Genomic DNA, 57,671 nt, shown 5'->3' on the forward strand with positions numbered 1-57,671 from the left:
CGTTGAGCTTCCCTAAAGGAATAAGTGCCACGCCGTTCACTTTTAATCAATCATCAGTATCAATCAATGATCCGACCTTTGGTCAGGTTCCTGTATTTACGCAAAGAAGCGTCATTGCAACCACGACACTGACGACGAGTAATGGTAAGGGCGCCAAAAACGCGCCTGTTATTATTGGTTGGCAAGGATGTGCAACGGCTGGGCTATGCTATCCACCAGAAAAAGTTAAAACCAAGATAGACATTGCTGCGACACGCAGATAAATATCGAGCAGATTGATTAAAATATCGGTAATAATAGGTAGCCATTCATGTCCATCAAGACATCACCAAAGTCTTCATCATTTAGCGTATCTACCCATTCGAAAAAATCACATATTTTAGCGCTTGCTATCGCTAGTGGCTCATTGTTGACAGGTTTATCAGCAATATCAACGGTACAAGCTGCAGGGTTAGGCGACCTTTTCGGTAGTAGTGAAAGCTCGTCGAAGTCAAAGTTTTTGCCAGTGGATCAAGCGTTTCAGGTAAGTACAGATAGTACCCCTGTCAAATCGGGTACGCGGTTATCTATTAATTTCGATATCACCCCTGAACATTACGTCTATAAAAAGCAAATTAAGCTTACGCTACCCGCTGGCGTGACGGCTGCACCTTTTACCTTTAGCCAAACACCGTACTCGATAGATGACCCGACTTTTGGCAAAGTACTGGTATTCGACCAAGCGAATATGGTCGCTACCACCATACTGACGAACAATAGTGGCAAGAGTATAGATGGTGCCGCTATCGTCGTCGGCTGGCAAGGCTGTGCAAAAGCAGGACTGTGCTATCCACCTGAAAAGATTAATACGACTGTCGATATTGCGGCTGCATCGACGCAGGTATCAGCAGATAGTGCGAGTAGTGCGAGCTCGACCGATTCAGAGAATAGTGCTACGGCGACACCAGAGGAAGCAAGCTCAACAGCTCTTGATAATACTTCGCCTGATGAGGCGCAATCACTGACAGACGATGGGGCTATTGATTATGATCTCATTGATGACAGCACTGTAGAGTATGATTCTTTAGATAGTGGTACGGCGACGAATACGATTTCTGCAGCAAATAGCAGCGTAACAGGCGAGACGGCCAATAGCGAAAACGCATCAAACAACAGTTTCGTTGATAGCGATCCTTTTGGTTTGGCCTCTCACCCTTGGTTGGCATTAGTACTATTATTTTTAGCAGGCTTAGGCTTAGCTTTGACGCCATGTGTGTTACCGATGTTACCTATCGTGGCCAACATTGTAGCCCGCGAACAAAACCCAACGGTCAAACGCGGTGTCATCTTGACCACCAGTTACGCGATTGGGGTAGCGACTGCTTATGGTATTTTGGGCGCTGTCATTGCAGTATTCGGTGAGTCTTTAGGTATTATTGGCTGGCTGCAGAACCCGATCATTCTCATCAGCTTTGCTATCGTTTTCATACTGCTGGCGCTATATATGCTGGGTCTTTTCAGTGTTAGATTACCACAAGCGATCAGTCGAAAGATGCAAGGCTTAAGCCAAGCAGGTGACAGTAAGCTTGGTAGTACAGGCGGCAGTTTGATCGCTGGGTTTTTATCAGCGCTAGTCGTGTCACCTTGTGTTTCTGCGCCATTATTTGGGGCATTATTGGCGGTCTCTACCATTGGTAGTCCGTTGCTCGGCTTTGCCGCTTTATTCATGCTAGGTTTTGGTTTATCAGCGCCGCTTATCCTAATCGGTGCGACTCAAGGCAAGATTATGCCAAAGGCAGGCGAGTGGATGAATTGGGTCAAGCAAGGCTTTGCTTTACTACTGTTTGCCGTGGCACTGCTATTGATTGAGCGCGTGTTTATATCGCCAGTCATGCTGATGGTGTGGGCATTATGGTTTATGGTCGTGGCAACATGGGCATGGAGTTGGCTAGGTAAAGGTCGTATGCTGACCCAAGCATTGAGCCTTATCGCTGGTATTTGGGCGGCTTGCCTAATAGTTGGCGCTGCATTGGGCAATGATGATAGCTTACATCCACTAGCGTCATTGGGTGCAGCACCGATGATGGTACAGTCAACGTCTGGTCAACCAGTGAATAGTGATAGCACCACTGATAAGACGATCACGACGCTTGCAGAGCTAGATGCCATTGTCGCAGCCAATCCGAATGTCATTGTCGATCTGACAGCAGAGTGGTGTATTGAGTGCCGCATTATGGACAAGAACCTGTTTCATAATCGTCCAGCACAGATGCAAGGTTGGCAATTAGTGAAGCTCGACATAACTGAAACAACAGCAGACTCAAAAGCCGTGTTGTCTCGTTACCAACTCTTTGGTCCACCAGCGTTACTGTATTATATTGATGGTCAGCTAGTAAATCAGCAAGTGGGTGAGATTGGTCGCTCAGAATTTGAACAGACATTATCGGCGTTGAACAACTAACATTTAACAATGAACACTTAAGAAACCAGTGTGATATTTCGAAAATCCTTAAGAATATTAAGAAGGCCAGTATACTAAGAAAAGTATGCTGGCTTTTTTGATGCCATTAAATTCATCCTATAGAATATTTATTAAGTATTTGTTATATAAGCGATTATATTGATAGACGCTTATTTTAACTATCGATAAAGCTAGTATCGTGCTTATATTTTCATTACAATAAGGAAACAATGCAGCAGGGGCGCTAATTGTCATTTTTCCGCTCCTAATATCTGCGATTAGCTGACAGGCTCAGTCAATTCTATTTTAGCGATAACGCTAATGGCCATATTAATTACCTCATATACTCTGCTAGCGCTAATGCTAGTTAGATAAAGGACACTTATGTTTGCCCATACCATTACTCAGCGTCACCAACAGCCGTCTTACCAGAATGCGCATATGCCTCTTCGTATTGCAGTTGCGCTTGCGTTGAGTTGTACCGCGATACAAGTACAAGCTGCTGATGATTCTCAGACTTATAACGAACTGCCAGCACCCGAAGCTGCGTTTGAATATGAGGGTCTTGACCTATCACAGAGTCTCGATAACAGTGCGATATCTTCTGATATGAGTACACAAAATGGCAAAATAATTAGCAAAGAATTTATTGCTCAGCAAGCCAAGCTGTTTTCTGAATGTACGCAAGTTCAATCTAGCGCTGCTCGCCTAGCTTGTTTTGATAAAGTAGCTGAACAAGGTAAGACACCAAGCTATACCTCAACCAAACAACCAATTGATTTGGCAAAAACCTTTCAAAGTACGGTCTCAGGTAATCCAAAAGTGATATTGGCTGAGTCTCAAACGGCGATGAGTGGGACGACAGTTGAAGATGCAGATACCATTTTAATGACTAATCAGCAAACAGCTGCCAGCAAATTGAAGGCAGATGGCAACGTAGAAGTAGATGCTGAAACGAATAGCGAGGCGCAAATTTTAGAAAATGTTGGTGTCACTCAAACAGACATCGAAAAATTCTCGCCACTCAGTCTATCTTATGACCTAGACAAAAATAGTGAGCGTGGTACTTGGACGGTTAGACCATATCGACCGACATATCTGTTGCCATTATTTTATACTTTCGATCCCAATTTGAATCCAAATACACCATCGCAAGAAACAGATCCTTTTGATTCTAATGATATACGCGAGACTGAATTAAAGTTCCAATTATCCCTAAAAACAAAAGTCGCAGAAGATTTGTTTGATACCAGTGCTGATCTATGGTTTGGCTATACCCAAGAATCACATTGGCAAGTTTATAACGAAGACAACTCGCGTCCATTCCGTGCTACCGATTATCAACCTGAAATATTCTTAACCCAACCTGTGACAGCAGATCTGCCTTTTGGTGGACGTCTGCGTATGTTGGGCGCAGGTGCTGTCCATCACTCGAATGGACAAGATGATCCATTATCACGTTCATGGAATCGTGCCTACCTCATGGCGGGCGCAGAGTGGGGCAGACTCTCAGTCATACCGCGCCTATGGGCTCGAGTAAATAACGAAAGTAGTAGCGATGACGATAATCCAGATATCGAAGACTACATGGGCTACGGTGATATCAAATTCTTGTACGATTTGCCGGCTGATCAGAGCATTAGTGGTACCTTGCGCTACAATCCAGGTACCAACAAAGGTGCTGCGCAAATCGACTATATCTATCCTATCTCAGAGAATGTTAATGGTATGGTTCAGCTATTCCAAGGCTATGGCGAGTCGATCATTGACTATAATCATGAAAATACCTCTATCGGGTTTGGTATCGTACTGAATGATTGGAAAGGGCTTTAATTTAGAAAGGACATCAATTTGAGAAAGGCTCTAATATAGGTGAAATTTATTATAAATTATGACAAATTATAGTTTATGCGCCGTTTAGCGCCTTATCAAATTGGACTGTGGTTGGCAGAGTATATGGATATGCGCTGCCAACTATGCCGTATTTATCGTAGTACACCACAATCTCAACTACTGCAGTATCAAGCGCAATCTAGTATACATAATATAACGGACACGCCGCCTACACGGACAGCCTTAAAGAAACACTCTTTTCTTACTAATATCGTTCATCAAGCAAACAGCCATTTAAGCAGTGGTTTACTTTGTGCTCACTGTCACAACGATATCACTTGGTTGCCAAGACCTTTTGAAGTGGATATCGCTCCTAGTATATCTCTATCTATCCAAGCCTCCACCTACTATGAGTATCCGATACGTCAAGCTATCCGAGCATTTAAGCATCAAGAGGATATGACGAAATTGCCGTTACTATTACATGCCATACGTCAATTACCGCGTCCACACGGTTGTCATCGCAATAACAGTGTGATTGTTGCTATGCCAACGACAAGTCAACGATTGGTCAAACGTGGGTTCGATCCTGTCAGTATTCTCTCTGCCCAATTGTCTAAACATTGGCAAATCCCTTTATGGCAAGGCATCAAGCGCATTGACGATACAGTTAGTCAGCAAGGACTGACTCGTGCCGAACGTCTTAGTAACTTAGATAACGCTTTTGCTCTAATCGAAAAGCCCCTACAAAACGCTTACTACTATTCGATGATGTATCTACCACAGGTGCAAGCTTACAAGCATTAGCGCGAGCGTTCATTCCACCTGCAACAGTAAAATCAGCAAAAGATAGCAGCCACAATAGTTATCAAATTTCTGCCTACGTATTAGCACATGGCAGCAAATCCTAAACCCAAGATATCTTTGCCAGTAATATCTAATTATTGCTAATATATTTCCTTAAAGCTATATTGTTATATTTATGTATACTAATTTGTTGTTCTGATCTAAATGTATAAACGATCTTTTGGTGAAATAATATATGAGACAAGAACACAGGAAAGTGCCTATAGTCATTTTTAGATGGTATTTATTAGATATCGTGGAATGAAAATTGCATGTTATTAAATAAATATATGTAGAAAATCATGGTAGTAAGGCAACAATATAAGATACTAATAATCAATATGCCATAAGTAAAAGACAGATAATCGCAGTTTTAAATAGGAACACGATGTGAATGCATCTTTGAACACTCCACTACCTAAGCTAAAGAACGTAAGCTCAGGTTTTACCTTAATTGAATTAATGGTAACGATTGCTGTTCTTGCCATTATTGCAGGTATTGCGGCACCTAATATTAGCACTCAACTTGCAAACCAGCGCGTGAAATCGACAGCTGCGACGCTTGCTAATGCACTAAAAGAAGCTAAAGTCGAAAGCGTTATTCGTCGTCAACCACTAACGATAAGCTTTGATAATACTAGTAAGGTAATAAATATTCAGCATATAGTGTCAGGTACGGTAGATAGCACTGTAGAAAGTTATAGGTATGATGCTAAAAGTACAATTAAATCAGATCGTAGCAGTAATGAATTTAAGCCAAATAAAGTCGCAGAAGTTACCACATATACTATATGTGATAGCAATAGTGCAGCTAGTCCTATAAAAATCTTAGTCAGTGCTACTGCCGTTATTAGTAATAGATCCGAAGGAACGTGCCCATGACTAAAATTATTAACCAACAAGGCGTGGGTTTGGTTGAGGTGCTAGTTGCTCTGTTACTACTAGCAGTTGCAGTATTGGGGTTTAGTGCACTCAATATGGTATCTATAAAAGCAACAGATGATAGCGTGCTAATAGCAAATGCTAATACAGTAATGCGTGGCTTGTCTGAAGATTTACGATTAAATTCTAATAATATACTGGCTTATCAAAAGGATATCCAAAGTGTATTAAGCAAAGTATCTGCCTCAAAGAATTACTGTGCAGCTGTCGAAGACTATAAAACGAGTACTGTCACAAAGAACTGTGATAGTGAGTCATGTACCGAAGAACAGCTAGGTCAATACAATAGCTGGAGTACGATGAAACAAGCATGTGAAAACGGCGTTTTATTAAATATGATTACTTGTCCTGGTACTGCGGACAAACAGTTACGTCAATGTATTATCACTTCATGGAACGGAACAGAGCCAGTGTTTGGAGTCAGTTCAGCGAGTAGTAAGGCTTGTGCCGATGAGCTTGGAATATATCATGCAGGTTCTGATTGCTTGATTATGGAGTCTTACTAATGAATATCAAATATACTCAGGACGGCTTTTCTTTAATAGAACTAATGATCTCTCTTACCTTAGGTCTTTTAATCTCAGCAGCGGTCATGCAAATTTATTTGACAAGCGTTAAAACCAGTAGCGTACAGGCTGGCGGTACAGATATATTAGAAGCGAGTATTTTTGGTATTCAAAATATAGAAAAGAGTATAAGGCTCAGTAATTTAGGTATGGCGGATACTAACAATCCTTTCACTCCTACGGCAGGTCTGGTGATGACCAGTGACAGTAGTTTGGTTAGTACTACCCAGACAGACAAATCTAAGAATAATATGAATGGTATTAAAATGGGAGGAACCAAGTCGAGCGCTGGTGCTGAAGAGATTACAGATGGCTATCTAACTAGAAGTGGAAACCAAAGCACAAGTAGCGTTAACAACGCTTGGGAAGCAGGGAACAGTAACATTACAGGCTTAAAAAGCTCCCAACTCACTATACAGTACGAAGCACCGCAGAATATGTACGACTGTGAAGGCTCTTTAGTTCGGGGACCTGTAGAAATAGATCGGGATGGACGTTTGACGATGATACCAGGACAGGTTGTTATTGAAAGGTATTTTCTTAACGAAGTTACTCAGAGTAATAAGTCTAATTATGAATCAAATATAAAAAGTTATGAGCTACGTTGTGACGCTGGACGTTATATCAAAGAAGACCTGAATACAGCAGAACTTGCAGCACAAGAAATTAGTGGTAAGGATAGTACTAAGTTAGTGGCTACTCGGAATATAAGAGATTTTGGGGATGCTGGAGAAGTCGTTATTCCAAGAGTTGATTATTTTGGTGTCTTGCTAGGAGTAGAGGTTGTCGCTACCAGTCCAACTAATACTTCGGTTAGTTTAAGGTATTTTACTCCTGAACAATACATGAGTTTTTTGAAAACTGTTCAACAGGCAGAATCTTCAGCTAGTACGTCTACTATAACGACGACAGATATTATATCTGTAAAACTGTCTGTTTTAGTACGAGCTGATCGCCCCATTACAGGGGAGAGTGGAGCATCTAGTTTTATAGTATTTGGAGAAAAAGAGACTTATCTTCAGATACTTCCAGCGCTTTTATTCGCAGAGTATATGAGTCGAATATTATGTTGAGAAACTCAAGAGCTGTTAAAGAAAGCTCTATACCCAGTATCTAGTTGATGAAGCGGATAATCTGACTGAAAGAGGATAAATGAGATGACTAGACAATCACAGGAAGGCGTTACTCTTATCGTAGTATTGATGTTCTTAATGCTCATTACTTTAGTGGGTATTATTGCGGTTAAGAGAAGTACAACAGATTTAAAAGTAGCCACTGCTGATCAAATAGACACGTTTTTATTAAACTCTTCAGATAGCGCAAATAAGCGTATTGAGAAAATATTTGATAACGATACAGATCAAGATTATGTAGATGCAGTGATAGAAGGGACGGGAATGTTTGGCTATTATCTTTCTCAAGCAGGTAGTACAAATCGCGATGATCAATATATCTTTGTTATAACGCGCGACTAAATAGCTTTGCTAAATTGAATCAAGCCAGCATCGTAAAACCTAATGGGGGTACGGTGATGACAACGGGTAGTGGATACTGTGATATATCAAAGACAGAAAGCTACTCTAGTGCTCGTAGTAACTCAGTAACGCAAATTAATATTACTCGCCCATCGCGTGTAGTGGTAGGACAAGGGGGCTTTAAATCAGTAACACAAGGATCTGGTATACAAGCTAATGAGCCAAGCAACGAGTCTGCCGTCTTTAATATTCGTTCTACTTCTATATTACCTAGTCTATCGAATGCTAGTAAAGAAGATATAAACGACTGTCTTAAAAAACCTATTGACCCTAATGATGGTAGCACTAAATCACTGGATGAATGTATGAAAGACGAGGGGGTTGCGACTAAAACACTAGTTCAGCAAGCTTACGTTAAGAACGTCATAGACAATACTGTTTGTTATGGGTTTGGTGTAGGAGACGGTAAAATAGATGAAGATTGTCAGAAACTGGTTGGCATTGATGTCAATGGTAACCGTAAGACAGCCGCTAACAATTAATTGATAGATAAACAAGGCCTCCATTAGTCCTTTTAACAGTTGTAGTTAAATAAGAGTACTCATCATGATTTTAAAAAAGCTCATACCTAATCAGTTACGATATTCTAAGCTTAGCCAGACTGTTAAGCCTTTATGCTATGCCGTTGCACTCTCTATGGTGGCTTTACCCGTTAATGCGGGTAGGAACGATCTGGGTGATTTGGAAATATATAAAGCAGCAGAATCAGGTGGTGCTGTACTAACGCTAATGCTCGATACTTCGGGATCTATGAGTACGAAAGATTTTAGGGGTGGTGATTCTCGACTGACCATATTACAAAAGGCTTTGACGGATTTATTATCAAAAAAGATGCGTCCGGTAATTATACCTTATCAAGTAATAATATCATCGGTCTGGGTCAATACTCTGTGGACAAAGACGGTGATGGACGGGTTGATGGCAAAGCAGGTAGTATCTTAGTACCAGCACGTAAGCTTGACGAAGTACAACGTACTAAACTTATTGCTACTCTAACAGCTTTTAGCGCAAGTGGTAATACACCAGCCGCCAATGCTTATGCTGAAGCAGGTGCGTATATGATGGGTACCAATACTGTTACTAAAGAAGAGGGAAATGAAAGAGCTTTTAAAGTCTTAGGTAGAACAACTAAGATTAATGGAAGATTTGTATTAGAAAAGTGTGATAGTAATTTGTCTACTATAACAACGATTCTTGGCACAGGAAGAAGCGATCGTTTATCAGCAATCGATTGTAGACCAGGAAGATACACCGCAATCGAAAACAGTAGAATAGTCAATAGCTTGACAGGTAATGATGGCTTAGCTAGAGAAATTATCCCTGGAGGGGTTGACGACTTCTGGATAGAAAAAGGTGGAGACATTCGTTACTACCTCAAAAGTAATCAAAAAGTTAGTATTGTAAAAGATACCGATGAAAGTGGCTATACTGCGTCAGCTCTAGATACTAAAAATCCAGATGATGACTATTTTACTTATGCAGCCCCGGTTTCTGACTCGCAATGTAGTGGCTATGGCATTTACTTTTTGACAGATGGTGTACCTAACGGATCGTCTAATTCCACTGCTTCTGGTTTGATGAACTTAAGTCTCGAAGGAAATGGAAGCGCTTTGAGTCTGGACGGTACTTGTTCTGGTGGTCTAAGCAAGATTAATAATAGCACTGGCTGGGCATGTATGGGTGAGTACTCTAAAAAACTGCGAGACGTCACCAATCCTTCCAAACGCTCAATACTAACCGCCACGGTCGGGTTTGGTAAAGAATTTGCTGGTATTAAGACTTCGGTAGATGGCACTGGTAAGACAGTATATGATTGTGATAACACAGCACCAGGATCAGATGATCCTTCTCAACATGTCAGAAACCTATGTAAACTCGGTAGTGAGGCGTATGGTGGCGGTGGGTTTTATTATACAACAGATGCGGATAGCCTTGCAGCTAGCGTGACGAGCTTTACAGCTAAACTAACTCAAATTATCGAAACAGCCCCTTCAGGTACCATTACGATTCCCAATGATCCATTAAGCTCTACTAATTTACAGCCGTTTGCTTATTTACCTATGCTCGAGCCAAAAGTAGCTGGTTCTCAGTATGTATGGCCTGGAAATTTAAAGAAATACAATGTCTATCAAGGTACGCTATATGGTAAATCTACTTTCCCATTTAGTGAGTCTAGTAGATTATATGTAGATGATGATGATGATGATTTTCCAGATGATTTAAGCGCAAGTACTCAAGATCTGTGGAGTACTACAGATTACAAAAATGATAAAGGTGAGAGCTCAAATAACTCAATTTATGCGGGTGGCGCTTACGCACGGCTGAAAGCGCCTATTACTGCCACGCCTGACTCGACACGTAATGTCTATGTCGAGAGTGATGACAAGCTTGTCAATGTAAAGGTTGAGAGTGGAGTCGTATCAGGTTTTGATAAGCTAGACAGTGACTATGGTGTTAAAGAAAAATTATATCTGTTATCTTTTTAGGCTATAGCGTACCAGTAGATGCCACAGCAAATATTATGGCTTTAGACACAGTAGCTGAACAAACCGCTGCATACAATGACATCGTAAAAATCCACCAACTCAAGAAGTGAAGGTATTAGGAGGCGTAGTACACTCTAAACCAAAGCAAGTGTCATATGGTGCAGACTTTACAACTGATGGTGAGATATCTAACGATGAGAAAGATCGTGATGACTATATTATGTTTGGTTCCATGGATGGTGCATTACACTTAGTATCAGCAGAAAAAGGCGAGGAAACTTTTGCTTTTATTCCTAAAACTATTATCAAGAAGCAACTAAAAGCGCTGAAAGCCGACAGTGAAGGCTCTGTAGGCAGAACAGTATTCGGCGTTGACGCACCATGGACGAGTAGTTCAGTGCTAGAGTATGACTTTTCAGGAACCACCAAAAAAGTAAAAGCGACGTCAGTAAAAGCTTATGGTGGCCTAAGAATGGGTGGTAAAGGCATATACGGCTTAGATCTCACTACAAAGGACAAACCAACCTTCTTATTCTCTAAAAATACGACTGATACTGGTTTCTCCCGTCTAGGTCAAGTGTGGAGTGAGCCTACGGCTGCAAAAATCAGAGTGAAAAACGGAACAAAATACGAATCTAAGGATGTGATCATCGTTGCTGGTGGTTATGATACTTGCTATGAAAACCCAAGCTTCCAACTACAATCTAGTGGTGACAACACAAGTTGCGATAAAAAAATTCAGGCAGAAGGTAATGTGGTTTATATATTAGATGCCAGTGATGGCAGTATTATCTCATCTATATCAGGTAGCGATAGTGGTACGAACCACACTAAAGTCGATAGTATGAAGCATAGTGTGGTAGCTGGAGTTACTGCCTTAGATCGTGACGATGACGGCAATGTTGATCATCTGTATTATGCGGATCTAGGTGGGAGTGTGTACCGCGCGGATCTGAACTCAGGTGCGACGAATGCTAGTTTAGTAAAAAGAGTAGTTAGAGTGCTCAATGCTAGCTCTGGGCAGACACTACCATATCGGTTCTACGAGAGACCCATTGTCAGTTTCTACACCAGTCCCTATCAAGAAATATTTGCTTCGGTAACCATTGCATCAGGAGATCGCAGTACGCCGCTTTCTATGCTGAGAGATACTGATAACCCTAACTATTTATTTAATCTTTTTGATTATGATATCGCTCAACCTAGTATTTTTAGCTATACAGCTGATAGTTTGACGACTACAGATAAAACAATTGATGATTTAGTTAACCTACCATTTAATGAAAATGATGCTTTGAAAGATATAACTAATCGTAAAACGCTGTTACAGACGATAGCGAAAGGAGCCTATGACGATGATGAGAAACGTTATATCTACGATTATGCAGGCTGGCGTTATCCACTAACCTATTTTGATGGGTATAGCGGTGTAGAGGGAGTAAAGTCTGTAGGAGAACCTTTAGCATATGGCAATAGATTATATACAACTGTCTATAGTCCAGAAATGGTTTATGATCAGACAAATAACTGTTCTGCTAGAGTAGTAGGCGGCTCAGAACGACAAGTATATTGTATGCCTTATGGAGTATGCGATGATACTGAATCGCTTGATGGAACAGCTGGATATACTCGGGCTGGTAAAGGAATACAAGAACTGACATTAGGTGCTTATAGTAAAGACCAGCGTAATGTCAAAATGCTGATCGGTCCACAGTCACTGGCTGACCAAGTTAAAATTGCTAATCGGAATAACAATAATGTTGGTTCAGGGGATTAAATCAAACCGATGAGGCTGGCTTGCAAGTAACAAACAACACTATTGTGAATGATGGTACAACTGGTAGTGGTGGTAAGTCTGATAATGTAGTCGCTACAAACGGTAAGGCCACAAGCGACAGTAATCTTGGGTATGAAAAATATAAATTCATACCGAAAAGATGGTATGAGCTTTATGAAGAGGAACAATAGAGTGCATGCTTCAGCTAAGAGCCACGGTAATAACCCGAAGCTTCAATCATCAGGTTTTACTTTAATAGAGTTGATGATTGTCGTAGTTATTGTTGCCATACTAGCTGCTATTGCGATCCCAAGCTATCGTCAATATGCGATTATGAATGCTGAACGTGATGTACAAGCTAAAATGTTGCAGTTAGAGATACAGTTAGAGCGATGGCGAGCAACAGCGTTAACTTATAAAGGCTTTAGACCAAAAGTAGTTAGCAGTAGTAGCACAGCGACGTACGCCTATGATGCTAACAACACAACTATCTATGTCCCTCAAGGTAGTGATTCAACCAATTATCGTTATCAGATCACATTAGTGGATGGTGTCAATACTGCTAGCTCATTAGTACCAGCTACTACGACAGGTATTGACAATACAACTGGTAGAAGCTGGAAGATGCTAGCTGAACCAAGAGGTTCGGGGTTACAGAATATGCTAGCTATTTTATGATATCTAGCACAGGTTTAAGCTGTCAAAATAAAAATAAAGTGAAAATAGGAGATAGTGATTGTGGTACGGGTCAAGGAGAGTGGTGATGTGGATTGATTCGAACACGACAGTCACCGTCTTTAAGAAGCATTCTGGTTTTACATTGATCGAACTAATGATCGTCGTCGCTATTATTGGAGTTCTAGCTGCGATTGCTTATCCAAGTTACCAACAATATGTTATCAAGACTAAACGCACCGATATGATGAGCGAGATGCATAATATTGCCTCTGAAATACAAAGTCGTAAGTTGGCGCAAGGGGCCTATAGCAATGCTCTGATTACAGGGTTGAGCGGAGATTATCCTAAGCAAGGTGATGCTCTATATACAATAAGCTTTACTCCTAATCCGCTCACCTCGGATTGGAGTATCATAGCCACGCCTAAAAATGCCAGTCAAATGGCGAACGATGGTACATTGAGTTTGAATTTTCAAGGTATAAAGTGTCGTGGAGATGATCCGAACAAGAAATGCGGTACAAATGATCAATGGAGATGATTTTCTAGTGACATACTTTTGTATATAGCTGACAAAAAATGTCAGCTGTCATTACACTAAATATCTGTTTATTACATAAACTGACAATTTTAAGCAATATAGTAGTAATATTTATACTATTTTTAATTAAATAAAAGTAAAGAACCGTAAGCAGATATGTTATTTCATAAAATCATACCTTTGGCGACTAAAATTAGGTAATAGTAAAAAGTTGGCACAATACCTGCAAAAATAATAATAAGGTTAGATGAGTAAGTTAAGTAACTATTCATACTAACAAACCCTATATTTATAATAGATGGCAGATAGTGATACCAAATAGCGTATCAACCGATTTGTTATCACCTTACTCTAAAGGAGTTCTTATGAACACTGCACAAAAAGGTTTCACACTAATTGAACTAATGATCGTTATCGCTATTATCGGTATCTTGGCTGCGATCGCTTTACCTGCTTATCAAGACTATACTAAGCGTGCTCGTGTTGGTGAAGCTTTAAGTCTAGCCGGTGGTGCTAAAACTGCTGTTACAGAGTTCTATTCATCTAACAATAGTTGGCCTAGTGACAATGCGGCAGCTGGTCTACCTTCTGCTAGTGCGATTAATGGCAATACAGTTAGCAGTGTCACCGTAGCAAGTGGTAAAATTTCTGTGATAGTTAATGATAAAGTAGAAAAAACACCAGCCAATGCTGTTCTTGTATTATCCCCATCTGCTAGTGGTGGAAGCGTAACTTGGAACTGTACATCTGATGCTGGTACTAAATTGGATAATAAGTTTTTACCATCAGAATGTCGTAAATAAGACATAATTCCCTAAAATTTTATTAATATAAAAAGAGAGCTCTAGAGCTCTCTTTTTGTACCCCTTTTAGATAGAAGAAGACAATAGGCATGCTCAGTTATAAAAGAATTAACTCTAGTATTGAGATGTGGATAACAATCGTAATTTTTAGCGCTTACGCATTTGGTACGGTGACGACTCAGCATTACTTACCAAGCCAAATCGATTTTCTTCCTAATATCACAGTTATAGGGCTGTTATGTTCGGGGCTTATTGTGTTACTAACTAGGATTAAAATAGAAAAAATTGGGTTAGATAGTATATTTTGGTTATTGTTGTTTATACTTATTCTAGTCCAGCCTTTTTTTATTGATTATGCTTATTTGGATGGTGTGCTTTTCCCTTTAGCGACTATCTTAGTATGTTTTATTCTATCAGCGATTATCAATAATATTGATAATAAGTCCAAGCTTATTTATCATTCAGCTTTTGGGTTCACCTTGGTTGCTTTATTTAGCACTGTTTTCCAGTTATTACAGTATGCCAATGTTTCTGATGACCTTTGGTTTGTGATGACCATGCAAGGTAGTCGGTTTTTCGGTAATGTCGGTCAACCAAATCAATTGGCATTTATTTATGCCCTAGGAATTGTTGCTTGTCATTATCTTCTTATCAAGGCTAAATATAAGCGTAGTATATTTATAGTTACGGCATTAGTTATTCTAAGTATTGGCTTAGCACTAACAAGCAGTCGTGGCGGTTTAATATTAGGATTAGCTTCGTTTTTGATTTATGGTTTAAATTTTAAAAGAACCTCTAATATTAAAATAGTTTTAAGCAGTATTAGTATGTCTATAATTGGATTTTTAGTAGGTTCATATCTGCTAACAGTTCATAATCTGTATAGCAAAGACACATTGTCTCGTTTTGCTACTGGGGACAATGCTGCACGCGTAGAGTTGATTCAGCAAGCTTGGGTTCAATTTTTATATCATCCGCTAATGGGTGTAGGTTTTGGAAATTTATTGGCGGATAGCTTAGAGCATATTGAACAGGTTGATTGGTTTGTTTTTAATATCCATAGTCATAATATTATTATGCAATTTGCAGCAGAACTCGGTGTTTTAGGATTAGGTATTTTATTGGTGGCAGCGTTTACAGTCATGAGGTCATATTGGCAATCTCGCAATTTAGAATCAAGCTTTATATTCGTTGCCATTATTATCGTTGCTCTCTATTCTTTAAGTGAATACCCATTGTGGTACACACGATATCTAATAATAGCTGTATTTCTATTGGCAGCTGTCAATCGTAAAACTATAAAAATAAATCTTGACTTAAATAAGCTATTTGTTACGGTCGCTGCGCTGTGCATTATAGGTAGTATTTTTTATTATCATTTTTATAAAGAATACCACCGAGTCAATACTTATTTAAATTATTATAAAAGCATAGATAGTAACAAGTTAAACAAAAATGAACAACAAGAGATTACTCAGATTCAGCAGCAGATGTTGATGGAACTACCATCAGTCTTTGGATTTTCGGATTACAAAGAGTTCTTTATTTACCATTTACTTCCTAAGGATAATTCAGACTTAGAAGAGCGAATCAACCTTGGTAATCGTGTATTAACTAAGTTTCTAACACATAATATCTTATTAAAACAAGCTCTGTATTTTGGTCTAAATAATCAACCAAAACAAGCGCTTCATTTGTACCAAGGAGCTTGTCTGCTAGATCATAGTGAAAGATGTAATATGGTCAGTTTACATGTTAATGAACTAGCGGATAACTATAAACAGTTTGAAGGTATACGTCAAGATTATAATAAGTGGGTAAAGGCTAATCAAAGTAGGATCATAAAATGATCATTAACTTGTTTGGCACAGTCTCTGCAAGCATAAACTTATTAAGTCAATAGAGCAGTGCTATGAGCCTTACTTCAGTTTTTTACTGTAATCATAAGAAATTGGTATTATCATTATTAGCTTCTGATCAGCAAGCGGGCTTAACTCTAGTTGAGTTAATTATAGTTATAGCTATAATTGGAATCTTATCAGCTATAGCTATAGTAAGCTATCAGACTCATGTTAGAAAAACAAATGTCATGAATATTTATAAGGAGCTAAATCATCATAGACTCACTTATGAGGTTAGTATCGCTGAAGGCCAAGAACCTTCTCAATTCAATCTAAATGGCTTGAATATACCAATGCAAACAAAGTATTGTTTATATAGTGTAAATAGTTTTGTTAAAGGCTCAGTGACTCATAATGCAATAAGATGTCAAATACAGAGTTTAAGTTATTTATCTAATCAGACTCTTAATCTCGATAGAGCAATTGATGGTACTTGGAGTTGTCGAGCGTCGTCAGGGATTTCTCGAGCCTACTTACCTTTAGCATAGTCGTCAAAACTAAACAGCCATCTAATACTATTAGACGGCTGTTTAGTTTTGTGTATGAAGTTTGGTTTATAGAGTCAGCTACCTCTCTAAATACTGAATCTTACCTTCTACACCATCCCACTTTTCAGCTTCTGGCATTTGCCCTTTCATCTCGGTGATATTCGGCCATTTTTGCGCCAACTCTTCATTTAGCTGAGTGAACATCTCTTGGTCTTTCGGAACTTCATCTTCTGAGAAAATCGCGTTGGCGGGACATTCAGGCTCGCATAACGCGCAGTCGATGCACTCATCAGGATCGATGACTAGGAAATTTGGGCCTTCATAAAAGCAGTCCACAGGACAGACTTCTACACAGTCGGTGTATTTGCAAAGAATGCAGTTATCTGTAACGACAAAGGTCATAGTGAGGTCTACCTGTTATTGGATTGGCTGATATAGTCAATCTCTTTCAAAAGAATTATTGTGTCAGCTTTGCCTGAAGTATTATTTATACCTCTGCGCTTAGCTACATTGTAATTCTTTTAAATTAAATCAACTATAAGGGCTACATAGAATAGTTGGAAAATAAGTCGTATTTTAGCGCCTTTACTACGCTTTGACAATTCCCTTTAATGACTAATGATTTTCTTCAGATGATAAAGTAAATCATGCGCTTGCTTGGGCGTTAGACTATCAGGATCAATCATGCTTAGCTCATCTTGCAAGCTAAATAGCTGATTTTGTTTTGAATTGTCCATTATGTCTGTCGCTTGAGCAGTACGAGTTATTTCTTGATCTAGAGTAGCATCATTATAACTTTCTTGCCGTTTATCCTTTACTGACTTAGCTAATTCATTTTTATCATCAATAGTTTTTGCTTTATCTACAGTTAAATGGTCTAACTGTAAGTTGTCTGCTAAATAGCGCTTAGCATCTTCTAGTACTTGGGTGGGAATACCAGCCATTTTTGCGACATGCAACCCAAAGCTAGAACTCGCTGCACCATCTTTTATCTGATGCAATAGCAATAGTTGACCGTCGACTTCACTGGCTGCTACATGAACGTTACGGATATCAGCATGATGATTGCCAATATCATTCGTTAGTTGGGTCAGCTCAAAATAGTGAGTGGCAAATAACGTCAGGCAGCCAATCTCGACTAGGCGATTGACACAGGCATGGGCAATGGCCAAACCGTCAGTGGTGGCAGTACCGCGTCCGACCTCATCCATTAATACGAGTGATTTGTTTGTTGCTTGATTTAATATATTGGCCGTCTCGATCATCTCCACCATAAAGGTAGATTTGCCACCAGCCAAATCATCCGCTGAGCCGATACGGGTAAATATACGATCTATATCACCAATATGCGCAGACTCAGCGGGTACAAAACTCCCGCAATGAGCAAGCAAAACAATCAGCGCCGTTTGACGCATATAGGTAGACTTACCACCCATATTAGGGCCAGTGATGAGGAGTAATCTTTCAGGATGTCCTTCACCAGCATTGGCACTACCCAGCATACAGTCATTGGCGACAAAATGGTTTGTACTTGATGAATTACCGTTCCTGCTGTTGGCGTTGGTTTGATTTAATGCTGCTTCAACCACAACATGACGACCTTGACGAATATCAATGTTGGTTTGATTTTTGACCACTGATTCGCTTTGGTCTTTTGTATGTAGACCCATGATTGGGCGCTGCCAGTTATACGTCATGGCAAGCTGGGCCCAATTGCTTAACACATCTAATTGGGCGATAGCCGCGCTAAGCTGTTGTAGATCAGCCAAATGTTGGTTTAGTTGATTTAAGAGTTCTTGATACAGTTGCTTTTCACGAGCCAATGCTAAGGACTGGGCGCTTAAATATTCTGTCTCGACTTCCTTTAGCTCATCAGTGATAAAGCGCTCACTACTTTTGAGCGTTTGCCGACGGATAAAGTGGGCAGGGACATTTTTCGCCTGCATCTTGGGCAATTCAAAATAGAAGCCGCTAACTTTATTAAAGCCGACTTTTAGACTAGGTAGTTGGTTGTCTTGACGTGCGCGCTCTACCATCTCGTCTAGCGTCGATTGGATATTGTCATGCAAATGGGTAAGGCGATCAAACTCTTCATCAAAGCCCGCCGTTAGCATTCCGCCATCACGGATATGAGCAGGCGGTTCAATGACAATAGCGCGCTCGATTAATTCGGCAACGGATTGAACAGCAGGTAACTCAGCTGGCAATTGCTGCATCAGCATTGGTAATAGGCCCGCGTCTTCATGGCTGATACCGGATTTTGTCAATAGAGTAGTAAGCTGAGCACCACTAGCGATGCCATCGGCAAGCTTGCGCAAGTCACGAGGTTTAGCACTCATTAGCCCGATTCGACTGCTGATTCGTTCAATATCGTCAATGGTATTCAGTGTTTCTCGTAAACGTGTAACCAGTAAGCTACCTTTTACATCTTGGTTTGATTCAATTGAGTCACTCTTTGGGTTTAGCAAACAAGTTATCGCATCTAGACGCATATTGATGCGCGCATGCTGACGCAGTGGACGTTTCATTTGCTGCACGAGTAAACGCTTGCCCATCGGAGTCTGACAATGATTCAGCACAGATATCAAAGAAGTGCCATTGCTACTAACAGGGGTAAATAGCTCGAGATTTTGTTGGCTATTGGCATCGATAATTAGGTAGTCATCACTATACTCAACAATGAGTTGGTTCACTTGAGGCACGTGGCGCTGCTGAGTTTGACGCGCATAATGGATAAGCGCAGCGCAGCTGGTTTGCGCAAGTGGAGCCTCATGAATGCCCAATCCATCGAGACGCTGCACTTCGAACTGTTGACAAAGCGTGTCACTGGCGTGCTCACGATGAAAGTCATTGGCAGCGACTTCTATAATAGGGCAGTCCAGATTTTGTCGTAACCACAGTAGCCACTCTGTATCATTGCTTCCAATGCTGCCGCCAACGCTATCAATAAGCACTTCACTGATGATGCATTCACTAGGCGCAAAACGTGCCAACACAGTAAGCATTTGAGTTTGCAAGCCATCTATATCATTTTTATCTGCTATCAGTGTCTGGGTAGTCAGTGTACCTGCGGCCAAATCCATCTGGCTAACGGCTGCTTGTAACGTCTGGCTATTGTCTTGCGTTTTCATAGTCGCAATATCGATGGCAACCACAGTCGGCGTATGATTAGGTGCAATCAATGCGTCATCAGTAATAGTACCTGCGGTAAGCGTTTTAACCACTTCGCGGCGCATGATGCTACCAGCAGCAGATTTGCTTTTGTCTTTTTTCTGTTTATCGCCCATCGCAGGGACATTAGACTTATTATCAGTGTTGCCAGTTGTCGATTCGTCAATTTGCTCACATACAACGACGGTTTGCCCAGCAGCGATCAAGCGTGCCATATAGCTATCTGCCGCATGAAACGGTACGCCCGCCATGGCTATCGTGTTGCCTGATTTGTCCGTACCACGGCGTGTCAAGGTAATGTCTAATATCTGCGCGGCACGCTTGGCATCATCGAAGAACAGCTCATAGAAGTCACCCATCCGGTACAAGAGCAATGCTTGTGGATAGTTGGCTTTCATGGTTAGATATTGCACCATCATCGGCGTATGGTCTGCTAGGTTATAGACGGCATCGCCTATACTTAAGCAGTCAGAGTTCTCTTGTTTTGATAAGGGTTTTTCCGATGAGTTAGGAGTTGACGACTGATTTTGTACAGATGGTTTTACGGTCATGCAGAGTCTCTTATAGTGCTTTAATGAGTGGTAATAGGTATTTTATGATAGGGGTGCTAAAGGGTTATTTGTCTTATGTACGAATTTGATAGATAGCTTTGGCTTTATTAAGAAGCTAGTCACTTGTAGATAAATGGCTCCACGACAAATTTTGAGCCAAGATGCAGTGGTAGCAAACGTATAAAAATCAAACCGCGACAAACAAATAAAGTCGCTGAAAAAGCTAAGAAATTTAACAAGGTATTCGCTATTTTAACACGTCCTACTAGGTTTTTACTGTGGCAAATATCTACTCGCTGCCCTTGTATCCATAAGCGTCATAACCATATATAATGACGGCACACTTAATTGGGCGATACTAAATTAGGTAGTACTTAGTCGGGTGATGACAAGGCAGAGAGCTAAGCTTTGGCTAATGCGCACTAATTATCGAATATTCCATAGGTCAAAAATTATGTTATCAAAGATTATAGGCAGTGTGGTTGGCACCAAAAATGACCGCGAATTAAAACGCATGCGTAAAGTGGTCAGCAAGATCAACGCACGAGAGGCTGAAATACAAGCCCTGTCTGATGAGCAACTACAACAAAAAACTGAAGAATTCAAAGCCAGACATCAAAAAGGCGAAAGCTTAGATGCATTATTGCCAGAGGCGTTTGCTGTCTGCCGCGAAGCATCATTACGCGTCAATGGTATGCGTCACTATGATGTGCAGCTGATTGGTGGTATCACCTTGCACGAAGGTAAAATCGCTGAGATGAAAACTGGTGAAGGTAAAACCCTAATGGGAACCTTGGCCATGTATCTGAACGCGATCAGTGGTAAAGGGGTTCATCTGGTCACGGTCAACGATTATTTGGCTGCGCGTGATGCTGAGCTAAACCGTCCGTTGTTTGGGTTTTTAGGTATGACTGTTGGCGTGATTTACTCACAGCAGCCGCCACAAGAAAAAATCGAAGCTTATCAAGCCGACATTACCTATGGTACCAATAACGAATACGGCTTCGATTATCTGCGCGATAACATGGTCTTTAGCCTTGCTGAGAAAAACAGCGCCCGCTAAACTTTTGTATTATCGATGAAATTGACTCAATCTTGATTGATGAAGCTCGTACGCCGCTTATTATTTCGGGTCAAGCTGAAGATTCATCACGCATGTACGCGTTGATTAATACGATTATTCCTGTGTTGATTCGTTCAAAAGACGAAGAAGCAAACAAGAATAACGAAGAAGAAGACTTCTGGATTGATGAAAAGAATCGCCAGATTGAGATCAGCGAAAAAGGCTATGAAAAAATCGAGCGCTTCTTAATCGAAGTAGGCGAGCTTGGTGAGAACGAAAGTTTATATAGCCCAAGTCGTTTGCCACTTTTGGCTCACGTTCAAGCTGCCATTCGTGCGCATCACGTATTTGTCAAAAACGTTCACTATATCGTCGATGAAGGCGAAGTGGTCATCGTTGATGAAAATACAGGCCGTACCATGCCTGGTCGTCGTTGGTCAGAAGGCTTGCATCAAGCAGTAGAAGCAAAGGAAAACGTTGAGATCCAAGCAGAAAACCAAACGCTTGCCACAACGACCTTCCAGAATTACTTCCGTCTATATGACAAGTTATCTGGTATGACGGGTACCGCTGATACTGAAGCTGCCGAGTTCAAATCTACTTACGATCTAGATGTCATCGTGATTCCAACGCATGAGCCGATTGCTCGTATCGATATGGATGACCAGATTTTCTTAACCAAGTTAGGCAAATACAAAGGCATCATTCGCGAAATTAAAGAAATTCAAGCCAAAGGCGCGCCAGTACTGGTTGGTACCGCGACGATTGAGGCCAGTGAAGAATTGTCTTACTTGCTTGACCAAGAAGGCGTTAAGCATAACGTTCTAAACGCCAAGCAGCATGAGCGTGAAGCAGAAATTATTGCACAGGCAGGTAGTCCAAAGTCAGTCACGATCGCCACCAACATGGCAGGCCGTGGTACGGATATTATCCTTGGTGGTAACTGGCAGTCGTTTATCGAAGATATCGATGCGGTGAGCCCAGAAGAGATGCAGCATCTAAAGTCTCAATGGCAAGTCAAACATGACCAAGTCGTAGCAGCTGGTGGTTTACATATCATTGGCTCTGAACGCCATGAGTCACGCCGTATCGATAACCAGTTACGTGGTCGTGCTGGTCGTCAGGGTGACCCTGGTATGTCACGCTTTTTCTTATCGCTCGAAGATGATCTCATGCGTATCTTCGCAGGCGATCGTGTGGTCAATATGATGCGTGCGATGGGTCTCAAAGAAGATGAAGCCATCGAACATAAAATGGTCTCTAAATCGATCGAAAACGCGCAAGGCAAAGTTGAGAGTCGCGATTTTGATGCTCGTAAAAACCTACTGAAATACGATGATGTTGCCAATGAACAGCGTAAAGTTATCTACGGTCAGCGTGATGATTTATTAGCAGAGATGGACCTATTAGAAGCCATCGAAGTGATGCATCATGAAGTATATAACGCGATGATCAATCAGTTTATTCCACCTGGCTCTATTGATGATCAATGGAATATTGACGGCTTAGAAGACGAGTTAGAAGACGAATTCAAAATCTCAATGCCGATTAACGATTGGTTAGATGAAGATCGCCGTCTGGATGAAGAAGGGCTGCGTGAGAAAATCGTTCAAACGGCGATAGATCGTTATCACAGTCGCCGTGAGCAGATGGGTGAAAAAGACGCCGCTCAGCTTGAGCGTCATTTCATGCTACAGAGTCTAGATAAGCATTGGAAAGAGCATTTAACGCAAATGGATCAGCTACGTAAAGGTATTCATCTGCGGGGTTATGCACAGAAAAACCCTGAGCAGGAATACAAGCGTGAGTCGTTTGAATTGTTCCAAATGATGCTTGGTGCAATTAAGTCTGAGACCGTACAAGACTTATCACGTGTTCATATTCCAACCAAGGAAGAACTGGAAGCATTAGAAATTCAGCAACGTGAGAACGCTGCCCATATGCAAATGCAGTTTGAGCATGACGATATAGATAACTTGGATAGCAATGCGAGTGGTTCAGCTGCTCAGCCGCAACCACAAAGCCGCAATCTAAACAGCGGTGCTGCGGCAGCTGGCGTTGGTGCTGCTATCGCAGGTAACGGTAGTAATGCTAATGAACCAAACCCATATGCAGGCATGAATATCAGTCGTAATGCAGCGTGTCCTTGTGGCTCAGGTCTTAAGTACAAGCAGTGTCATGGTAAAATCTAGTCGTTAGTCATAATAATTTAATAGCTATGTATTGAAAGGCTGTTAAAGCAAGCCTTCATCTGAAAAGCCCTTATCTTAAGTAGATAGGGGCTTTTTTATATCTGTTAGATAACTCATGCAAACTTAAAACTTGCTAGACTAAGACCAACAAACACTTTGTATTGATTACTTACAAATTCAGCATAGGCGTGAATTTATGGACACGCTATAGTGTTTAACATATTTATTTGGGAGAGTGTCATGAGTGTAGAATTCTTAAAAAAGTACGCAGCTCAGTAGTTTTATCAGGTTTGTTGGCTGGTGCCTTGACGGTCAGTGCTTGTCAGCAACAGTCAGAGCCAGAGTCGGGCATGGAAGACGGTGCTAATACAGAAGAGTCCGTTCCAATGTCAGCGGAGCCTGCTGAACCTAGTGATGTCGTCGTCGATACCGAAGACGCTTCACTTAACGAAGTAGAAGGTGATACCACCGCTTCAGTAAACAGCGGCGTGATGCAGATGTCATATCTATGTACCCCTGAACTAAAAGTTGAGGCGACTTATAAAGAAGATGCCAATCAAGTTGTTGTCGCAACCGACATGGGTACAGTAACGTTAAACCAGACCAATGAAGGTAGTAATCCTGAAGTGTTTGAAGTGGCGACCGCAATTGATGGTGGTCAAGGGTTCACACAATGGCGCGTAGGGCACGAAGCTCGTAAAACTGGTGTCATGCGTACTGCTGGTGCCGATGAGTCAAATGTTAATACATTCGAGTGTAATGAAGCCTCATAGTTGGTCTGCAATACTTAGTGAGTGATAGTCATTAGAAAAAGCAACGCTAAGATAGCGTTGCTTTTTCATGTTGTGAAATAATCTTTATCAATCATACAATTTCGTAGTGGCTAAACTATCAGCGCTTATTTTAACGGAGTTGTATCAGAACCATGAGCCAACAGACCCTCTTCAGTCACATCTAACTCTTCATGCTTGAGCTCTACTTGAATGCTATCAGTATGCACATGGGTGCTTTTGTTAATTTCGATATCTTGAATAGCGTAGGTGTCTTTGGTAACAGTAGCTACTTGGCGAGATAGCACAATATCAACCGGTTCATCGCCAATCTCTATTTGTTTACCATTAATGGTCACTACAGCCTTGCTATCTAAAGAAGGCTCGACGTAGCGCAATATGTCTTTGTCATCATAGTTACCAGAGAGTAAATCTTGGCTCTCTGCGTCATGATAATCAGTACGAATGGTGATATATTCTTCTACCAACTCAATTGGCACTTCAACAGTTTTAGTACGTGAATGCTTGGTGACGGTCACTTTACCCACATCCAAGCGTTCTTTATTAATCACAGGACGTTCTTCTAATAGCTCTAAGTGTCCAACATTGACAGTATTGTTCGTCTGCTTCGTTGAGATATTTTGTTCTTTATCCAAGTTATCTTGGTAAAGGTCGTGTCCATTTTCAGTAGTCATTATTATTCCTTTATAATTATAAAATGATGAATTTCTAACGTAATATGTTAACTAACTACATATATTAGCTGGCTACATTTAATACTATAAACCATTCGCTCATGTTATGAATACAAAAAAGACCAGAGACATGCTCTGATCTTAATGGCTAAATATATGAGCTTAGCTACTTATTACTATCATGTTCAACTGACGATACATAGAACTTACGTCGTTAAACTATGACGTATTAGCATATTACATGCCACGAGCACGGCGTACATCTTCTGCTGTGATACCATCACGGTCTACTAAGTTACCTTCACGGTCAACCACGTTGCCGTCACCATCAACATCTAGCTCTTCGCGTTGAATGGTCTCAACCACAGTTTCAGTGTGATGATCGGTCGTCTTGCCAACATTTACTTCTTCAGAAACATAGGTTTCTTTGCTGACGCGAGCACGTTCGGCCTGTAGCTCAACTTCAACTGTTTCAGTAGCATCGAGGTCGCCAATGCGGCGATCTGTTGGGCGATCTACGCTAGTACGTTGGATATTGGCATGTTCTTCTTCTAGATCTACATCGACATTGCGCTCTTCAGTAACGACATGCTTACCTACTTTTACTAAGCCAGCGACGATACGATCTTTATTCACTGTCAGACGCTCTTCTAATAGCTCTAGCGTATTTGGTGCGTCATAAGAATGATCTGCAATATCAACGCGATCTTCTACAGGGAGTGTATCAGCAGTAAATGCTTGACGATCTCTTTCGTACTGCTCTTTATAGCTGTACTGGTAATCGTGATCGTATACTTCCATGGCTTCTACTTGTGTTTTAGTTAAGCTATCAAAGAAGACATCATCACCAACGATACGTGCTAAACCTGCTGGTACCAGTACTTCTTTTGAGCTAAACCAGCCGCCTGCGTCTACGATTAAGTAACGAATACGACCAGTGGTATCTTCTACTAAAGCACCTTCGATCTTACCGATTTTTTCTTCGTTAATACCGTAAGCAGTTTTGTGCGTTGGGTCATAATAGTCATCACCAATCAAATCTTGATGAGTAGCTTGGATATCTTTTAAACGGATTAGTTGACTCATTGTTATATTCCTTTTTTGCGAGTTTATTTTTTATAGTGTAATGGTTGATGTTGTTATTAGTTTTTAGTAAAACCATATTTATTACAGTTAATGGTAAGCCAAATGAATAGCTTCCCTATCAACTTGTAGCTATCCTAACACCGTGATTTTTGATGAGATATATAAGCAAGGTAGCAAAGTGTGCACTTGCAGTAATTGCGTGTAATAGGCTGTAAGTGGCATAACATAGGAGGGGGTAGAAGTTAACGAGTCTTTACACAGAGTAATATTCAACATTCATCGAAAGAAAGCAGACACAAAAAAACCGCATTACCATTAGCAATGCGGTTTCTCAATAAACAATAATTATCTAAGTATTATTCAGCTAACTTACTTTAAGTCAGTTAGACCTGCTTTATTTAAGCAAGTTCAATAGCAACAGCTACCGCTTCACCACCACCGATACATAGCGTTGCGATACCTTTTTTGCCACCAGTACGTTTTAGAGAGTTGATAAGCGTAATTAGAATACGAGCACCTGAACAGCCTACTGGATGACCAAGGGCACATGCACCGCCTTCGATATTTACTTTAGCATGGTCAAGTTTCAGCTCGTCCATCGCAGCCATAGTAACCATCGCAAAAGCTTCGTTAATTTCCCATAGATCTACATCATCTACTGACCAGCCAGCACCTGCTAATACTTTTTCAATGGCGCCGATTGGCGCAATGGTGAACTCGCTTGGGTGACGTGAGTTTGACGCAGTAGCAACGATACGAGCTTGATAATCAAGACCTTCGGCTTTCGCTTGTGACTCTTTCATCACGACGACAGCTGCAGCACCGTCTGAGATTGAGCTAGCGTTTGCGGCAGTGATCGTACCGTCTTTAGCAAATGCTGGACGTAAAGTAGGAATGCGATCAGCATTAGCAAGGGCAGGTTGTTCATCGGTATCAACAGTTTGCTCGCCTTTGCGCGTGGCAAACGTAACAGGCTCGATTTCATCTTTAAAGTGGTTGTCTTTGATAGCAGTCAGTGCACGGTTCAACGACTCAATAGCAAACTCATCCATTTGCTCACGTGTATAGCCTTTTTCATCAGCCATTTCTTGAGCAAACATACCCATTAGCTTACCAGTATCAGCATCTTCTAGGCCATCTAAGAACATATGGTCTTTGACTTCTTTATGACCCATACGATAGCCGCCACGTGAACCTGGCATGATATACGGTGCATTGGTCATTGACTCCATTCCACCTGCAACAGCGACGTTGAAGCTGCCCGCTTTGATACCATCATGCGCTTGCATGATTGCTTTTAGGCCTGAACCACAAAGTTTATTGATCGTGACAGCACCAGTCGCATCCGGTAGACCTGCTTTGCGCATGGCTTGACGAGCAGGGCCTTGACCCAGACCTGCCGTCAAGATACAACCCATAATGACTTCATCAACACTGTCAGCGCTAACACCTGAGCGTTCGACAGCAGCTTTGATAGCGGCGGCACCCAGCTCGGTAGCACTCATGTCTTTTAGTGCGCCTTGAAAGCCACCCATTGGTGTACGTGCGCCGTTTAGGATTACAATTGCATCATTTGACATCGTTATTATTCCTTGTTGTGCGTTTTGATTAAGTATCTACCAAGAAATCAGATGCCGATTGGCTAGCTTTTGCTTATATTATAAGCATCTGTCTTCTTCAGTATGTGGTTTATGCTAGCTCATCTAATCGTATGCGTACTACTTTATCAGTAATGGTCTCTAACTTTTCAATTTTTTCGATAGCGAGATTCATCTGACTCTCGACCACAGGTAGCGTCAGAATAATAACCGGCACTTGACCTACTTTATGCGCAGGCTTTTGCAAGATTGCATCGATGTTGATACCAGCATCACTTAGGATGCGCGTGATATCTGCCAATACGCCTGGGCTATCATAAGCATGTACACGCAAATAATAGCCAGTTACCATCTGATCAGCGCGCAATATAGGTGTGTCTGATAGCTGGTCAGGGATAAATGCTAAATGCGGGACATGATGTCCAGTGTTGCTTTGATCGTCGCGGTCTTTGCTACCCAGCACACGAACCAAATCCATGACATCGGCCATCACTGCAGAAGCAGTTGCACCAGCCCCAGCCCCATCGCCGCAATAGAGTGTCTGACCAAGTGGATGTGAGTTGACCAGTACTGCGTTTTTCACACCATTGACGTTCGCCAATAGTGCATCTTGTGGAATAAGTGTTGGATGTACGCGTAATTCAACCCCTGCGTCACCATCGTTTTCGCTATCGCGGCGTACTGCAAACCCTAAATGCTTGATACGGTAGCCAAGCTCTTCGGCATAGTTCACGTCTTGCAGGGTAATACCAGTAATACCTTCACAGTAGACTTTATCAAACTGTAACGGAATACCAAAAGCAATAGAGGCGAGTAGCGCTAATTTATGAGCGGCATCAATACCTTCAACATCAAAAGTAGGATCTGCCTCTGCATAACCTAACTCTTGTGCTTCGCTCAATACGTCAGCAAAAGGACGGCCCTTATCACGCATTTCGGTCATGATAAAGTTACCAGTACCGTTGATGATACCCGCGAGCCAGTCGATTTTGTTGGCGGCCAATGCTTCACGCATTACCTTGATAATTGGAATACCGCCTGCTACCGCTGCTTCATAAGCAACATGCACATTGTTTTCTTCAGCAAAGGCAAAAATCTCATTACCGTGTTCAGCGAGTAGAGCCTTATTTGCCGTAACCACGTGCTTGCCATTTTTAATGGCTTGCATAATGACGTCTTTGGCTAAGGTAGTACCACCAATTACTTCGATAACAATATCGACATTATCGCTTGCGGCAATTGCCATCAGATCGCTGTTTTGCATGATATTGGTATCAATATCATCACGCTGACGACGCGTACCGACTTCGGTAATAATAATGTCGCGTCCGCTACGGCGTTTTAGCTCATTTAAATTGTCATTGATCAGATTGATCACGCCCGTTCCGACGGTGCCCAGACCAAGTATCGCTAGTTTGATGGAATTACTCACAGTATCCTCAAGAGGTTAAATATAATGAAGTCAGTATAAGCGGTGACAGTGTCAAATGAGTCTGCGACATCAAACATAACGTCTGTGCGCATTGCCTAGTACTGCCTGCCTATCTACTTCATCATAGTTGAATAAAAAAGCTCAAATAAAAAGGGTGTTGCTCATTTTGCATCGCGCTTTATCGTATCATACCGACAAGGCATTGTGACGTCTATACAATCTCATAAAAGCCAATGTTATAAAGGCTAATACCATAAAAGCCAATGTTATAAAGACAACGTCATCAAGGTTATATCAGCTTACGATTATAAAAAAGCAGTAGCTTCAATCTTGTTTGGCATATGTATATATCATTTATGCTTGATTGCCAATATTAGTTGTTAATATGAGTAACTAATACTGGTAACTCAAATGATTAGTTAGCACCTACTGCTTGTGCCAATTCTGCTGCAGGCAAGTAGCCACCTACTTGTTGTCCTGTCTCGGTAAATACCGCAGGCGTACCACGCACACCAAGTCTTGAGCCTAGAGCCATATGTTCTTGGACAGGGTTGGCACAGCTAGGGGCCTGTACGTTGGCACCGATTTTTGCTTGATCCATTGCAGCTTTACGATCCTGACTACACCAGATCGCTTCCATTTTTGGTACAGACTCTTGACTGCGTGGCCATGCCAGATAACGAACCTCGATACCACGCGCATTGATATCATCCATTTCTGAATGTAGTTTGCGACAGTAGCCACAGTCTGCATCGGTAAAGGCATAGATGACGGCTTTGGTTTCGCCTTTTGCTGGATAAATCACCATGTCTTTTTTATCGACGGCTTTTAGCGCTTCTTGTGCTGTCGTAGCAACTAGGGCGGCACTGATATCAACCGGAGCGGCATCACCCACAGCGATGATCTGACCTTGAATAATATGCTTGCCAGCTTTATCAGTAAAGAAAGAAGGTAGACCTTCAGCGGTCACCCAATAAATACCATCCATATCTGTCGGTACAGCTGAAACGATAGTTTCCTCGATACCAGAGCTTTTTAGGTTCGCCTGTAACGCCTTCACCACGGTTGCATCATTACCAGCTGACGGCTTAGCAGCAGTGGCATTTGTCTGTGCAGCGTTTACAACACTGGTATTGCTGGTTGCATCAGCGGCATTGTTTGAGCAGCCAGCAGCGATACCAACTAACAGCGCACTCATCATAAAACGAGATAGAACGGTACGAGAAAGAGGATTACGTAAGGTGGTATTTTTGATAGTGGGGAACGGCATACGGGTTTCCTATAGGCGTCGCGCCTAATCATGAGTTCGTTATAAAAAGCGCTATAAACTTTTCTATATAGTAATGTGTCTTGGCAGTGTTTTAAAGGTCTAACATTGAAGAAGTTTTTATAACTTATTGATAATAAAAGATAGGTAATAACATCCTTCATATTACCATATTTACGCCAAATAATAGCGAACGGAAGGCAGCCAAGAAGTATCAGTAAAGCCAACTTTAAAGAATAGCTATCAACATAAATTCAAAAAACAAGATACATTTGTGCTATTTAACATAGTTGCTTGAACTTGTAATCTATGGCTAATCGCATTGTTTCTATAAAAATCTGTATAAAGTGCATTGTATGAACCATTTGAGAACGACTTACTTTAACAAATTTGCTTTAAGGAGCACACATGGCAGGTGCCAGTTTATTAACCTTACTCGATGACATCAGTGTTTTAATGGATGATGTAAGCGTCATGACCAAAGTCGCTGCCAAAAAAACCGCGGGCTTAGTTGGTGATGATTTAGCACTCAACGCCGAGCAGGTCACAGGGGTTAAGCCAAATCGTGAGCTCCCCGTCATTTGGGCAGTTGCCCAAGGCTCTGCCGTGAACAAAGTGATTTTAGTACCAGCGGCGCTATTGATTAGTTATTTTATACCGTGGTTGATTACTCCGCTATTGATGATCGGAGGGCTATACCTGAGTTATGAAGGGGCTGAGAAGGTCATTCACAAATTTTGGCCGAAGTTGTTGCCTCATGATGAAGAGCAAAATGCCCGTTTAAAAGCCAACGCAGATGAGTCGGTAGATTTGGTCGCGTTTGAAAAGGACAAAATCAAAGGTGCCATACGTACAGACTTTATCTTATCAGCTGAGATTATTGTTATCTCTTTAGGCGCAATTACAGCAGCTGGTGGCGATATTGTCCAAAAGGGCATCGTACTTTCGATAGTGGCTGCTGTCGTGACCGTCGGTATTTACGGCTTAGTTGCAGGCATCGTAAAGATTGATGATGCGGGTCTGCATTTGATTGAAAACTCACAAGCAGGTGATAGTAAGCGCAAGTTTGGCGAGTTTATGCTTGCGGCTGCGCCAAAGCTTATGAAGTTTTTGTCCATAGCAGGCACGATTGCGATGTTCTTGGTGGGCGGCGGTATTATCGTTCACGGTATCGGCTTTTTGCATCACAGTGTAGAAGACATTGCCCATCTTACTGGGGTATTTGAAGGGTTAACCGCGTCATTGTTAAATGGATTGGTCGGACTGATTGTTGGCGCTATTGTGGTAGCTATTGTTACTACTATTGGTAAAATCCGTGGTAAAGATGACACAGCGTCTTCTGCACATTAAGCTTATTTGCTTTTTATTGTCTCTCGTTTGAATTAGCAAGTAAGTTTGACTGTATTAAGATAAAAAGCCCCAAAGCTACAAATAGCTTTGGGGCTTTTACATTTGAGCTTATATGACTAGCTGTCGCTGTCTACATCATCAGATGCGAGCTTTTCAGCCTGCGTCGGCTTCTTATGATCCATCTTAGGCTTACGACTGCGCGCCTTTGGTACTTTTGGCGTAGTCAGATTAAACATACCAGTCTGTGGAAGCAATTGCTCAGCCACATTTTCGATCATGTTTTTATAGCTGGCTATGGTCGTCTTAGACTTAGCTGCCTGACTGTCATCTTTGCTAGCCTCTTTAGTAGCTTCTACTACTACCGATTCAGTAGTCTGCTCAGTCTCTAACACGTTTTCTGCAGCATTTTCTACTTCATTGCCAGTTTGCTCTGCAGGGATTTCGACCTCCGCTTCCTTAGCTTCTGACTGAGCACGCTCGACTTCTAGCAATTGCTCACTATCAGCACTGACATTTTCTGTCTGTGTCTGATTGGCGAGGGCAGTCGCTTCAACGTCATGCGCATCGACTTCGCTATCGGTTTCGGTTTGCTCGACGGTAGCTTGTTCAGCAGGTACGCTCAATACAGCGGGTTCCTGATAATCAGGGTGCTGTCCGCGTGGATCATTGCTAGCACGCTTAGTGATAGCACGTGGCTCAACGTCTGTCTTACCTTGCGCGGCTGCGAATTGACTCACAGCTTGGGTCATCGCTTCGAAGCGTGCAAGGTAGTCGGCAGCCAATGGTTGATAGCCATAATTGCTAAAGTCAAAGCTCTGGCTAGCAGCATTAGAGCTATTATTAGCACCCTGAGATTGCTCATTATGCAACGCAATAGTCGCGATAAAGCAGTTGATAATGCCTTCTTCTGCTAAGCGCGTTTGCGCTTCTGGTAGCGTGGCACGAATAAACTCACCAACCGTGCCGCGTATTGCTGGCACATTAGTAGCAGCTGGCTTATCCGCTTGAGCAGCTTGCTGAGCGAGTACTACACGTGGATCGTTACTCGCTTGCCCAAATTTCTCAGCAGTCACGTAACGTGTGCCAAATAGTGCTTCATGGGTTAGCTCAAGTGCTGAGTTACTCACATTACTTGTGCTTGCACTATTACTGTCAGCCTGAGTACTTTGAGCTTCATCACTCTTACTCACATTTTCAGCAGTCTTGGTTTTCTGCTGTTTTGGATTCTGAGTTTCTTTAGCTGCTTCAACGTCAGTAGTTACCGACGTTGGAGCTTCCGCTTTACTTTCGGTGTTACTCGTAGAGGTCGATGGTGCCTCTACAGCTACAGGTGCTTTTTCTCTTCAGCAGCCTGCTCATGCTTAGGAGCATCGTTTTGAACCTTAGCTTGTTCAGTAGTTGTACGCTTATCGTCATTTACCTGATTGGCATTTGCTTCCACCATACTTTTTCGTTATCGCTTTTCTTATCAGCGTTCGAAGCAGTGGTTTTTTGCTTATCAGTGTTCTGCTCATTGCTACTATGCTTATCAGTAGGTTTTTGAGCAGCTGTTTCGTTTGAACGCTCATCTTTTGCTACGTTATTCGTCGCGCTTTGCTGCTCACTAGGCTGAGTTTTGGCCTGTGTGGATTTGCTATCATCTAAAGATAGATGCACCACTTCAGGGGCTTTTAACTCAGTTGGCGCTTCATTGACCTGTAGCACGACCTCGTTAGGGTCTTGATTGCGACGTGCACTATGCTGATTTTCGCTATTGGCAGCATCGTTGTTTCTAGCGTTCTGCTGTTTGCTGTGCTTAACGCTGTCAGCCGTTAGTGTCTCACCGCGCTCTAGCTTACCGCGTGAGCCGCGTTGGCTATGCGATTTACGCTTAGTCCGAGTTTGCTCATCTGCTTTAGAGCTGTTTTCGTTATCAGCATCACTGCGCTCGCTTGCGTTACGATTGCTGTTCTGTTGATTGCTATCTTGGCGGTTATTACGATTGCGATCGTTCGTGCGTCTGTTATCGTTCTGACGCTTGTCTTGCTGTCTTTGGTCTTGAGTATCAGACGACTTGTCATCAGCACTGTTTGAGCCAGTACTTTCTGAGCTACTGTTTACGTTGCCAGCAGTCTCGTCAGTTGTCTCTTTTCTTTGACGCGGCTTAGAAGATCTAGACTTACGCGGCTTACGTCTTCTTCTGTCTTCATTGCTGCTGTCGTCAGTCTCGCTGTCATTGCGACGCGCCTGTTGACGATTAGCATTGTTATCTGACTGTTGGCCGTCGTTTTTCTGACTGTTGTTTTGTTGAGTTGGCTGCTCACTAGTTACAGCGGCACTATTCAATGCATTGCTATCAACTTGACCAAACGAGCCTAAGCTTTGCGCGCCCGTGTTTACTAGCGCCTCGATTGCTTGAGCGGCATCTCGGCTACTGACACTAGGTGTGGTTGTGGCTTGCGGCGCTTGAGCGAATAGATTTGATAACCACGCAACGGCTTTCGGTTGAGCAGTAGCCTCGACACTCTGTGTCTGCGGTGCTACTGGAGCGGCAACACTAGCAGTTTTATTAGCTTGCGGTGCAGGTGCAGGCGACACGTCGTTGGTATTTTTATGATTACGACGATCATTGCTATGATTTACCGTATCATTCTGCGTTTGCGTGGCTGCATTCTGCTGTGTGTTTGAGCGGCTCTGCTTATTATCTGCAGTTTTACGAGGCTGGCGAGTAGGCTGCTGTTCAGGACGTTCTTTTTCAGCAGTCTGCCAGTCAACGTTGTAGCCAAGGTCACTATGCTCTTGTTGCTGAGTATCAGTGATACGCTCATAGCTCGATGGAGCAAAGCCATCACGGTTGAAATGGAGCTTGAAGTTTGGTGATTCTAAATGCGCGTGTGGCAAAATAGTAATACGCGTGCCACTGTCTTGCTCAAGATAAACCAAGCTATCGCGCTTCTCATTTAATAAGAATGCAGCGATGTCCGTTGGAACTTCTGCTTGTACTTCACCTTGACGTTCTTTAAGAGCGATTTGCTCAATTTGACGCATGATAGATAGTGACAATGAGCGCAAGTCACGAATCATACCGTTGCCGTGACAACGTGGGCAGATATAGCCAGTTGACTCTTCTAAGGAAGGACGTAGACGCTGACGGCTCATTTCCATTAGACCAAATTTAGAGATATCGCCGAACTGAACGCGTGCACGGTCATATTTGGTCGCATCAATCAGACGTTTTTCTACTTCTTTTTGGTGCTTATTGTCATTCATGTCAATGAAATCAATAACGATCAAACCACCCATATCACGCAAACGAAGCTGACGAGCAATCTCATCGGCTGCTTCTAAGTTGGTATGGTAAGCGGTCTCAGCAACGTCTGAACCTTTGGTTGACTTAGCTGAGTTAATATCGATAGAGACCAGTGCTTCTGTTTGGTCAATAACGATTGAACCACCTGATGGCAGACGAACTTCGCGCTGATAAGCGGTTTCGATTTGCTTTTCGATATTAAAGCGCGAAAACATCGGCTCATAATCAGTATATTTGCGTAGCTTTTCAGCTTGTTTTGGCATTACCGCATCGATAAACCCAGCCGCTTCAATGTAAGCGTTTTCGTTATCAATCCAAATCTCAGCGATATCATCACGTAGATAATCACGAACAGCACGTGTGACAACGCCCGCTTCTTGGTGAACCAAGCGCGGTGATGGGTATTTTTGGTTTTGTTCTTGAATGGCTTGCCAAATATTGAGCAAGTGGTTTAGATCGTGCTGTAAATCTTCCTGAGTCTTACCAATACCAGCAGTACGAATGATGACACTCATGCCTTTTGGTAAATCAAGGTTGCTCAGCATACGCTTCATATCTTCACGCAGTTTGCCCGAGATTTGACGTGAGATACCACCACCGCGAGGGTTGTTTGGCATTAATACTAGGTAGCGACCTGCTAATGACACATACGTCGACAGGGCAGCGCCTTTATTACCACGCTCTTCTTTTTCGACTTGGACGATTAGCTCGTCACCTTCTTTGATCAGTTTTTTGATGTTTTCGTCACGTGGGTTGCCGCTTAGGTATTCAGCAGAGATTTCACGAATTGGCAAAAAACCTTGACGCTGAGAACCGTATTCGACGAATACTGCTTCAAGCGATGGCTCGACACGGGTCACATGACCTTTGTAGATGTTAGATTTTTTTGCTCACGAGTACGGTTTTCTAGGTCGAAATCGTACAGATGATTGCCTTTACATAAGGCGACACGAATCTCTTCGTTTTGAGTGGCGTTGATCAAAATGCGTTTCATATTTGTATCCTATGAGTACGCATGACAACGATAAGACAGTCTTTAGGACATAGTGGCAAGTGTGGCTAATATTGTGATTAGCGTGTGTAGATGTTCATTAACGGTAGAACGTAAATCGTGGGTTTATAAAGCACATGGGCTTTATAAACAGCTTCTTTTACCTGAAGTAATGAGCAGTGCTCACGTTAATATCAGTAATATAGGGTGTAAGGCTACGGTACTCATATTTTATCATCAGTAAACTTGGTACATATATGATTGGGTCAGCGAGTCAAAGCGCTCTTATTCTCAGTACGTTCTATTGGTAGTGATTTCAGCGCACGTTGTAAGCGTGGGCGAGGGTCAGTTACATCTCTAAAAAATACTGATATTAAAAAGGCGTGGTGCTGTTGCCATTCATCCATCAAAGTCTAACAATAATATCGCGGTCATGATTGCTACTATATAGGGGCGTCATTCAGCGGTTGTTTATTCAGGCGAAGCAATTGGTTACTCTTTGTTTATCGTTCTTTGTATAACGTCAATAATATCTTGGGTATCTCAAGGTTAGGTGTCGCAGCTTTTGTTATCAGCGGGGCGTACTTGGCAAACAGAGTAATGGACCAGCTTGTCAGCGTGGTATCGTATTTACATTGTTATCGTCATCTGTTTGACCACCAATACTTAGGCAGCTATCGATATACTTTTCGATCCTAACGCTAAACTACCCATACTTGCTCAACTATGCTGGCATAAAGAACCATCAGATAAATAGTCATTAAATAATGATTGATTATCGAGTACGGTCGTTGTCATGCAATTAGTGAGTCAGTGTTGTGTTGTAATCGGTTAATAAGCTAATTTATTATCAGCGTTATAAACGCGATGGTATTTAGTGTCACTATTTATTTTATGGTACCGAATAAGATTCAGTACAGTATTTTTAATTTGTAGGGCTATATTTGGTAAGTAATACCTCTAAATAAAAATGGGCCCTAAAATCAGATGAAACGTGTCAGGTCAGCAGGATAAACAGTGTCAACCTCTTTACTGGCAAGTAGTGGAAAACTGACAAGCAATAAAATGGTGGTCAACTATTTGTAACAACAATGATTATTGCTGTCACCTCTGCTTAATTGTCGCTCAACATGCTAAACTATAGCAAATCTTTGTGTAAATACCTAACTAAAAATGACAAACTCAAAAATGAATGACGACGCTACTACCCATGAAGCCCCTGCTATTTTTAATAGCAAAACACGCCCACAAAGCGCTGACGATGAGATTAGCAATTTCGGTAAGGTGAACTACCTCGAAGTAACGCGCCATCAACACGACCAGCGTTTGGATAACTTTTTGTTAAACCGTTTAAAAGGTTTGCCAAAATCACATATCTATAAAATGATTCGCTCAGATGAGATACGTGTCAATAATAAGCGCTGTAAAGCACACGATAGAGTGCAGCGTGAAGATGTGGTACGTATTGCTCCTGTAGAGCTAGCAACGCGCGAAAAACCAATTATTAGTACCGAGTTCGCCAAAAGCTTGCTGGCGCGCGTGGTCTATGAAGATGACGGTTTGCTAGTGCTAAATAAACCTTCTGGTATCGCTGTGCATGGCGGTAGCGGCTTGGACTTTGGGGTTATCGAAGCCATGCGTGAAGTGACGGGTAAAAAATACCTAGAGCTAATCCATCGCATTGATAAAGACACATCAGGGCTACTGATGATTTCCAAAAAACGCTCAACGCTCAAAGTGTTGCAGCAGTATTTGGTAGACAAGACCATTCAAAAGCACTATCTATGTCTTGCCAAAGGACAACCTGCGCTTAATGAGCAGCGTATCAATGCGCCGTTGCTACGTTATACACTTGCTAGTGGTGAGCGCCGAGTGAAAGTAGACAGCCAAGACCCACAAGCGAAAGAAAGTCAGACTGATATCATTATCCATGATCGCTTTATGATTAATAGTCAGCCAGTAAGCTTAATTGAAGCCAAGCCATTGACGGGTCGCACTCATCAAATCCGTGTTCATTTAGCGCATATCGGTCATGCTATCTTGGGTGATGACAAATATAACGTTCATGATAAATCAGGTGTCCATCGTTTGTGTCTACATGCATGGCGCTTAGATATTCCAGGCTACAAGACCATTACTGCGCCATTGCCAGACGATATGGCAGATTGGTTACCAGAAACAACGAAGTTGCCTGAATAGTTTTTCAAAATTAATTCTTAAGCCAAACTATTTTTGTATTTTCTTAAACGTCACGATATCTTATTTTTACGAATAAGCCGCCGTGACGTTTTAGTATCTGCTATTTATTATTGTTATTCATTAAGGTAAATTCATGACCAAACCAGCTACAATTTCAGAACGCATTATAAATGCTCAACCATCAGCAGAACACAATCTGTCTTATAAGACGTTGATTATTTTTGATTGGGACGGCACGCTAATGGATTCAATCGGTCTAATCGTTGATTCTATGCATGTGGCTGGCGAAGCACATGGGTTTGAGACGACTGATAAAGCTGTAAAAGATATTATTGGTCTGAGCTTAATGAATGGGATTAAGATTTTATATCCGCAGGCAAATGATACGCAGTTGCGTGAGATTCAGCAAACCTATGCAGAGTACTATATTGCCAATAGTCATAGTACGCCGCTATTTGAGCCGATAGAGCATATGTTGCAAACTTTGCAGCAGCAGGGTAAAACGCTCGCCGTAGCAACGGGTAAAAAAGAAAAGGGCTAGATCGTGTATTAGATGCCTCAGATAGCCATGATTATTTTACGATTACGCGTTGTGCTGATGAGTCAGGCTCAAAACCTGATCCGCAGATGTTAACCGATATTTTGGAATACACGCAGCAGCAGGTTTCTGATGCTGTGTTTATCGGCGACAGTATCTATGACATTCAGATGGCAACAGCACTAGGAATGACCAGTATAGCGGTGAACTATGGTACGGCAACGAGTGCAGAGCTTGCGGAGCAAAATCCAACCTATCAAGTTAATACTCCACAAGCGCTAGTGGATTTGCTATGTAGGTAGAGCTACTTTTATCATTCTCGTTATTTTAATAGCACACCGATAATAATGAGTGAATAAACAGGCAATAAAAAGGGTTTATCGTAATAGCGATAAACCCTTTTTATAAAGAAAACGATATTTATTTGTTTTCTTTATCAACGCTTTCTTTTTCAATAGCGTCTTCTAACTCAGCGCCTTCTAGCAACGCAAAAGATGACTCAATGATTTTGTCTGCATCAAGCTGATACTCATACCAGTTGCCCATTATCCCAGCCAGCTCATCGAGACCTTCTTTTCTGAGAGCCGAAAACAACTGAATGGTACAGTTTAAGCCCAGTTTTTTCAGGCGTTTACGAGTCTCAAGGAGGGCGTTCTTAGAAGCACCGTACTTCAGTTTATCTGCTTTGGTCAGCAGAATATGTACTGGTAGCTCACCATCGTTTGCCCAGTGCAGCATTTGCTCATCAAAAAACTTAAGCGGATGACGAATGTCTGTCATCAGTACCAGACCTGCAAGGCTTGAACGTGATACCAAGTATTCTTCTAGCTCAACTTGCCATTCTTTTTCATCTCTAACGGAACAGCTGCATAGCCGTAACCAGGCAAATCGACCAAACGTCTGTCAGTATCACCGATACTAAAAAAGTTAATCATCTGCGTGCGTCCAGGTGTCTTAGACGAGCGAGCCAATTGACGCTGATTGGTTAAGGCGTTGATGGCTGATGATTTGCCAGCGTTTGAGCGCCCTGCAAAAGCGACTTCCAATCCCATGTCAGGCGGACAGAGACGAAAGGTAGGTGCTGACATCATAAATTCAGTTTGCTGAATTTTCTGACGAGATTTGGTATTGAATAAGGCATGTTCAGCGGCGACATCGTTAAACGGGGTACTCATAAATGGCTCATTAATCTTAAAAAATTGGATGCGATTATAAAATTTTAGTCAGCTGATGATTCAAGTCATCGGCGCGGTCAAGTAATTGGTCAAGCGATAGGTAAATCAAGTTAAAAGGCTATTATTCATTAATACAGTTATGTGCAAATCATAAAAGTAGCTATTTAATATTACTGGCTATTCTATACTATTCCGTGTCTTACTTATTGAAATAACTGCGATTAGCATCATATAAATAGTAGGATAACATTAAAGTTGGCCAGTCATTAAGACAAGTTCTCAGCTTTAACAAAGCCATATCCAAATTCTCTATGTTTATATGACATATATTGTTACAATGTTTAACGAGAGATGTTTAATAGAACGATTGATGAGACACGTGAAATATCACGAGGAGGTGCTCTATGTTTTCAATCAGTAAACTTCTTAGCACGAGTTATCGCGCTATAATTGCTAGCAGTGCTGCACTATTATTAAGTGGCATTATGATTAGCAGCGCAGGTGCGGCAGATATCGCCACTACCTATAATAACTCATGTGCAGCCTGTCACGATAGTGGCGCGTTAAATGCCATTAAAAAAGGTGATAGTGCCAAGTGGCAACAGCTGATTAAACAAAAAAGTATGCCGACGCTTATCAAGTCTGTCAAGGTGGTATGCCGCAGATGCCAGCAGGTGGTCTTTGCGACAAATGTAGTGAGGACGACTATCGTAAACTTATCGAGTATATGAGCAAATAATCGACTTATAAATATAAGTTAAACATATAAAATAAAGCGCTAGGCTAACAACCTATCGGCGCTTTTTGTTTTTGCGTCATATTGTATATTGTGTTGCCAGAAAACTGATGGATACTATGATTAAGTAGGCAAATGATACAAAGTCTTGCTATAATAATCGAAAATAAACCCTGATGTTAGTAAGTACTTTCAGACTGCTTGTGTCCAAGACCTCAAAATATACGCCATTCTCATGATTAAAGAGGCGGCTATATCAGGTATCTTACCAGTGCAATCACTCTAAATAATGCTTACGCCGAGCTAGTAGGATTTGTATCAATGAAAAAGTTAATCGCTGCTGCCAGCTTATGCGTTGCAAGTTTCAGCGTACAAGCTGCTATTATTGTTCCTGAATATGACGTCAATGCAGGTCAAAAAGTTGCAGAAACCGTTTGTGCCGCTTGTCATGGTCTTAATGGCGTCAGCATTGTTCCTGCACAGCCAAACCTTGGCGGCCAAAACGTAAAGTACCTATATAAACAGCTAGTCAACTTTAAAGCAGGTTATCGCAAAAACGGTATCATGCAATCACAAGTTGCTAGTCTGTCTCAACAAGACCTAGCTAACGTAGCAGGTTATTATGCCAGTCAAGCGCCTTGGGGCGTTGGCTACGGCAATCCTGCAACTAATCAAGAAGCGACTAAGCTATTCTTGGGCGGCGATAAGTCGCGCGGTGTTATTGGCTGTGCCGGCTGTCATGGTCCAGATGCTGCAGGTAACACTTGGGCTGCATTTCCAAAGCTAGGCGGACAGCACGCTCAGTATATTGCAACTCAGCTAAAACTATTCCGTGCTGCTGGACGTGTTGATGATATCGATAGCGATGATCAAAAACGAGTCAATGATGCAGCCAAAGAAGGCGAGATGGGTATGATGCAAACAGTTGCATCGAAACTATCAGATCGTGACATTCGTATCCTGTCAGACTATGTAAGTGCCATTCACTAATTGAGTCGCACTAATTCAATATCTGATACATGCTTTGCTTTGCATAGAAGGCCATTAAGTAAAGCCACTGAGTATTGAATCGCATATTGATTATACCTGAATGACTAAACCCCGATTTCGGGGTTTTTTATAACTGTTTGTCCCTTATATTAAGACAGTATTTAGATGAATTCATTTACAGAGGCCAGTCGTTGCTCTGTATAATTATAAATTATCGTTATTCACTTTATACCAATTTTCAAAATATGGTTAGCCGTGTTAAACATGTTCAGTCTACCATGCGTGGTACTTGCACTTGTTTTGTTTGCTAACCCAGTTTTTGTGAATGGTATTAGATCGTTTGGATTGAAATTATGATGATCCGTTATGCTTCTTATTTTATCGCGGCGCTACTACCGTTATTGCTATTTCGTTGGTTTGCACCTGCGTCAATTGGTGAGATTGACTTTTGGTTACTATGGTTATTAGCCATGGTAGTGGTTGCGCTACCAGTCGTTTACGCTGAGATAGCATTGGCCTATCGCAGTGTCGAAGGCCCTCTAGCGGGTATGCAAAAGCTCACTCGTGAAGCAGATGTCAGTCCGATCTGGCGTAGCTTTGGTTGGTTAGCGGCATTAGTCTCTATTGTGATTGCAGCGTTGGTTATATCTGGCGCAAGTACGGGCATATTGTCTGCATTAACTGAGCTAAATAGCGTACCCGATGTACCGAGCTTCGCAGTTGCTGCAGGTCTGATGGTCATTGCAGTACTCTTAAGCTTGCTGGGTATTGCACCTTTACCTATTGGTTTAGGACTGATGGTAATAGGGTTGCTGCTAGGGTTCGCAAACGGTGTACCCAATGCTGGGTTTGCCATGACTGATGTCAGTTTGACAGAATGGGCACGTGCAGTCGCGTTAGCATTAGTGAGTGTCGGTGCGGGTACAGGATTATACTGGTTCGGTCAGAACTTGGTGAGCAAACAGACAGTCACAGCGGTAGAAGCAAACAATCAGCAAGTAAAAAACAGAGCGGCTACTCGTGAGTACCGTGCAACTAAGCTGGTGTTACCGATTTGGGTGTTGCAACTGCTGATAGGAGTAGTGGCTTTATTTACTAGTGGTATGTCGCTACCGCCAATTGGACAGCTGTTATATTGGGGCGGGGTGTTATTTGTGGCGAGTTACTTGCTACATTACAGCACGCAACAGTTAGCGCATAAATTTGGATTATTGGTTAGTTTGATAATCACTTTTGCTGTAGCTTTATTACTAGTGGTTGCGATACCGACAGCATGGTTAGTTGGCATCTTGGTCATTATTAGTAGCATTGCTGTACTATTATTATCAGTATTTGCGGGTTGGCAGATGAAGATTAGCCATCTACGCAAGTCACTAAATTTTAGCAATGAAGCAGTTTATAACTTGTGGCGAGTGGCGATACGTTTAGTCGTACCATTAGCATTACTGCTAGCACTGATAGGTTGGGTGATGCAGTGGTTGAGCTAACAGTCGAAGGTCGTGACAGCAGTGTGCCACAGTCTACGCAAGCCAATCTAATAACAGTATATCTGGCGTATGCTGAAGATGAGCAGCGCCAGCATTACCTAGCTTTGCAGGTTAAACAAGGTACTAGTTTGCATGAAGCATTGGCGCAAGCAGGGTGGCTTGAGAAATTTGCAGAACTGGCGAAGTGGTGTGAGCAAGTAATAGATATCACCACGCCAACTGCGAAACGTTGGCATGTGGGAATTTATGCACAGAAACAGCCATTAAGCTATTTGCTACAGCCTTTTGACCGTATCGAGGTATATCGCAGTTTAAGCGCTGATCCTATGTCTCAGCGCAAAAATAAATCTCGTAGCTAACCGTTAACTATCTAAGCTAATAGGTTTCGCTGACTATGATGCTGGCAGACTCTCAATACCTTCGATGCGCGTGACCAAACCATTATCATCAAAGTAAACAATTAAATGCTGGCTAGCGTTTTTGACATCTGCGATGCCTTTACGGCTACCTTCAGTGCCTGCTTTGTAGTCATAGATATAATCCCAGCGTTTAGGCTCAAGAGTATCTCGAATCGCAGGGCTGCCAAGAGTATAAAGAACTTGGTTTTGATTCATACCCACTTGTAGCTTCTGGGCTTGGTTTTGAGTAATCGCTGTGCCTTGTGGCAAATCAATCTTATAAACACTCAATAATGAGCAGCCAGACATAGCAACAGTAGCGCTAAGCATACTGGTGATAACGATCTTACGTAATGCGCTGGTGTGGCTTAACGGACGGAAATTTAATGTCTTTATCATGGTAAGATGACTCATAAGAAATGAATTAGGTGTGGCCAGCGTTAGGTCGTACCAGTCTGACCGACAATCTTGGACAAATGATACGTCATTTACTTGCAATTGCCTACCACTTACGACATTATTTACCAAACACAATCTGAATGGTTAGATTAATTATATTTTAAATTCATAGGCTTGCATCTCGATATTTAGAAAATAATAAGAGAGATGTCTGCGTAAGTTTCATCAGTTTATTATTAATCATTTACTTTATATTAAATAAAAATAATCTTTGCTGATTATTTATCTCATATTTTCTATTTGTTAAGGCTGTTACAGTCAAAAGGGATATTATGGCTTCTTTTACCAATCAAGATTTACGTAGAGCAGGACTCAAGGTCACGTTACCTCGTATCAAAATTTTAGAGCTATTAGAAAGCGCAAAGCTGCACCACATGAGTGCAGAAGAAGTGTATAAGGCGCTTATCGAGCAAGGTGAAGATGTAGGTCTTGCCACTGTCTATCGTGTACTGACACAGTTTGAACAAGCAGGTATTGTTGAGCGTCATAACTTCGAAAACAATCTATCTGTATTTGAGATTACCCAAGAAGAGCATCACGATCACCTAGTTTGTGATGTGTGTGGCAAGATTATAGAGTTTCATAATGAAGTCATCGAAGAAGAGCAGCTGAAAGTAGCAGAAAAACATGGCTTTAAATTGTCTGGGCATTCTCTTGTTCTATATGGTATCTGCGCGGATCAAGCCTGTAGAGACAGCGCGAAGTAATTGTCTAGCGTATAAGTAGAAACGCTTATTTCTATCAGTACTACGATATCGAACAATAAAAGAAACCCTCGTTATAAATAACGAGGGTTTTATATATATTCTATTCTGTATTGGAAAATCAATAATTTAGCTCACATCTAACGATAAACTATCAGCACCTTCATCTAAATTCGCTTTGCCGTTTTTGCTACTGAGCTTAATTTTTAGGCGTAGATCGTTAGGAGAGTCCGCATGTAGAATCGCTTCTTTATACGTTATCTCTCCTTGTTCATACAAATCAAAAAGTGCCTGATCAAAGGTTTGCATGCCACTGTCTCGTGAGCGTGTCATTACATCTTTGATTTCATGGACTTCCCTTTACGGATATAGTCACTAATCAGCTGCGAATTTAGCAAAATCTCAATAGCAGCGCGTCGTCCTTTACCGTCAGGCGTGGGGATAAGTTGCTGTGCGATAATAGCTTGTAGGTTCAACGACAAATCCATAAACAATTGATTATGGCGATTGGTTTCAAAGAAGTGAATGATACGATCAATTGCTTGGTTAGCATTGTTTGCGTGCAACGTTGCAAACACTAGATGTCCAGTTTCTGCGTACTGGATAGCATAGCTCATGACTTCACGGTTACGAATCTCGCCGATTAAGATAACATCGGGTGCTTGGCGTAGCGTGTTTTTTAGGCCCGCTTCAAATGAATGAGTATCGATACCAACTTCACGTTGGGTAATAATACAGCCGCGATGTTTATGAACAAACTCAATTGGGTCTTCTATCGTAATGATATGACCATGAGAGTTTTGATTGCGATGTCCTATCATTGCAGCAAGGGTAGTGGACTTACCTGTACCCGTTGCGCCAACTAATAGAACAATACCGCGTTTTTTCATGGCCAATTCTTTTAACGCTGGCGGTAAACGTAATTCTTCGACCGTTGGAATGTTGTTTTCAATTTTCCGTAAAATCATTCCTGCCATATCGCGTTGTACAAATGCACTGACTCGAAAGCGTGCTTGCTGCGCTTCATCAGAGATGGCAAATTGACACTCGTTGGTTTCTTCAAACTCTTTTTGCTGGCTTGGCGTCATTACACCTTTGACCAATCTCATGGTTTGCTCAGCACTCAAAGGTGTTCTACCGACAGGTAAAATTTTTCCATTCACTTTCATGGAAGGTGCTACGTCAGCAGTAATGAAAAGGTCAGAGCCATTTTTGCTGATCATCAATTGTAATAGTTTATCAATGTCCATATCGCACCTGTACCAGATGTAAGTCAATTAAAATCATATTTTAAATACGTCAGTAAAAAGTAAAAAGTAATTACAGAGACCATAAGTTGTTTGTTATTTTTGATGGTATCTGTCAATACTGTCTGTTAGTACTATAAAAATGCCTCAGGTTGCTTGGCATAAGGACGTGCAACATCTTTACTAATGGTTCCCTTACTTACCAAGTTCTTTAACGTCTGATCAAGGGTGATCATGCCATCGCCTGCACCTGTTTGGATGGCAGAGTACATTTGAGCGATTTTGTTCTCACGTATCAAGTTACGGATAGCAGGGGTACCTATCATGATTTCATGGGCGGCTATACGTCCACCTGCTTGACGACGCAGCAATGTCTGTGAAATAACAGCTTGCAATGATTCTGACAACATAGCGCGGATCATGTCTTTTCAGCAGCTGGGAATACGTCAATGACACGGTCAATCGTTTTAGCCGCTGAGCTGGTATGCAAGGTACCGAACACTAAGTGACCAGTTTCTGCTGCGGTCAACGCTAAGCGGATAGTCTCAAGATCACGTAGCTCACCAACTAAGATAACATCGGGATCCTCACGTAGGGCAGAGCGCAATGCTGGCTCAAAACCCAAAGTATCACGGTGTACTTCACGCTGGTTGATCAAGCTTTTTTAGATTGATGCACAAATTCAATCGGGTCTTCGATAGTTAAAATATGCTCTTTTCGGCTTTCGTTAATATAGTCAATCATCGCCGCAAGTGTTGTTGACTTACCTGAGCCTGTTGGGCCCGTGACCAATACCACACCACGCTTAAAGTCTGAAACGCGTCTAAAGACATCGCCCATACCTAAGTCTTCCATCGTTAATACTTTAGAAGGAATGGTACGAAATACAGCGCCTGCACCGCGATTTTGATTAAAAGCGTTGACACGGAAGCGTGCTAGATTAGGAATTTCAAAAGAAAAATCCGTTTCAAAAAACTCTTCAAAATCGGCACGTTGCTTATCATTCATGATGTCATAAATAAGCTGATGCACGACCTGATGGGTCATCTCTGGCATATTGATACGGGTCATTTCACCATCAACACGTATCATTGCCGGCATACCCGCTGAAATATGTAAATCTGACGCCTTATGCTTAACGGTAAAGCGCAGTAAGTCTTCGATATTAAGATTGTTTTTTCGGCCATAATTTGATATTCCTATCACTTAGTCTAGGTAAGACAAAACACTATAAAAGTACGTGGTAAACTATTCATCGATAGCCTTAGTATAATAAGAAATGGCAAGAAGCTCACTAGTACAGGTCTTTACCATCACTAGCATATTCAGCAGCATATGTTAAAGCATGTAACAATATCATAACAAGACTGTGAGTATTTAACCATCTACTAAATCAAGAAAAACCAGAACTGGATCGTTTTAAAATAATTCTCATATAAGCTATTTCTAATTTAATTTTAAAAATCGGATAGTTATGTTTTTTATAATAAAAATCTTAAAAAATTAATCAAGCAATAAGGGCAGAATATGAAGGAAATGAATGGCAATGTTGATGAAGTGACACTTATCGATAACTGGCAGCAAGTTAGTAAGCAGATGAATCAAGCGTGTGATCATGCTGACAGACAGGCTGATAATGTTATGCTGCTAGCTGTTTCGAAAACGAAACCTGCCGATATGATCGCAACTTTAGCGAAGCAGGGACAGCGTGATTTTGGTGAAAACTATCTACAAGAAGCCATCGAAAAAATTACTGCTCTTAAAACGCAGCCTGTAGGCAAGAGTATCGTTTGGCATTATATCGGTAGTATTCAACGTAATAAGACACGTGACATTGCAGAGCACTTTGATTGGGTGCAAACGGTTGAGCGTGATATCATCGCCAAACGATTGAATGACCAACGGCCAGCTGGCCTGACACCGTTGAATGTGTTGATCCAATTAAATATCGATGACGAAGATAGCAAGTCAGGATGTCTGCCAAACCAGTTGCCAGAGCTGATAACAGCGATCAAAGGCTACGAGCGTTTGCAGCTACGTGGTCTAATGATTATTCCTGCTAAAGCAAATACGGATGCCTTTGCTCGAACTAAGCAACTGTTTGAAGAGGTTAAAGCTGACCATCCAGAGCTAGATAGCTGGGATACGCTTAGCATGGGTATGAGTGGCGATATGGCAGAAGCGATAGAAAACGGCACAACAATGGTACGTGTCGGCACTGCTATTTTTGGTCAGCGTGCTTGAAAAAATGTGAATAGGCTAGTTAAGCACTCTTTAACTAGCCAGTAAATTAAATGACATCTTCTAGTTTGGTTACTAGCATCTGCGTAATTTTAAGATTATCAGTCGCAATAATCTCAAATCGATAATTGGCATACTCAATCGTGTCGGTCTTTTTAGGGATTTTTCGGAGCATATACATCATAAATCCACTGATAGTTTCGTAATTTTGACTGCGTGGTAAGTCGACGATATCTAATGCACGAATTACATCTTCGATAGGAGTCATACCATCGATTAACCAGGAGTTGTCAGTACGCTGGACAATAGGCTGTTCCTCGAGCGTTACCAACTCACCCATCACAATGCTCATCACGTCTTTTAAGGTGATAACTCCAACGACTAGGGCATATTCATTCACGATGACTGCAAAATCAGCGCCAGTAGATTTAAACATCTCTAATACTTCAAACAAAGACAGCGTATCAGGTACGAAAAGTGCTGGTTTCAATAGAGTCTTGTTCGTTAAGCTAACTTCTTGTTGGTTCAAAACCAAAGCCAAAAAGCTACGAGATTCCACATAACCAACGATATGTTCTAAATCATCATCATGGCAGACCAGAAATTTATTGTGTGGCTGCTCAATCATGATATTCACGACTTCTTCGGTACTTGTTTTGGTATCAAAGTAAACGATATTTTCTCGAGGATTCATCACTGAGGTGACGGTACGCTCTTGCATATCAAAGATGTTTTCGATCAAGTGATGCTCTTGCTTTTTCAGTACACCCGCTTCGGCACCAGCATCCATCACTGCATAAATATCTTCTGGTGTCATATCATCTTGACGTATGGTTGAGATGCCAAAAAGTTTAAACAGGATATTTGCAGCCCCATCGAACACCCATATAATGGGCTTTAGTATAAATATTAACAACATCATCGGGCGTACAAGCCGTACCGCTATCGTCTCTGCATTTGACATGGCCAAACGCCTAGGCATTAGATCAGCAAGTAGTGAAAACAAACTCGTAATAAGTACAAACGATATGACTGATGCTATCGTTTCACTATTCAATAACTGCTCGAGATATGGACTGATGGCCGATTCACCCACGGCACCAGCTGAAATAGCGACTGCATTTAGCACTATTTGCACGACGGTGATAAAACTACCAGGGTGTTCCTGCATATTGAGGACATCAAGTGCGCGAACATCGCCTTCTTTTGCCATAATTTGGAGTTTAATCTTACGGCCTGCAGCGATGGCAATCTCAGCAGCAGAGACAAAGGTACTTAAGGCAAGCAATAAAAGAAGAAAAACACTAGCGGTTAGCAAACTCATGACGTACTCGAAAAAGGAATAAAGATAATTAAGGCAAATAGTTGGTGAAGCTGTGTGGAAAAGAATCGGGTTAGATGTAAAAGTTTTTGGTGGATAAAAACCAAAAAAGCTGGGCAAGCACCCAGCTAATAGTAAAAAATTCGATATCTTGTAAAACTGGTGAACTAGCACCTCTCAACTTATAGATAGTAAAAGTTGAGAGGTGTGTAGTAATTAGCCCTTGATTGACCACTTATTAACCAATGGATAACGGCGCTCACGTCCAAAAGCTTTGTGGCTAATCTTAGTACCGATAGGAGATTGCAAGCGTTTGTATTCGCTGTTGTCTACCATTTTGATGACTTTAGCGACCATCTCAGCATCAAAGCCTTTATCAATAATCTCTTGATAGCCCATATCTTCATCGATATATGACGTCAAGATACCATCTAACACATCGTAGTCAGGTAGGCTGTCTTGATCTTTTTGATCTGGACGTAATTCAGCCGATGGTGGACGAGTAATAACGCGCTCAGGAATAACCGGCGTATCTTCTAAACGGTTACGATAGCTCGCCAATTTATAGACTTGAGACTTGTATACGTCTTTTAGTACGTCAAAGCCGCCAGCCATGTCGCCATATAGCGTTGAGTAACCAACAGCCAATTCTGACTTGTTACCAGTTGTGATAACTAAATGACCGAATTTATTAGACAATGCCATCAAAATTACACCGCGAGCGCGCGCTTGGATGTTTTCTTCTGTCGTATCCGCTGGCGACTTATTGAATAACGGCGCTAGCGTATGACGGATGCCTTCGACAGCGTCAAAAATAGGGCAGACGGTGTAAGAAACATTTAAGCGACGTGCCTGTGCTTGAGCATCTTCTAGACTGATTTGAGAGGTGTATTCGTATGGCATCATGACCGCATATACCTTGTCAGCGCCTAACGCATCAACAGCGATACAGAGTGTCAATGCTGAGTCAATACCACCTGACAACCCGACAATAATGCCAGAGAATCCTGAATGATTGACATAGTCGCGTAGACCGACGACTAACGCTTGATACATTTCAGACTCACGGCTTAAGGTTAGAGGCGCTTTGGTCTGCTCGTTAAACTTAGCAGTTTTGACGTCTAACGTAGCCAGTAGCAACTGGTTCATAAAGCGCGGCGCTTCATGAGCAATGCTACCGTCAGCTTGTACAGCCATAGAGCCACCATCAAACACTAGATCGTCTTGCCCGCCGACAGCATTGACATAGACGATAGGTAGCTTATTCTCACGGCTACGCTTGGCCAGCATAGTCTTGCGATTGTCCTGCTTTTCAATCTCAAAAGGTGAGGCGTTTAAGCTTACGATTAAATCAGCACCTTGCTTTTTAAGCTCAGAGATAGGACCTTTTTCCCACAAATCTTCACAGATAAGCAGACCAATGGTAATGCCTTTATAGTCAAATAAAACTTGATTACGACCTTTATCGAAGTAGCGACGCTCATCAAACACGCCATAATTTGGCAAAATTTGCTTATGATAAAAGCCTTTTTGATGACCATTATGTAGGATGGCAGCAGAGTTAAAAGTACCATGATGATCGACATGTGGATAGCCGACAATCATGACGATATCATCGATATCACTCAAGGTAGATAAAGCGCTTTTGACGCGGCCAGACAAGCTTGGACGTAGCAATAAATCTTGTGGAGGGTAGCCCAAAAGAGCTAACTCTGGGAATACGATTACGTCAGCACCTTGTTCGCGTGCTTGTAATGCTAGGGTACGCATTTTTTCGACATTGGTTGCGATATCACCGACCAAAAAATGTGATTGAGCTAAGGCAAAAGTGACAGTATCTTGTGGTTTATTGGTCTTACTGGCTTCGTTTGAGGTGTTAGAGTTGGGGTTATCAGTGTCTTTTGACATTGTTATTGTTCCTATCGATATATTATTAAAATTTGGTGTGTCTGTATTGATTTCAAATAAAATCAAAGTAAATCCGAGATTAACTCAAAATTGCGCTCTTGCATATCAAGCTCAAATATTGAGCTGATATGCTGAGTCTAAATCTCGTATAAGCCTTTATAAAAGACTTATGATTTTGCTCAAGTAACTTACTCTAAATGATGGCGACACCCTAAAATTAGAACTTATGATAGTCTAAAAGAAGACGATATAAGCGGGTGTTGAAATCTGGCTCAGAGGATTCGATGTCTTTACGACGATGTAAATAAATATGTGCAAATAAACTTAACTACACTGAAAAGCTTAAAATAATTGCTTTAGTATAACATCAATTGTCGCGACAAATAGAACGCACCAGTGGATTCCCTTATAAGATAACAGTTTAAAAGCTGAACATAAAAGCAGTTTTCAATACATCATTTTTACACACTAAATTCATGCATTATGCGCTAGTCATTATCGTCGCCATCTAGTAAGCTTGCATAGACAAAGTTGTAAGTAAAGATTACAACAACGCGTTATATAATTCACACGCTTTATTGCATAATAAAGCGTGCTAACTGCATTTTTATTGTGTTATCTATGATAATAAATTGCTATGAATTCACGCTATGGAACTGAACACAGTCATACTATTTAACTGTTATATTACTTAATCTTCATGTGAATTTATAAGTCTGTAGCAATATAAGTCCGACGCAATGCTTTTTTGTACGACTCGCAACTCTCGCTAATGGATATGGCTTACAGACAATGTCTAAGAGCTGATATTCATCACACATTTATAAACTCGCCAGCAAAATTATCGTTTGCTGTCCGCTTTTGGTTTATACGCTATGATTGAAAACTGGACAAAAGAATTTATTATTCAGCGCTTATTAGCAATTACGTTGCTAGTAGTGCTGTTCGTATTGTGTTTTCAAGTGGTACAGTTTTTTATTGTACCAGCGCTGTGGGCAGCGATTTTGGCCTATGTGACTTTTCCTATTTATAATTTCTTCCATGAAAAGGTGAAGCTAAGCCCAGATTTTAGTGCCGCTATTATGACGGTGAGCATCTCACTGATAATAGGCGTGCCACTGGTCATCGGTGTGTTTATCTTGCAGCAAGAAGCTTTGAGTTTAATCAGTAACTTGATCTATCGTATCAAGGTAGGTTACTTAGATGTGCCTGACTCCCTCAAAGATTTGCCTATCATCGGTCAGCAAGTCAAAGATGTACTATGGCGTATCAATAAAAACCCAGAAGGGACGCTAGAAGCTTTTCGCATTTGGGTTCAGTCGCATTTATATTATGGCAAAATAGCATTTGATGTGGTGTTCAGTAGTTTGGCCAAACTCGGTATGGCGTTAATGACGCTCTTCTTCTTTTACCGAGATGGCACCAGTCTGGTTCGGCAGATTCGTCAAGCGCTGCGCAATATCATCGGCAATCGCATCGACGGTTACATCGATTCTGTAGGTACAACCACACGTGCCGTAGTCTACGGTATTGGTTTAACAGCGTTGGCACAGGCGACACTGGCAGGTATCGGCTATTACTTCGCTGGTGCGCCAAGTCCTATCTTATTGACCATTGTCACGTTTATTATTGCCTTGATTCCGTTTGGTACGCCATTCGTTTGGGGCGGTGTATCGATTTGGTTATTGAGCCAAGGACATACTGCAGAAGGTATTGGCTTGGCACTATGGGGTGTATTGGTGATTAGCTGGGTGGATAATCTGATTCGTCCTATCGTCATTAGCGGCGCAACCAAAATTCCTTTTATCATTATTTTTATTGGTGTACTGGGTGGTCTAACAGCGTTTGGCTTTGTTGGTTTGTTTATTGGGCCTGTCGTGCTGGCTATTGGGCTTGCGGTATGGCGCGAGTGGATATCGCAGCATAAGAATGAGATATTTGCTCAGCAAGAGGTGATGCTTTCTGACTCTCGTGCGATAGATCCTGTGCACGAATCAGAATAATGAGTCGCTAGCAAACATGACGTAAAAAATTATCGATCGAGATGATGAACAATGACAAATAAAAATATGACAGAATCGACGAATAATAAGACCGATAAGTTAAGCGCGATTAAAAATATCACTATTTTAGCGGACAGCAACATCGCCAGTCTGAATGATTTTTTTAATGACTCTACGCTTGGTCATCTGACTGAGCATAGGGTTAAAATCATTACTGTCGCTGGTCGAGATATTGATGCCGCGCTACTTGCCGATGTGCAGCCAGATGTGCTGCTGATACGCTCGGTGACGAAAGTAAACGAAGCGCTATTGGTTAATAATAACAGTGTACAGTTTGTTGGGTCTGCGACTATTGGTACCGACCATGTAGATCAAGATTATCTAGCGTCTCGCAATATCACTTTCGCTAATGCAGCTGGTTGTAGCAAGCATTCTGTGGCTCAATATGTATTGACGGCTATCTTAACTTTGCGTCCGCAGTATTGGCAGCAGTCGGCACCTTTAACCTTAGGTATTATTGGTCTTGGTAATATCGGTAGTACACTTGCTCAATATGCCTATGATTTGGGTTGGCAGGTGCTAGGTTATGATCCCCTGTTACCAGCCTCTAAAACTAACAATGCTAGCTTGGAGCAGGTACTTAGCCAAAGTGACGTGGTTAGTCTGCATGTGCCTTTAACCAATGAAAAGAATGCGACGAATCCTAAAGGTAGTGATTACCCAACACGTCATCTTATCAACGCAGCTGCATTAGCAATGATGCCTGCTGATACAATGCTGATTAATAGTGCGCGCGGGCCTGTAATTGAGGAAAGTGCGCTTGAAACAGACATTGAGCGTACTGGACGTCAAGTGGTGCTAGATGTGTTTGAGCATGAGCCAAAGATTGCAGTAAGCTTGCTAGCCAAACTTGCTATTGCCACACCGCATATCGCTGGCTATACGCTAGAAGGTAAGCTACGTGGCACACAAATCATTTATGATGCCTTGTGTGAAAAATTAGCGATACCTCCAGCTCAATCTATGTCCAATCTGCTACCGCTAAATATGTTCTTATGGTCTGAACTAAAATCATATCCAGACAGACTGCCAAAGCTTTATGACATCATGCAAGATGATGCCTCGTTGCGAAATGAAGCAGTTGATGGGCAAGTAAATGGTGCTGACTTCGACGGTTTGAGACGTGACTACCACTTGCGTCGTGAGTGGCAGTTTTAATTAAACAAGATACTGAGCAACCAATTATTCATCAGTCGCAGTAGAGCCCAATGACTCAAGTAAATAACATTTCTTCGCAGCCTATTACTTCTAAGCCTAGCTACGCGCCAACCATGACACTTGCGATGGCACAACAACGCGCGCAATTCATTAGCAATATTCGTCAGTTTTTTACCAGTCGACAAGTGCTAGAAGTGCAGACACCGCTATTATCCCAAGCAGGCAATACAGACACTTTTTTGCAGTCTGTAGCAGCTCATGTGACCTATCAAGACCGTCCACGCACTTATTATTTGCATACCTCGCCTGAATTTGCGATGAAGCGTTTATTAGCCAGCTGGCAAGTGCCTATTTATCAGATTTGTCCTGTCTTTCGTGATAACGAAATAGGCATGCGTCATAATATTGAATTTACGATGCTTGAATGGTATCAACCGAATTATAGTCTGGACGAGATAGCAACTGAACTTAATGAGTTGTTAGAAGCGCTTTATGGTCATTCTGTTGTGATGAGTCATTATCGCTATGTCGATGCCTTTATGGATTATGTTGGCATACATCCGTTGACAGCGAGTTTAACTGCATTGCAAGCCGTAGCAGAAGATATGGGTTTGACAGGATTTAATTTTAATAATGCTGAAGACAGTGAAGAAAACCGTCGTCAGAGCTGGTTAGATTTGTTATTCAGTCATGCCGTAGAGCCAAACCTAGGTCATGATTTGCCGACATTAATTATAGAGTATCCACCTGCGACCGCTGCGTTAGCGAAGACGGCTGTGGATAAAGACGGTAATAAAATTGCAAAACGTTTCGAGCTATACATTAACGGCATTGAGATTGCCAATGCTTATGATGAATTAGCAGATGGTCAAGCATTGCGTGACCGTTTTGAACAAGATAATCAATTACGTGCGCGTCATGATCTACCTCAAATGCCAATTGATGAACATCTATTAGCTGCCTCCAATGATTTGATGCCATGTAGCGGTATCGCAGTCGGTATGGATAGATTGCTAATGGTTTTGACAGGTGCAAGTAGCTTAGAAGAAGTCATTCCCTTTCCCAGTGGGCAAGCATAATTGAGTGAGCTTCTTTTAGATTAGCTGTAATCTAAATACATAATAAGAAGGTCGTTGCCGATTTACCAATTAGATATTGGCGAATCGACAACGACCTTTTGTATTGGCTGCTTCTAAAATCTAGCGTCCACAACCAATTCTGCTAATACTAAATCTATTTATACGGTAGCAACTGCTTCATTAATATCAATGTCTCCATTGTGTAGATTGAAGACTTTGCCTATCGTGTTATCTGCGGTTAGCACCGCGGCTAGCGTTGTCGCTACATCTTCGATTGCATTCTCACCAGAGCTGGCATCATTAATAGTGATCTTGCCTGTACCAGCGCGTTCTTTTAGTGCGCCTGGCTGTACTATAGTGTAGTCAAGCGAGCTGTTATTCACTAACCAGTGATCGGCGTAGTGTTTAGAGATGTAGTATTCTTTTAGATCTGCAATACCAGGGTTTTCATCCCATTTGTCAGTTTCTAATGAAAAGACTGAGCTCAGCATAATATAACGTTTAATACCTTTATCTTGTGCAGCCTGCATCGTTTTTACAGCACCGTGCAAGTCAACTTCTAAGACATTTTTGCCACCAGATCCTGCTACAAAGTAAACAGCCTCAATATCCTGATCCAGTTGTTTTTCAATAGACTCTTTACTGGCTGTAATGTCTAAATCTAGCTGGGTATAGTTGTCATTATCAAATAGTTTTTCTTTCTGACGAGTCGTGCCAATAACTTGATGATCATCAGCCAATAACTGCTTTACCAAATCTCTGCCCACTCGACCACTTGCACCAACGACTAAAATTTTCATAATCATTCCTATTTTTATTTAAATTCTATTGTTTGAATTATTCAGTAAGTTTATTTATCTTAAAAACCGAATATAGAGTAACAAAGATAGGTAGCACGCTTCGTTATAAAGCGTGCTGATTGAATAGTGTTTGGTTATAGAGTGTATACAGTTTGCAAGGAAGCAAACGTTGATCAGATGACATTGTGTCACAGATGGACAGAATGAGTAAGCGTCAGATAGAACGATAAAAAGTGCTAACGAACCAAGCGATTGAGACCATCAGCAAAGGCTTTTTTATCACGATCACCGTAGGGTTTTTGTCCACTCATTTCTTGCAGTTCTAGGACACCAGTACCGCGCATAGTATCCATAAAATCGCGCATATTGAGCTTTTGCTTGATGTTGTTTTTGTCGTAAACCACGCCACGTGTTGTCAGTACCATACCGCCCTTGTCTAAAATGTCATTGGCCAAGGGGATATCGCTAGTAATAGCCAAGTCACCAGCCTGTATCTGCTCGACGATATAATCATCAGCTTTGTCGAACCCTGATGGCACGACAGTCATAACAAGTAGGGGCGACTTGCGTAACTTGATCGGCTGATTGGCCACAAATATAGCCATGGTCTTGGTACGTTCAGCCGTTTTAATAATCAAGTCTTTGGCAATCAATGGCACCGAGTCTGCGTCCACCCAAATCTGCATTATTTCTTGGCCTTCTCAGATTTTGATGAAGGAGCAGTTAGGCTGTCTGCTTGGCCGTCTTTATTGTCTAGGTCATAAGCTGTGGCATCATTTTGAACACTGTTCTGAGTACTGTTTTTAGCATTACTCTTAGTATCGACGTCTGCCTTACTAGGCTGAGTATCCACGCTTGCATACTCTTTATCTAGACCAAC

Annotated in this window: 46 protein-coding genes and 5 pseudogenes (2 of these 51 cut by a window edge); 32 read left to right on the forward strand and 19 right to left on the reverse strand. The window is 41.7% G+C overall.

What is annotated here, in order from left to right; genetic code table 11:
* From ACOBWA_RS01630 to ACOBWA_RS01715, 18 genes are all read left to right on the forward strand, one after another.
* On the forward strand, positions 1-263 hold the 3' portion of the coding sequence (locus ACOBWA_RS01630; protein ID WP_420230035.1) for a protein-disulfide reductase DsbD domain-containing protein. The gene continues 193 nt to the left of window position 1, outside the view; the window shows 263 of its 456 coding nt (coding positions 194-456); its start codon lies off the left edge, out of view; its stop codon occupies positions 261-263.
* 47 nt (positions 264-310) lie between these two features.
* A complete protein-coding gene (dsbD, locus tag ACOBWA_RS01635) occupies positions 311-2,440 on the forward strand; it encodes a protein-disulfide reductase DsbD (RefSeq protein ID WP_420230036.1) in 2,130 nt (709 codons plus the stop codon).
* Between the two features lie 384 nt (positions 2,441-2,824).
* Positions 2,825-4,273, forward strand: a complete 1,449-nt coding sequence (locus tag ACOBWA_RS01640) for a phospholipase A (RefSeq protein ID WP_420230037.1) — start codon at positions 2,825-2,827, stop codon at positions 4,271-4,273.
* Positions 4,274-4,348: 75 nt separating this feature from the next.
* Positions 4,349-5,080: a ComF family protein gene (locus ACOBWA_RS01645; RefSeq protein WP_420230038.1), complete on the forward strand. Its 732-nt coding sequence runs from the start codon at positions 4,349-4,351 to the stop codon at positions 5,078-5,080.
* Between the two features lie 429 nt (positions 5,081-5,509).
* Complete coding sequence (locus ACOBWA_RS01650) at positions 5,510-6,001, forward strand: pilus assembly FimT family protein (RefSeq protein ID WP_420230039.1); 492 nt, start codon at positions 5,510-5,512, stop codon at positions 5,999-6,001.
* Positions 5,998-6,567, forward strand: a complete 570-nt coding sequence (gene pilV / locus ACOBWA_RS01655; RefSeq protein WP_165598343.1) for a type IV pilus modification protein PilV — start codon at positions 5,998-6,000, stop codon at positions 6,565-6,567. The genes ACOBWA_RS01650 and pilV overlap by 4 nt, the downstream gene beginning before the upstream one ends.
* Positions 6,567-7,700, forward strand: coding sequence for a PilW family protein (locus ACOBWA_RS01660; RefSeq protein ID WP_420230040.1), 1,134 nt, complete (start codon positions 6,567-6,569; stop codon positions 7,698-7,700). The genes pilV and ACOBWA_RS01660 overlap by 1 nt, the downstream gene beginning before the upstream one ends.
* Before the next feature lie 84 nt (positions 7,701-7,784).
* Positions 7,785-8,102: a pilus assembly PilX family protein gene (locus ACOBWA_RS01665; RefSeq protein WP_420230041.1), complete on the forward strand. Its 318-nt coding sequence runs from the start codon at positions 7,785-7,787 to the stop codon at positions 8,100-8,102.
* Between the two features lie 14 nt (positions 8,103-8,116).
* Complete coding sequence (locus ACOBWA_RS01670) at positions 8,117-8,644, forward strand: hypothetical protein (RefSeq protein WP_420230042.1); 528 nt, start codon at positions 8,117-8,119, stop codon at positions 8,642-8,644.
* A gap of 64 nt (positions 8,645-8,708) precedes the next feature.
* The gene (locus tag ACOBWA_RS01675) at positions 8,709-9,104 is read left to right on the forward strand and encodes a hypothetical protein (RefSeq protein WP_420230043.1); all 396 of its coding nucleotides are present in this window, start codon (positions 8,709-8,711) and stop codon (positions 9,102-9,104) included.
* Positions 9,053-10,648, forward strand: coding sequence for a hypothetical protein (locus ACOBWA_RS01680; protein WP_420230044.1), 1,596 nt, complete (start codon positions 9,053-9,055; stop codon positions 10,646-10,648). The genes ACOBWA_RS01675 and ACOBWA_RS01680 overlap by 52 nt, the downstream gene beginning before the upstream one ends.
* Before the next feature lie 148 nt (positions 10,649-10,796).
* On the forward strand, positions 10,797-12,425 hold the full coding sequence (locus ACOBWA_RS01685; RefSeq protein WP_420230045.1) for a PilC/PilY family type IV pilus protein: 1,629 nt from the start codon (positions 10,797-10,799) through the stop codon (positions 12,423-12,425).
* 20 nt (positions 12,426-12,445) lie between these two features.
* Complete coding sequence (locus ACOBWA_RS01690; protein WP_420230046.1) at positions 12,446-12,616, forward strand: hypothetical protein; 171 nt, start codon at positions 12,446-12,448, stop codon at positions 12,614-12,616.
* A 1-nt stretch (position 12,617) separates the two neighbouring features.
* On the forward strand, positions 12,618-13,103 hold the full coding sequence (locus ACOBWA_RS01695) for a prepilin-type N-terminal cleavage/methylation domain-containing protein (RefSeq protein WP_420230047.1): 486 nt from the start codon (positions 12,618-12,620) through the stop codon (positions 13,101-13,103).
* Positions 13,104-13,161: 58 nt separating this feature from the next.
* A complete protein-coding gene (locus ACOBWA_RS01700; RefSeq protein WP_420230048.1) occupies positions 13,162-13,641 on the forward strand; it encodes a type IV pilin protein in 480 nt (159 codons plus the stop codon).
* A 365-nt stretch (positions 13,642-14,006) separates the two neighbouring features.
* Positions 14,007-14,444: a pilin gene (locus tag ACOBWA_RS01705; RefSeq protein ID WP_420230049.1), complete on the forward strand. Its 438-nt coding sequence runs from the start codon at positions 14,007-14,009 to the stop codon at positions 14,442-14,444.
* Between the two features lie 89 nt (positions 14,445-14,533).
* Positions 14,534-16,294, forward strand: coding sequence for a Wzy polymerase domain-containing protein (locus tag ACOBWA_RS01710; RefSeq protein WP_420230050.1), 1,761 nt, complete (start codon positions 14,534-14,536; stop codon positions 16,292-16,294).
* A gap of 62 nt (positions 16,295-16,356) precedes the next feature.
* Positions 16,357-16,833, forward strand: a complete 477-nt coding sequence (locus ACOBWA_RS01715) for a prepilin-type N-terminal cleavage/methylation domain-containing protein (RefSeq protein ID WP_420230051.1) — start codon at positions 16,357-16,359, stop codon at positions 16,831-16,833.
* A gap of 78 nt (positions 16,834-16,911) precedes the next feature.
* Here the strand turns inward: ACOBWA_RS01715 and fdxA are convergent, their stop codons facing one another.
* Both fdxA and mutS read right to left on the reverse strand, forming a co-directional pair.
* Positions 16,912-17,235, reverse strand: a complete 324-nt coding sequence (gene fdxA / locus ACOBWA_RS01720; protein ID WP_101205516.1) for a ferredoxin FdxA — start codon at positions 17,233-17,235, stop codon at positions 16,912-16,914.
* Between the two features lie 206 nt (positions 17,236-17,441).
* Complete coding sequence (gene mutS, locus ACOBWA_RS01725) at positions 17,442-20,555, reverse strand: DNA mismatch repair protein MutS (protein ID WP_420230052.1); 3,114 nt, start codon at positions 20,553-20,555, stop codon at positions 17,442-17,444.
* A 454-nt stretch (positions 20,556-21,009) separates the two neighbouring features.
* On the opposite strand from mutS, the pseudogene secA reads away from it, so the two are divergent.
* Positions 21,010-23,810: pseudogene (secA, locus tag ACOBWA_RS01730) on the forward strand (preprotein translocase subunit SecA).
* A 290-nt stretch (positions 23,811-24,100) separates the two neighbouring features.
* Positions 24,101-24,583 (forward strand): hypothetical protein, encoded by a 483-nt coding sequence (locus tag ACOBWA_RS01735; RefSeq protein ID WP_420230053.1) that lies wholly within the window; start codon positions 24,101-24,103, stop codon positions 24,581-24,583.
* A 125-nt stretch (positions 24,584-24,708) separates the two neighbouring features.
* On the opposite strand, the gene ACOBWA_RS01740 is transcribed toward ACOBWA_RS01735, so the two are convergent.
* From ACOBWA_RS01740 to ACOBWA_RS01760, 5 genes are all read right to left on the reverse strand, one after another.
* Positions 24,709-25,275 carry a YsnF/AvaK domain-containing protein gene (locus tag ACOBWA_RS01740; protein ID WP_420230054.1) on the reverse strand — a complete coding sequence of 189 codons (567 nt, stop codon included), beginning with the start codon at positions 25,273-25,275 and terminating at the stop codon, positions 24,709-24,711.
* 237 nt (positions 25,276-25,512) lie between these two features.
* Positions 25,513-26,361 (reverse strand): DUF2382 domain-containing protein, encoded by an 849-nt coding sequence (locus ACOBWA_RS01745; protein ID WP_102090798.1) that lies wholly within the window; start codon positions 26,359-26,361, stop codon positions 25,513-25,515.
* A gap of 398 nt (positions 26,362-26,759) precedes the next feature.
* Entirely contained in the window at positions 26,760-27,941 is a 1,182-nt protein-coding gene (locus ACOBWA_RS01750; protein ID WP_420230055.1) for a thiolase family protein, read from the reverse strand.
* 109 nt (positions 27,942-28,050) lie between these two features.
* Positions 28,051-29,391 carry a homoserine dehydrogenase gene (locus tag ACOBWA_RS01755; protein WP_101205523.1) on the reverse strand — a complete coding sequence of 447 codons (1,341 nt, stop codon included), beginning with the start codon at positions 29,389-29,391 and terminating at the stop codon, positions 28,051-28,053.
* 415 nt (positions 29,392-29,806) lie between these two features.
* Complete coding sequence (locus ACOBWA_RS01760; RefSeq protein WP_101205524.1) at positions 29,807-30,661, reverse strand: DsbC family protein; 855 nt, start codon at positions 30,659-30,661, stop codon at positions 29,807-29,809.
* Positions 30,662-31,066: 405 nt separating this feature from the next.
* Between ACOBWA_RS01760 and ACOBWA_RS01765 the strand changes: the two genes are divergently transcribed.
* Complete coding sequence (locus ACOBWA_RS01765; RefSeq protein ID WP_420230056.1) at positions 31,067-32,008, forward strand: DUF808 domain-containing protein; 942 nt, start codon at positions 31,067-31,069, stop codon at positions 32,006-32,008.
* Positions 32,009-32,124: 116 nt separating this feature from the next.
* Here the strand turns inward: ACOBWA_RS01765 and ACOBWA_RS01770 are convergent, their stop codons facing one another.
* The 3 genes from ACOBWA_RS01770 to ACOBWA_RS01780 form a co-directional block, all read right to left on the reverse strand.
* A complete protein-coding gene (locus tag ACOBWA_RS01770; RefSeq protein WP_420230057.1) occupies positions 32,125-33,198 on the reverse strand; it encodes a hypothetical protein in 1,074 nt (357 codons plus the stop codon).
* 226 nt (positions 33,199-33,424) lie between these two features.
* On the reverse strand, positions 33,425-36,157 hold the full coding sequence (locus tag ACOBWA_RS01775) for an Rne/Rng family ribonuclease (RefSeq protein WP_420230058.1): 2,733 nt from the start codon (positions 36,155-36,157) through the stop codon (positions 33,425-33,427).
* A complete protein-coding gene (locus ACOBWA_RS01780; protein WP_420230059.1) occupies positions 36,154-36,291 on the reverse strand; it encodes a hypothetical protein in 138 nt (45 codons plus the stop codon). Before ACOBWA_RS01780 ends, ACOBWA_RS01775 begins: the two co-directional genes overlap by 4 nt.
* Positions 36,292-37,476: 1,185 nt before the next feature.
* Here ACOBWA_RS01780 and ACOBWA_RS01785 point away from each other — a divergent pair.
* Both ACOBWA_RS01785 and ACOBWA_RS01790 read left to right on the forward strand, forming a co-directional pair.
* The gene (locus ACOBWA_RS01785) at positions 37,477-38,487 is read left to right on the forward strand and encodes an RluA family pseudouridine synthase (RefSeq protein WP_420230060.1); all 1,011 of its coding nucleotides are present in this window, start codon (positions 37,477-37,479) and stop codon (positions 38,485-38,487) included.
* A 271-nt stretch (positions 38,488-38,758) separates the two neighbouring features.
* Positions 38,759-39,231: pseudogene (locus tag ACOBWA_RS01790) on the forward strand (HAD-IA family hydrolase); the annotation flags it as partial.
* A gap of 214 nt (positions 39,232-39,445) precedes the next feature.
* Here the strand turns inward: ACOBWA_RS01790 and yihA are convergent.
* Positions 39,446-40,200 (reverse strand): annotated as a pseudogene (gene yihA, locus ACOBWA_RS01795) (ribosome biogenesis GTP-binding protein YihA/YsxC).
* A gap of 404 nt (positions 40,201-40,604) precedes the next feature.
* Between yihA and ACOBWA_RS01800 the strand changes: the two are divergent.
* The 4 genes from ACOBWA_RS01800 to ACOBWA_RS01815 all read left to right on the forward strand — a co-directional run bounded on the left by ACOBWA_RS01800 (position 40,605) and on the right by ACOBWA_RS01815 (position 43,772).
* On the forward strand, positions 40,605-40,931 hold the full coding sequence (locus tag ACOBWA_RS01800) for a c-type cytochrome (protein WP_420230061.1): 327 nt from the start codon (positions 40,605-40,607) through the stop codon (positions 40,929-40,931).
* 326 nt (positions 40,932-41,257) lie between these two features.
* Positions 41,258-41,926, forward strand: coding sequence for a c-type cytochrome (locus ACOBWA_RS01805; protein ID WP_420230062.1), 669 nt, complete (start codon positions 41,258-41,260; stop codon positions 41,924-41,926).
* A 353-nt stretch (positions 41,927-42,279) separates the two neighbouring features.
* Positions 42,280-43,413, forward strand: a complete 1,134-nt coding sequence (locus ACOBWA_RS01810; RefSeq protein WP_420230063.1) for a hypothetical protein — start codon at positions 42,280-42,282, stop codon at positions 43,411-43,413.
* The gene (locus ACOBWA_RS01815; RefSeq protein ID WP_420230064.1) at positions 43,389-43,772 is read left to right on the forward strand and encodes an RnfH family protein; all 384 of its coding nucleotides are present in this window, start codon (positions 43,389-43,391) and stop codon (positions 43,770-43,772) included. Before ACOBWA_RS01810 ends, ACOBWA_RS01815 begins: the two co-directional genes overlap by 25 nt.
* 33 nt (positions 43,773-43,805) lie before the next feature.
* Here the strand turns inward: ACOBWA_RS01815 and ACOBWA_RS01820 are convergent, their stop codons facing one another.
* A complete protein-coding gene (locus tag ACOBWA_RS01820) occupies positions 43,806-44,225 on the reverse strand; it encodes an outer membrane protein assembly factor BamE (protein ID WP_420230065.1) in 420 nt (139 codons plus the stop codon).
* A gap of 317 nt (positions 44,226-44,542) precedes the next feature.
* Between ACOBWA_RS01820 and fur the strand changes: the two genes are divergently transcribed.
* The gene (fur, locus tag ACOBWA_RS01825) at positions 44,543-44,977 is read left to right on the forward strand and encodes a ferric iron uptake transcriptional regulator (protein WP_420230066.1); all 435 of its coding nucleotides are present in this window, start codon (positions 44,543-44,545) and stop codon (positions 44,975-44,977) included.
* Between the two features lie 126 nt (positions 44,978-45,103).
* Here fur and ACOBWA_RS01830 read toward each other — a convergent pair.
* Together ACOBWA_RS01830 and ACOBWA_RS01835 are read right to left on the reverse strand one after the other, a co-directional pair.
* Positions 45,104-46,224: pseudogene (locus ACOBWA_RS01830) on the reverse strand (PilT/PilU family type 4a pilus ATPase).
* Positions 46,225-46,355: 131 nt separating this feature from the next.
* Positions 46,356-47,418 (reverse strand): annotated as a pseudogene (locus ACOBWA_RS01835) (type IV pilus twitching motility protein PilT).
* A gap of 330 nt (positions 47,419-47,748) precedes the next feature.
* On the opposite strand from ACOBWA_RS01835, the gene ACOBWA_RS01840 reads away from it, so the two are divergent.
* The gene (locus ACOBWA_RS01840; RefSeq protein ID WP_420230067.1) at positions 47,749-48,465 is read left to right on the forward strand and encodes a YggS family pyridoxal phosphate-dependent enzyme; all 717 of its coding nucleotides are present in this window, start codon (positions 47,749-47,751) and stop codon (positions 48,463-48,465) included.
* A gap of 46 nt (positions 48,466-48,511) precedes the next feature.
* On the opposite strand, the gene ACOBWA_RS01845 is transcribed toward ACOBWA_RS01840, so the two are convergent.
* Both ACOBWA_RS01845 and ACOBWA_RS01850 read right to left on the reverse strand, forming a co-directional pair.
* Complete coding sequence (locus ACOBWA_RS01845) at positions 48,512-49,786, reverse strand: hemolysin family protein (protein WP_057758257.1); 1,275 nt, start codon at positions 49,784-49,786, stop codon at positions 48,512-48,514.
* A 213-nt stretch (positions 49,787-49,999) separates the two neighbouring features.
* The gene (locus ACOBWA_RS01850; protein WP_201548552.1) at positions 50,000-51,691 is read right to left on the reverse strand and encodes an NAD+ synthase; all 1,692 of its coding nucleotides are present in this window, start codon (positions 51,689-51,691) and stop codon (positions 50,000-50,002) included.
* Positions 51,692-52,566: 875 nt separating this feature from the next.
* On the opposite strand from ACOBWA_RS01850, the gene ACOBWA_RS01855 reads away from it, so the two are divergent.
* From ACOBWA_RS01855 to epmA, 3 genes are all read left to right on the forward strand, one after another.
* The gene (locus ACOBWA_RS01855) at positions 52,567-53,694 is read left to right on the forward strand and encodes an AI-2E family transporter (protein WP_420230068.1); all 1,128 of its coding nucleotides are present in this window, start codon (positions 52,567-52,569) and stop codon (positions 53,692-53,694) included.
* Positions 53,695-53,802: 108 nt separating this feature from the next.
* Positions 53,803-54,912, forward strand: a complete 1,110-nt coding sequence (locus ACOBWA_RS01860) for a 4-phosphoerythronate dehydrogenase (RefSeq protein WP_420230698.1) — start codon at positions 53,803-53,805, stop codon at positions 54,910-54,912.
* A 50-nt stretch (positions 54,913-54,962) separates the two neighbouring features.
* On the forward strand, positions 54,963-55,991 hold the full coding sequence (gene epmA, locus ACOBWA_RS01865) for an EF-P lysine aminoacylase EpmA (protein ID WP_420230069.1): 1,029 nt from the start codon (positions 54,963-54,965) through the stop codon (positions 55,989-55,991).
* 158 nt (positions 55,992-56,149) lie between these two features.
* Here epmA and ACOBWA_RS01870 read toward each other — a convergent pair whose 3' ends face one another.
* The 3 genes from ACOBWA_RS01870 to ACOBWA_RS01880 all read right to left on the reverse strand — a co-directional run.
* Positions 56,150-56,791 carry an NAD(P)H-binding protein gene (locus ACOBWA_RS01870; protein WP_420230070.1) on the reverse strand — a complete coding sequence of 214 codons (642 nt, stop codon included), beginning with the start codon at positions 56,789-56,791 and terminating at the stop codon, positions 56,150-56,152.
* 236 nt (positions 56,792-57,027) lie between these two features.
* Entirely contained in the window at positions 57,028-57,477 is a 450-nt protein-coding gene (locus ACOBWA_RS01875) for a YaiI/YqxD family protein (RefSeq protein ID WP_102093310.1), read from the reverse strand.
* Positions 57,477-57,671, reverse strand: partial view of a 5-(carboxyamino)imidazole ribonucleotide synthase gene (locus ACOBWA_RS01880; protein ID WP_420230071.1) — the end only. The gene runs 1,182 nt beyond the window's last position; only the last 195 of its 1,377 coding nucleotides appear in the window; its start codon lies off the right edge, out of view; it ends in the stop codon at positions 57,477-57,479. Before ACOBWA_RS01880 ends, ACOBWA_RS01875 begins: the two co-directional genes overlap by 1 nt.

Origin of the sequence: Psychrobacter sp. ER1, from assembly GCF_048631835.1 — a bacterium.
Taxonomy (GTDB): domain Bacteria; phylum Pseudomonadota; class Gammaproteobacteria; order Pseudomonadales; family Moraxellaceae; genus Psychrobacter.

Excerpts from the sequence above, each read along its gene's own strand:
- dsbD (WP_420230036.1), top strand. The coding sequence starts at position 311 with ATGTCCATCAAGACATCACCAAAGTCTTCATCATTTAGCGTATCTACC.
- ACOBWA_RS01640 (WP_420230037.1), top strand. The coding sequence starts at position 2,825 with ATGTTTGCCCATACCATTACTCAGCGTCACCAACAGCCGTCTTACCAG.
- ACOBWA_RS01645 (WP_420230038.1), top strand. The coding sequence starts at position 4,349 with ATGCGCCGTTTAGCGCCTTATCAAATTGGACTGTGGTTGGCAGAGTAT.
- pilV (WP_165598343.1), top strand. The coding sequence starts at position 5,998 with ATGACTAAAATTATTAACCAACAAGGCGTGGGTTTGGTTGAGGTGCTA.
- ACOBWA_RS01660 (WP_420230040.1), top strand. The coding sequence starts at position 6,567 with ATGAATATCAAATATACTCAGGACGGCTTTTCTTTAATAGAACTAATG.
- ACOBWA_RS01665 (WP_420230041.1), top strand. The coding sequence starts at position 7,785 with ATGACTAGACAATCACAGGAAGGCGTTACTCTTATCGTAGTATTGATG.
- ACOBWA_RS01675 (WP_420230043.1), top strand. The coding sequence starts at position 8,709 with ATGATTTTAAAAAAGCTCATACCTAATCAGTTACGATATTCTAAGCTT.
- ACOBWA_RS01705 (WP_420230049.1), top strand. The coding sequence starts at position 14,007 with ATGAACACTGCACAAAAAGGTTTCACACTAATTGAACTAATGATCGTT.
- ACOBWA_RS01710 (WP_420230050.1), top strand. The coding sequence starts at position 14,534 with ATGCTCAGTTATAAAAGAATTAACTCTAGTATTGAGATGTGGATAACA.
- ACOBWA_RS01715 (WP_420230051.1), top strand. The coding sequence starts at position 16,357 with ATGAGCCTTACTTCAGTTTTTTACTGTAATCATAAGAAATTGGTATTA.
- fdxA (WP_101205516.1), bottom strand. The coding sequence starts at position 17,235 with ATGACCTTTGTCGTTACAGATAACTGCATTCTTTGCAAATACACCGAC.
- mutS (WP_420230052.1), bottom strand. The coding sequence starts at position 20,555 with ATGACCGTAAAACCATCTGTACAAAATCAGTCGTCAACTCCTAACTCA.
- ACOBWA_RS01740 (WP_420230054.1), bottom strand. The coding sequence starts at position 25,275 with ATGACTACTGAAAATGGACACGACCTTTACCAAGATAACTTGGATAAA.
- ACOBWA_RS01745 (WP_102090798.1), bottom strand. The coding sequence starts at position 26,361 with ATGAGTCAACTAATCCGTTTAAAAGATATCCAAGCTACTCATCAAGAT.
- ACOBWA_RS01750 (WP_420230055.1), bottom strand. The coding sequence starts at position 27,941 with ATGTCAAATGATGCAATTGTAATCCTAAACGGCGCACGTACACCAATG.
- ACOBWA_RS01760 (WP_101205524.1), bottom strand. The coding sequence starts at position 30,661 with ATGCCGTTCCCCACTATCAAAAATACCACCTTACGTAATCCTCTTTCT.
- ACOBWA_RS01765 (WP_420230056.1), top strand. The coding sequence starts at position 31,067 with ATGGCAGGTGCCAGTTTATTAACCTTACTCGATGACATCAGTGTTTTA.
- ACOBWA_RS01780 (WP_420230059.1), bottom strand. The coding sequence starts at position 36,291 with ATGAAACGCATTTTGATCAACGCCACTCAAAACGAAGAGATTCGTGTC.
- ACOBWA_RS01785 (WP_420230060.1), top strand. The coding sequence starts at position 37,477 with ATGAATGACGACGCTACTACCCATGAAGCCCCTGCTATTTTTAATAGC.
- ACOBWA_RS01800 (WP_420230061.1), top strand. The coding sequence starts at position 40,605 with ATGTTTTCAATCAGTAAACTTCTTAGCACGAGTTATCGCGCTATAATT.
- ACOBWA_RS01805 (WP_420230062.1), top strand. The coding sequence starts at position 41,258 with ATGAAAAAGTTAATCGCTGCTGCCAGCTTATGCGTTGCAAGTTTCAGC.
- ACOBWA_RS01810 (WP_420230063.1), top strand. The coding sequence starts at position 42,280 with ATGATGATCCGTTATGCTTCTTATTTTATCGCGGCGCTACTACCGTTA.
- ACOBWA_RS01820 (WP_420230065.1), bottom strand. The coding sequence starts at position 44,225 with ATGAGTCATCTTACCATGATAAAGACATTAAATTTCCGTCCGTTAAGC.
- fur (WP_420230066.1), top strand. The coding sequence starts at position 44,543 with ATGGCTTCTTTTACCAATCAAGATTTACGTAGAGCAGGACTCAAGGTC.
- ACOBWA_RS01840 (WP_420230067.1), top strand. The coding sequence starts at position 47,749 with ATGAAGGAAATGAATGGCAATGTTGATGAAGTGACACTTATCGATAAC.
- ACOBWA_RS01845 (WP_057758257.1), bottom strand. The coding sequence starts at position 49,786 with ATGAGTTTGCTAACCGCTAGTGTTTTTCTTCTTTTATTGCTTGCCTTA.
- ACOBWA_RS01850 (WP_201548552.1), bottom strand. The coding sequence starts at position 51,691 with ATGTCAAAAGACACTGATAACCCCAACTCTAACACCTCAAACGAAGCC.
- ACOBWA_RS01855 (WP_420230068.1), top strand. The coding sequence starts at position 52,567 with ATGATTGAAAACTGGACAAAAGAATTTATTATTCAGCGCTTATTAGCA.
- epmA (WP_420230069.1), top strand. The coding sequence starts at position 54,963 with ATGACTCAAGTAAATAACATTTCTTCGCAGCCTATTACTTCTAAGCCT.
- ACOBWA_RS01870 (WP_420230070.1), bottom strand. The coding sequence starts at position 56,791 with ATGAAAATTTTAGTCGTTGGTGCAAGTGGTCGAGTGGGCAGAGATTTG.
- ACOBWA_RS01875 (WP_102093310.1), bottom strand. The coding sequence starts at position 57,477 with ATGCAGATTTGGGTGGACGCAGACTCGGTGCCATTGATTGCCAAAGAC.